Raw genomic sequence first — 45,280 nt, 5'->3', positions numbered from 1 at the left:
GAAGACCTGCTGCCACAACGCATCCTCCTCCTGAGGTGAGAAGGATGCACCACTACTCCTCGGGACTACACACCTAGAGCGTTTTCAAGCCTTACGGCTTCGCAAGGCGACTCGGAAAACGCGCCAGGACAATGAGCTAGAGCTGTTTCACCGTCTTCGCTTTCGGTGAAACAGCTCTAGCATGGCCCGGCGGCCGGTCCGGTCCGGAATCCGGACCGGGTCAGCGTTCGGCTGGCACCACAAGCAGCCGCCGCAGGTCGCCGCGGCGCAGCACCACCGCCTCCGCCGTCGCGCCCACCCGCTCCCCGGTCAGCCAGCGCAGCAGGTCGTCGACCCCGGCCACGACCTGCCCGCCGATCGCCACCAGCAGGTCACCGTGCTCCAGCCCCGCACGATCCGCCGGGCCTCCCTTCACGACCTCTCCCAGCAGCAGCGCCGTGGCCTGCGCCAGGCCATGGGCACGGGCGAATCGGCGCGGCACCGCCTCCCGCTGCCCGGTCAGGCCGAGCACCGCGCGCCGCACCCGGCCGAAGCGCACCAGCTGGCCCAGCACCAGCCGCGCGGTATTGGCGGTCACCGCGAAGCACAGCCCCTGCGCGCCGCCGATCATGGCGGTGCTGATGCCGATGACGCGGCCTTGCGTATCCACCAGGGCGCCGCCCGAATTGCCGGGGTTGAGCGCCGCATCGGTCTGGATCAGATCCTCGATCGGCCGCCCGCCGCGCCCGGCCAGGCTGCGACCCAGCGCGCTGACCACGCCGGCCGTGACGGTGGAGGAGAAGCCGAGCGGATTGCCGATGGCCACCGCCACCTGCCCGACGCGCAGCGCGGCACTGTCGCCGAGCTCGGCGGCCGGCAGCGCGGCCTGGGTCTCGGCGCGCAGCAAGGCGAGGTCGGTATCCGGGTCGTCGCCCAGCAGGCGGGCGGCGAATCGCGCGCCCTCCGTCGTGGTCAGGGCGATCCGGCTGGCGCCGGCCACCACATGGCTGTTCGTCAGCACCAGCCCATCGGGGGTGACCACCACGCCGGATCCGCTGCCACGGCCGCGCGCGCCCTCGATGGCGACATGCACGACGGAGGGCGCGGCGCGGGCGGCGGCCTGGGTGACGGCGGTGGAATAGGCATCCAGCAGGTCGGAATCCTGCGGGGCAAGCGGGGCGTCCAGCATGGGGAGGGTCCTTTCGCCCTGCCAAAATGGGAAGCCGGCGCGGCATCCCCAAGGGCGCCGCAAATCCGGCGCTTGCCAGGCCGGGCCCCAGGCCGGATAGGCTGGGGGCATGGAAATCGTGCAGGCCGTCCTGGCCCTGATTGCGGCCTGTATCGGCTTCGCGCTGCTCGCGCGCCGCCTGAACCTTCCCTATGCCGTCATCCTGGTGGTGGGCGGGATGGTGCTGGCCTTCATCCCCGGCCTGCCCAGCGTCACGCTGAACCCGGAACTGGCGCTCGCCTTCTTCCTGCCGCCGCTGCTGCAGGCCAGCGCCTGGCGCACGGATTGGCGGGCCTTCCGGGCCAATATCCGGCCCATCCTGTTCCTGGCGGTGGGTGCCGTGCTGTTCAGCGCGGTCTGCATCGCCGTCGTGGCCAAGCTGCTGATCCCAGGCCTGCCCTGGGCCGCGGCGGTGGCGCTGGGCGCCATCGTCGCGCCACCCGATGCGGTCGCCGCCGCCGCCGTGCTCGCCCGCCTGCCCATGCCGCGCCGGCTGGTGACGGTGCTGGAGGGGGAGAGCCTGGTGAACGATGCGACGGCACTGGTGCTCTACCGCTTCGCCATCGCCGCCGTGGCCGCCGGCGGCATCGCGCTGGAGCGGGCCATCGGCTCCTTCTTCCTGGTGGCGCTCGGCGGCATCGTCGTGGGCCTCGCCATCGGCTGGCTCACCGCCCGGGCCTTCCGCCGGCTGGAGGATACGCTGCTGGAGATCGCCGCCAGCTTCGTCGCCTGCTTCGCCAGCTTCTTCGCGGCGGAGGCGCTGCACCTGTCCGGCGTCATCGCCGTGGTCAGCACCGGGCTGATGCTGGGCCAGCTGCAGCACCGGGTGCTGACGCCGGAAAGCCGCATCAGCGCGCGGGCGGTCTGGAACTTCGTGGAATTCGTGCTGACCAGCCTGATCTTCATCCTGGTCGGGCTGCAGCTGCGGGGCATCCTGGACCGGATCTCGCAGCATGGGATCCTGGAACTCGCGGGCCTGGCCCTGGCGCTGTCCGTGACGCTGATCGCGAGCCGCTTCCTCTGGGTCTTTCCCGCCGCCCTGGTGCCGCGGGTGCTGCCGGGGCCGCGGGAGGGGCGGCGGATTCCCCCGCTCGGCCATCTGGTGGTGATCTCCTGGGCCGGGATGCGGGGCGTGGTCTCGCTGGCTGCGGCGCTCGCCCTGCCGCTGGATTTCCCGCAGCGGGACCTGCTGGTCTTCCTCGCCTTCTGCGCCATCCTCGCGACGCTGGTGCTGCAGGGCACCACGCTGGAATGGGTGATCCGCCGCTTCGGCGTGACGGAACAGCGGGTGGCCGGCATGGCGCCGGAGGAGGCGTCCGCCCGCCGCCATGTCGCCCGCGCCACGCTCGCCGAGGTGGAGCGCCGCGCGGAGGATATCCTGGAAGGCGCCGTGGCGCGCGACCTGGTGGGCGAGTTCCGCGAGCGGTCGCGGGTCTATCACGGCGTTGCCGACGGCTCCGGCCAGGCGGAGCTGGAGGCGCGGATGCGCATCCGCCTGGCTGCGCTCCGCGCCGGCCGCCGCGCCCTGCTGGACCAGCACCATGCGGGCGCGCTGGACGACATGATGCTGGCCACGCTGGAGCATGAGATGGACCTCGAGGAACTGCGCATCCTGCGCCTGCTCGGCGCCCGATGACGGCGCTCGCGGATCAGCTGGAGGCAGCCCGGCGCGGCCTGCTGGACCTCTCCACCCGCAACCGCCTGCTCTCCCTGCCCAAGCCCGGCCGGTCCCGCGGCGTGCTGCTGCTGGATGACGAGGAGGCGGATTTCGTGCTGTCCGCCCTCGCGGAGGGCCGCGTCTTCGGCTTCGAGGCCGCGGCCGATGCGCCCGAAGCCCCGCCCCGCCGCGGCCGGCGGGCCGTGCGGGTGGATGGCGTCGGCCTGGCCGATGCCGCCCAGAGCCGGGAGGAGGCGCGCCGCGACAACCGCCTGCGCGCGAGGCTGCCGCAGGAGGACCTGGCCCGGCGCCTGCGCGACCTGATGCAGGATGCCCGCACGGCGCGGGAGGAGACGGGCATCGCCACCCTCTCACTCGCCCTCGGCGCGCTCGCCTGGCGCGACCCGGCGACGCCGGAGACGGAACGCCTGGCGCCGCTCGCCCTGCTGCCGGTGGTGCTGGAGCGCCAGGGCGTCAGCCAGCAATACCGGCTGCGCGCGGCGGGCGGCGAGGTGGAGGAGAACCTTTCGCTCCGCCAAAAGCTGCTTTCGGATTTTCGCGTGGAGCTGCCGCCCTTCCCCGAGGAGGGTTTTGCCGTGGCCGCCTGGGCGGAGGCCGTACGGGGCGCGATCGGCGCGCGGGAGGGCTGGCGGGTCGAGGCCGATTCGCTCGCTGTCGGGCTCTTCTCCTTCCAGAAATTCCTGATGTGGCGGGACCTGGACCCCACGGTGAATCCCGGGCTGCTCGAGCACGGCATGATCCGCGCCCTGGTGGGCGGCGAGCCCCTGGCCGGCGCCGTGCCGCTGGACCCGGAGCTCGATGTGGATGCGGCGATCCCGGTGGAGCGCCTCGACCATGTCATGGAGATGGATGGCAGCCAGGCCCTGGCGGCGGAGGCGGTGCGCCTCGGGGCGCAGGCACCGGCCGGCCATGTGGTGATCCAGGGGCCACCCGGCACGGGCAAGAGCCAGACCATCGCCACCATCATCGCCCAGGCCGTGCTGGATGGCCGCACCGTGCTCTTCGTCGCGGAAAAACTGGCGGCGCTGGAGGTGGTGGAACGCCGCCTCGCCCAGGTCGGCCTCGGCCCCGCCTGCCTGGAGCTGCATGCGGAGAAGCAATCGAAGCGCGCCGTGCTGGACGAGCTGCGCGCGACGCTGGCGGCCCCCCCGGTGCCGATGCCGGACCGCGCCCCGGTGCTGCGCCGGCTGGGCACGCTGCGCGGCAGGCTGAACGCGCATGCCCGCGCCATGGGCGCGGCCGTCGGCGAAAGCGGCCGGCCGCTGCATGCGGTGGTGGGGCGCCTGGCGGCGCGGCGGGCACAGGGCGCGCCAGCGCCGGACTTCGCACTGCCTGCGGGGAGCTGGGATTCTGCCCGAATTGCCGCAGCGCGCGCGGCGGCAGCGGAACTTGCCGCCTGCGCCGCGGCGGGCGGGCCGGGCAGCATCTGGCGCGGGGTGTGTGCCGACCTCCAGCCGCTGGCGCAGGACCGGCTCATGGCCCGCCTGCCCGCGCTGATCCGTGCCCTGACCGCCGGCGCCGCGGCCCTGGCGCCCGCCGCCATGGTGCGGCCCGAGCCCGGTCCGGCGGGGGCCGCGCAGTTGCTGGCGCTCTCCGCCGCCATCGCCACGGCGCCGCGCCACGATGCCGCGGCGCTGGCCGACCCCGCCTGGGCCGCGGACCCGGCGCCGCTGGCCGCCCTCGCCCAGGCCAGCGCGACCCTGGCGGAGGCCGGGCGCGATTCGCGGCTGCGGCCCGGCGCGCTGCAGGCCGAGGGTCTGGCGGCCGCCCGTGCCGCCCTGGCGGAGGGCGGCGGCTTCTTTGCCTTCCTCTCCGCCAGCCAGCGCGCCGCCAAGGCCCTGGCCGCGCAGGTGGTGGCGCCGGGGGCGGAGCCGCTGGCCGCGCTCGATGCCGCGCTGGCAGGCCAGGCCGCAGCGCAGGTCCTGGCACAGGGCGAGGCCCGGGGCCGCGCCGCCTTCGGCACGCTCTGGGGCGATGCGCCGGCCATGGCCGCGCTGGTCGCCTGGCGCAGCCAGCATGGTGCGGCGGCCGCCGCGGCACTGGCCGCCGGCATGCCCGTGCTGGAGGCCGCCCCCATCCAGGCCGCGGTGGAGGCCTTTGCCGAATTGTCGGAGGCCACCGCGCTCGACCTGGCCGCGGCCTTCGGCGCCGAGGACCCGCCGCTGGCCGCCATCGCAGCCCGGCTCGGCGACTGGGCGGCGCAGCCGGAGGCGCTGACGCCCTGGCTCGCCTGGCGCCGCGCGGTGCAGGCGGCGGGCGCGGACCTGACGCCGGTGATCGCGCGGCTGGCCGCCGGAACCCTGCCGCCGGACCAGGCCGCCGAGGCGCTGGAGGATGCGCTGGACGAGGCGCTGCTGAAGGCGGCGATGCGCGCCGACCCTGCCCTGGCCGCCTTCGACGGCCCCGGCTTCGACCGCCTGCTGGCGGACTTCGCCGAGGCCGATGCCGCGCGCATCGCGCTGGCCCGGCGCGAGGCCGCCGCCACCCATTCGGCGGCTCTCGCGCGGGTCCGTGACATGCCCGGCCATCGCCTGCTGCTGGGAGAGTTCGAGAAGAAGCGCGGCCACCTGCCCGTGCGCGAACTTCTGGTGCGCGCAGGCGCCGCCGTGCAGGCCGCAAAACCGGTCTTCCTGATGTCGCCGCTCTCCGTCGCGCAATTGCTGGCGCCGCCGCACGGCCTGAAGCCGGGCCTCACCTTCGACCTGCTGGTGATGGACGAGGCCTCCCAGATCGAGCCGGTGGATGCGCTGGGTGCCATCGCCCGCTGCCGCCAGGTGGTGGTGGTGGGCGATGACCGGCAGATGCCGCCGACCCGCTTCTTCCAGCGCATGACCTCGGAGGAGGAGATGCCGGAGGAGGAGGCGGCGGAGACGGTCGCGGCGCGGGAGGTGGAGAGCATCCTCGGCCTCGCCAATGCGCGCGGCGTGCCGAATGTCATGCTGCGCTGGCACTATCGCAGCCGGCACGAGAGCCTGATCGCCACCAGCAATGCCGAATTCTACGGCGGCAGGCTGATGGTCCTGCCCTCCCCGCGCGGCCGATCCCCGGCACTCGGCCTCTCGCTGGTGAGGGTCGCCGGCGAATGGCAGGCCGGTGCCGGCGTCAACCGTGCCGAAGCCCAGGCCGTGGCGGAGGCGGTGCTGCGCCATGCGAAGGAAACGCCCGGCGAGACGCTCGGCGTCGCCGCCTTCTCGCTGCGCCAGCGCGACGCCATCCTGGATGCGGTGGAGGCGCTGCGCCGCGCGGATGATTCGGCCGAGGGCTTCTTCACCGCGCATCCGCACGAGCCCTTCTTCGTGAAGAACCTGGAGAATGTGCAGGGCGACGAGCGCGACGCGATGTTCATCAGCGTCGGCTATGCGCGTGGTGCCGATGGGAAGCTGGCCATGCGCTTCGGCCCGCTCTCGGCGGAAGGCGGCGAGCGGCGGCTGAACGTGCTGATCACCCGTGCCAAGACGCGCTGCGTCGTCTTCTCCGGCATCACCGCGGAGGACATCGACCTGTCGCGCGCCGCCGGCGCCGGCGTCGCCGCCCTGAAGACTTTTCTTCAATTTGCCGAATCCGGCGAGGATCGGCGCGCCTCCGGCAGCCAGGTGAAGGCGCCGCTCTCCCGCGTCATCGCGCAGGAAATCAGCGCGGCCGGCATGCAGCCGGTGGCGCGTGTCGGCAGCGCCGGCCTCTTCCTCGATGTCGCGGCGCGGCGGGAGGGCGACTATGTGCTGGGCGTCGAGGCCGATGCGGCGGATTGGGCTTCGCTGCGCGGCGCCCGCGATCGCGACCATGGCCGCGGCGCTGCGCTCGGCCGCATGGGCTGGCGGCTGCACCGCGCCTGGAGCCTCGCCTGGCTGCAGCGGCCGGAGGCGGAGCGGGACCGGCTGCGCGCCGCCCTCGGCGTGGCGCCGCCCGCCGCCGCCCCAGCGCCCGCCAGCGCCGACCCCGGCCTGGCGCAACCCTATGTCGAAGCCGCGCCGGGCGAGGCGCCGGCCCCGGATATCGCCACCGCCACAGCCGCCCAGCTGCGCGCCCTGCTGGCCGAGATCATCCGCGTGGAACAGCCGGTGCATGGGGAGGCGGTGCTGGAACGCGCGCGGCTCATCTTCGGGCAGGACACGCTCTCCGCCACCGACCGCGCCGCAGTGACCCAGGCGTTGCGCCTGGCCGCGCAGCTGGAAGGCGTGGCCGAGGCCGGCGGATTCTGGACGGCGGAGGGCGCCGGCCCGGTGCAGCCGCGCGACCGCCGCGCCGCCGCGCCGCATCTGCGCCGCGCCGCCCTGCTGCCGCCGGCCGAGGTGGAGGCCGCGGCGCGCGCCCTGCTCACCGCCCTGCCCGGCTCGACGGAGGCGGAGCTGGTGTCCGGCGTGGTGCGGCTGCTGGGGCTGGAAGCCGCCGCCGCGCCCGCCATCGCGGCGCGCATCGCGGCACTGGTGGGCGCCGGTCGGCTCAGCCCCGCGGGCTGAGCTGGCCGCGCAGCCAGGCGATATCCCGCCGCAGGGCGTAGAACTGCCGCCCATAGGCGCTCGGCACCGACAGTTTCTGCAACTTCGCCTCCAGGCCAGTCAGCCGCGCCAGCAGGGCCTCGCGCCCCGACGGGTCCAGGGCATCGGGCAGATCCGCCTCGATGCCGCGCAGGTCGTCGTAGTAGCGGTAGATGCGGCTTTCCATCTGCCAGGTGTAGAGCGGCGGGGCGAAGCGGATCAGCGGCAGGGCCAGCGTCAGCAGGGGAATCAGCAGCACCCACATCCGCTCCACCGTCACCGCCACCCAGAAGGGCATCCAGCTCTGCAGGAAGGTGGGACCGCTCTCGTACCAGCGTGCGGCATCGCGATGCAGCGGCACGTCCGGGTTCAGCGCGGAGGGAAAGCGCCCCTCCGGCGCAAAGCTCTGCCGGCCGCGATGCTCGGCCTGCAGGATGCGGATGAACAGGCTGACGAGCTGCGGATGCACCTCCGCCTTGGCGAGCAGGGAGGCCGCGGGCGCCAGCAGCACGATATCCTCGGCCGGCAGGTCGAGCGCGAGGGAGAAACCGCTGCGCGGCAGCTGCACCGGCGTGACATAGGGCAGCAGGCGGGCATAGGCGGCGGCACGGGTCTCGAAATCGACCAGCTCCACCTGGTCGGTCGCGGCCATCAGGGTGGAGATGGCGGGTCCGGGCTCGGCCGCGACGAAGATGGCGGCATCCACCTCACCCGCCAGCAGCGCCTGCGCGGCCTGCGTGCCGGCGAGCGGCGAGGCAACGAAACTGTCCGTCGCCACCGCATTGGCGGCGAGCAGCGCCAGTGCCAGCGCGCGCGTGCCGCTGCCTTCCGGCCCCATGGCGATGCGCGCCCCGTTCAGCTGCTGCAGCCGCTGACGGCCGCTGTCGCGGCGGACAAAGACCCAGGCGGGTTCGAAGAAGACGGCGCCGAGCGAGACCAGCCGCACATCCTGCGCCGCCCGGCCACCCTGGGCGGCGGCGCCGGGTGCGGTGACGGCGACGCCGCCCTGCATCAGCGCGAAATCGACGCGGCCCTGCCGCAGCAGCGCCAGGTTCTCCACGCTGCCCTGGCTTTCCACCAGCTCCACCCGAAAATCCTCGGCCCGCAGCGCCGCCGCATAGCGTTGCGTGGCGCGGGCATAGGCGCTGTCCGGCCCGGGGCCGGTGGCGATGCGCAGCACCTGCGGCGGCGCCGGCGCGACGAAGCGATAGGCAATGCCGAGGCCGCCTGCCACCAGCAGCACGATGAAGCCCCAGGTGCGCAGGAAGGTGATGATGACGGCCCACATGCGGGCGCAACGGATCAGCCCCGCCAGGGTTCGCAGGCCCGTCGCGATTCCGTGCGCGGCCCCCTGCCGCCACGGCATTGCAACCATTCCACGCCATCCCGCGTTGGCCCGTCACCACAACGGTCCTCGGCAGCGGGCGGCCACAACGGAAGGAACGATAGGATGACGAACAAGGCACGTCTGCTCGGCGCCGCGGCGCTGAGCCTGATGGTCGCGGCCTGCGGCACCGATCCGAATGAGCGCGTCACGGGCGGCGCCGCGGCGGGTGCCGCGACGGGTGCCGGCGTTGGCGCGCTGGGCGGCCCGGTGGGCGCGCTGGCCGGTGCCGCGATCGGCGGCGGCGCGGGTGCCGTCACGGGCGCCACCACCTCTCCGCGCGACGTCAACCTGGGCCGTCCGGTCTGGAACAACCCCGAGACGCGCCTGCCGGGCGACAACACCTCCGGCCGCGCAAGCATGAGCGGCTCCACCCGCCAGGTGCAGGACGCGCTGAACCAGCGCGGCTACAGCGTCGGCAGCGCCGACGGCGTGATGGGCCCGCGCACCCGCGCCGCGCTGCGCGACTTCCAGCGCGCCAACAACCTTTCCGCCACCGGCCGCGCCGATTCCGCCACCCTGGCGGCGCTGAATGTCAGCGGCGGCAGCGCGCAGGCGGCGCGCCCGGCGCGGGCCAATCCGAACGCGGCCTATATGGGCGGCGGCGCGGTGGGCGGCAGCTCCGGCTCGCAGGTGAGCCAGACCAACCCGGACCGCAGCGGCGTGGCGACGGATGCGGATCCCGGCACCGGCGGCACCGGCGGCTCGGGTGGCGCCACGCGCGGCGGTGGCAGCCCGAACTATGGCGGCACCGGCACCACCAATCCGATGGAGCGCAGCGGCACGGCCACGGGCTCCGATCCGGGCACCGGCGGCACGGGCGGTTCGGGTGGCGGCGCGATGACGCGGCCGACCGGCCCGGGCGTGACCGGCATGCCGAATTCCTCCGGCACCGCGGCGGAGCGCAGCGGCGTGGCGACGGATGCGGATCCGGGCACGGGCGGCACGGGTGGTTCGGGCGGGTCGTCCAGCGCGATGCCGGTGCGCTGATCCCCGCAGGGATGGCGTGAAGAAGGGGGCCGGGGGCGAAAGCCTCCGGCCTTTTCGTTTGCGGGGTTCAGCGGGCCAGGATCAGGTCCGGCAGGCCGGTGACCAGGGTCACCGGGAACAGCGTGATGAGCACCACGGTCAGCACCAGCATCAGGAAGAAGGGCAGCGAGGCCATCGCCACCTCGCCCTGGTCCTTGCCTGTCAGCGTCTGCATGACGAACAGGTTGAAGCCGACCGGTGGCGTGATCTCCGCGATCTCCACCAGCAGCACGACGAAGATGCCGAACCACACCAGGTCGAAGCCCGCCGCCTGGACCATCGGCACCACGATGGAGGTGGTCAGCACGATCATCGAGACGCCGTCGAGAGCGGTGCCGAGGATGACATAGACCACCACCAGGATGGCGATGATGCCATAGGGGCCGAGGTTCAGCGCCGCGACCCCGCCGGCCAGCGCGGCCGGGATGCCGGTCAGCGCCATCGCCTTGGTCAGGAAGGCGGCGCCGGCGAGGATGAACATGATCATGCAGGACAGCCGCGTGGCGCCCAGCAGGCTGTCCCGGAAGTTCGCCCAGCTCAGAGAGCCCGTGACCGCGGCCAGGATCAGGCTGCCGAGCACGCCGAAGGCCGCCGCCTCCGTCGCTGTCGCCACGCCCACGATCATGCTGCCGATGACGACGATGATGAGGATGGCGCAGGGAATCAGCTGCGCCGACTGGCGCAGCTTTTCCATGAACGAGATGCGCGGCTCCATCGGCGGCTGCTTGTCCGGGTTCAGCACCGCCCACACGGCGATATAGGCGCTGAACAGCAGCATCACGATCAGCCCCGGCAGGCAGCCGGCGATGAAGACCCGCACGATCGAGACCTCCGCCGCCACGGCATAGACCACCATGATGATGGAGGGCGGGATCATGATGCCGAGCGTGCCGGCGGTGGCCAGGCTGCCGATGGCGATGCGCTCGTCATAGCCGCGCCGCTTGAGTTCCGGCAGCGCGATCTTGGAGACGGTGGCGCAGGTGGCGGCGGAGGAGCCGGAGACGGAGCCGAAGATGCCGCAGGCCAGGATGTTCACATGCAGCAGCCGGCCGGGGATGCGCCGCACCCAGGGCGCCAGGCCGTTGAACAATTCCTCGGACAGTTTCGTGCGGAACAGGATCTCGCCCATCCAGACGAACATCGGCAGCGCCGCCAGCGTCCAGGACCCCGTCGCCTCCCACATCGCGCCGGCCATGAACAGGCCGGGCGTGGGCGAGGCGGTGACCATGGCGACATAGCCGATGGCGGCCAGGCTCATCGAGATCCAGAGGCCGGCGCCGAGCAGCAGGCAGAGCAGCACGAGCAGCAGGAGGGACAGCCAGAGAAGGTCCATGGGCTATACCTCCGCCGAGAAATCGCCGCGCGCCGCGCGGTCTTCGGCGGCCAGCACATAGGTCGGGCGCAGCCCGGCGGCCACCTGGATCCATTCGTCGAGGATCGCCACCAGCAGCAGCCCGGCGCCCAGCGGCATGGCCAGCTTCGGCACCCAGAGCAGGAAGGGCACGGTGCCCTGCGCCACCTCCTCGATCTCCCAGGAGAAGAGCGCGTCCTGCCCGGTCCAGAAGGTGATGTAGCCGACAATCAGCGCCGCCAGCGTCAGCGCCAGCAGCTCCGCCCCGCGGCGCGCCGCGGGGGGAAAACGCTCCAGCACCATGCCGACGCGGATCAGCTCGCCGCGCTTGAAGGTGGCGGCGAGCGCTAAGAAGGTGGTGGCGACGCAGAGAAAGGCGCTGAGGTCGTCGGAGCCCGGCACCTGGACCCCGAACTGCCGCAGCAGCATCTGCGCCACCATGATGAGGAAGATGCCGAGCAGCGACAGCGCCGCCAGCCCCGCGGCCAGGGCATAGAGCCCGTCGAGCGTCCGTCGCAGGATCGGCATGGCTCAGGCGGCCGCGCGCAGGTCGGCGATGATCTTGCGGCCATCCTCGCCGGCACGGCCGGCCCATTCATCGGCCATGGTGGCGCCCACGCGCGCCATGCCTTCCATCAGCGCCGGCGAGGCCGTGGCCACCGTCATGCCGCGGCTGGCGAGCGTGGCCTGCGCCGAATCGCGCGCCGCCTCGCTCATCGCCCAGCCGCGCGTCTCGGCGGCGGCGGCGGCGCTGCGGATGCTGGCCTGCAGATCGGCGGGCAGTGCCTCCAGCGCGCGGCGGTTCACGAAGACCGCGTTCTTGGTCCAGGTGAAGCCGATCGGCGTGAAGAACTTCGCATAGTCCCAGGCCGCGCTGTCCACGCCGGTGGCCGCGGAGGTGACCATGGAATTCACCACGCCGGTGGCGAAGGCCTGCGGGATCTCGGCCGCCTGCACCAGGGTCGGCGTCGCGCCGATCAGGGTCGCGAAGCGGTTCGTCATCACGTTGAAGGTGCGCATCTTGGTGCCGCGCAGTGCCTCCAGCGTCTCCACCGGGAAGTTGGTGTAGAAGCCGGAGGGCGGCCAGGGTACGGTGTAGAGCAGCGACATCCCCTGCCGCGCCAGCCGCGCCTCCAGCATCGGGCGGGACAGGTCGGCGAGCTTCTTCGCCTCGGCATAGTTGGTGACCAGCTGCGGGATGCTGTCGACTTCCAGCAGCGGATCCTCGTTGCCATAGGCGGAGATCAGGATCTCGCCGAGCTGCACCTGGGCGGTCTGCACGCCGCGCTTGATCTGCGGCAGCGGCAGCAGCGCGCCATTGCTGTGCAACTGGATCGAAAGCCGGCCGCCGGAGCCCTGCTCCACAGCCGTGATGAAGTCGCGGATATTGCGGGTGTGGAAATTGCCGTCCGGATAGGGCGTGGCGAATTGCCAGCGGGTCGCCTGCGCCTGGGCCTCGCGGGGCAGCAGCGCGGGCGCGGCAAGGCCGGCCGCCAGAATCGCGCGGCGAGAAAGGATCATGTCTGAAGCCCCCGAATGGCAGTGTGTTGTTCTGCCGGCGATCATCGGGGCCAAATGCCGCCCCGCGCAAGGGGCTGCTGCGGTGCAGCGAAAGTTTCGGACGCTGCGCGGACGCGATCAGTCGAAGAAGGTGGTGCCAGGGTCGCGATCGGCGATCAGGGTGCGAGAGGCGGGCAGCTCCGCCTCCCATTCCAGCCCTTCGCGGGCCCATTGGAAGCGCATCGTGCCGCCGAGCTGCGCGATATTGGCGCGCACGAGGCGGATGCCGAAGCCGCCATGCGCCGGCGGCCCCTCCGGCGGCGGGCCGCCGCGTTCGGACCAGCGCAGCCGCAGCAGCCCCTCCGCCTGGTCCACCGCCCAGCCCAGCCGCACCTGGCCTGAGGGGACGGACAGCGCGCCGTGCCGGATGGCATTCGTGGTCAGCTCATGCAGGACCATGGCGATGGCCTGGGCGCCGGCCGGCGCCAGGCGCAGCGGCGGCCCCTCGAGGCTGGCGCCGGCCGCGGCTTCCGCGCCTGCGCCATTGAGGAAGCCGCCCAGCTCCGCCATGGCCAGCGCGCCGAGATCGGCACCGGACCAGCGCCCCTCCGCCAGCATGGTATGCGCCCGGGCCAGCGCCGCGATGCGGCCCTCGACGGCGCGCATATAGGCCTCCGGCGTGTCGCCGCGGGACAGGCGCAGCGCGGCCTGCACCACGGCCAGCACGTTCTTGGTGCGGTGGTCGACCTCCCGCGTCAGCACCTGCCGCGCCTCCTCCGCCTGGCGGCGGCCGGTGATGTCCTGCACCACGCCGACGACGCGCAGCTTCCGCCCCGCCGCATCGGTGGCGGAGATCGCGGCGCTCATCCGCACCCAGACGAGGGTGCCGTCCGGCCGCAGCAGCCGCGACTCGCCCTCCACCGCGCCATCCGCGGCCAGCAGGCTGAGCGCGGGGTTGCGCCGGCGATCCTCGGGATGGGCGAGATCGGCCGGGCCGAGCGCGCCCACCAGCGCCGCCTCGCTGCGCCCGACCAGCTGGCAGAAGCGGCGATTGACGCGCAGGAAGCGGCCGGTTTCCGCATCCACCTCCACCATGCCGGCGCCGGCGGTCTCGAAGATGGCGCGGAACTCCGCCTCCCGCGCCGCCAGCGCGGCTTCCGCCCTTTCGCTGGCCAGGCGCAGCACCTCGAACTCCGCGACGGCGGCCGAGGCCCCTGCTGCCGTCCCGTCCTTCGGCGGCGGCAGGCCGGCGGCCGCGGCCTCCGCCCGGCGGACCAGGGCATGGACGGGGCGCAGCACGCGGTGCGCGAGGCCGGCGGCGACCAGCAGGCCGAGCGCCATGGCGGCGAGCGCGCTGGCCGCGAGGCCGGCCAGGGGGACGAACCAGTTGCGCTGATACAGCGCCTGCGGCGCGGCCACCACGACGGCCCAGCCCGGCGCCTCCCGGATCGGGCGGGCGGTGAGGAGCGTGGCATCGCCGGAGGTGCCAGGCCGCCAGACGGGGCCCGCCGCCTCCGCCGCCGCCGCGGCCTGCCAGCCGGCCAGCAGGCTGCCGGCGAAACGGCCATGCTCGCGCGATCGCGCGACGATGCGCCCGTCGCCATCGACGATGGAGGCGACGACATAGCCGGTGGGGCCGTTCTGCTGCAGCCGCTCGGAGAGGCGCTCGGGGTCCAGCGCCAGCACGACCACCCGGGTGACCTGCCCGGCCTGGCGCGCCGGGGCGGCAATCGCCACCGCGGTGCGGCCGGGGCCCGGACCCAGGAAGAGGTTGGAGATGGCGGGGCGGCCCGATTCGATGGCGCGGCCGATGACCTCCGCCGCGCTAGGGCCGGCCAGGGGGCCTGCCAGCGCGGTACGGTGCAGGGCCGTGCTGGCCTGCTGGCGGTAGCCGGCGGCCGCATCATGCACCACCACCCAGCCGCCGGCGGTCGCACCCACCTGGCGCGCCCAGGCCAGGAAACCCTCCAGGTCATCCCGCCCGAGGGTGGGGGAGGCGGCGAGCGCGGTGGCGGTGGCCACCTGCCCTTCCAGCGCGCTGCCGACAAACAGCGCCAGCGCGCCGGCGGTATCCTGCAGCCGGGCCTCGAAGGAATGGCGGTAGCTCTCGGCCAGGTGCCAGGCGGATGCGCCACCGACCAGCACGGCAGGCGCCAGCACGGCCAGCACCAACCCCGCCAGATGCGCCCGCAGGCCCCGCCCATGGAGGGCGCGGGGCGGGGATGTCCGGACAAGTCTCGGCTGGACGGGCGTGGCAGCCATGATTCTCTGGGTTTGCGGGGAGCGGCTGACGACGCGGCGCTGCGCCTTTTCGACCGACTTTCCCAGCCACGCAAGGTTGCCGCCGGATGGCAGAGACACAGAGGCGTGAATCAGGCGGCAAGGCGCCGGGCGTACCGCCACCGAAGGATCGCAAGGATGGAAGGCCGTGATCGGCGGGCCGCGGCACCGGGCCGGGCGGAATGGCGTCCCCTAGGGGATTCGAACCCCTGTTACCGCCGTGAGAGGGCGGTGTCCTAGGCCTCTAGACGAAGGGGACCCAGACAACTCGCGGCGCCGGAGCGTCGTGAGGCCGGCTGATTAGCCTCCCCTCGCCGGGGGATCAAGCCGCCCGGAGGTGGTTTTTGTCACTTTCGCAATCCCCGCCGCACGGCGGCCGCTGCGGCAGGCGTCCGAGCAGAAGCGCACCGCCTCCCAGTCCCGCGCCCATTTGCGGCGCCAGGCGAAGGGCCGGGCGCAGGCAGCGCAGGTCTTCTCGGGAAGGTTCGGCTTGCGATGCGCCATCACTCGGCCGCGCGCAGCTCACCCAGCACGCGGCCGCGCTGCGCATCCAGCAGCAGCAGGCGCTCCGTGCCATCCGGTCGGGCCACCAGCACCGCGATCCGCCCTTCGGCCGCGGCCAGCGAGAGCATCCTTGTGCCGGCGGGCTGGCCGAGCGAGGAGGGCGGCAGCGAAACCTCCCGCGCCGCGCCACCCATGCGCTGGACGAGAACCACAACCAGGCCCACGGTGCCGACGACAATCAAGACCCCCATCACCCCGACCAGCCATTTGAGCGCCGCCACGCCAACCTCCCTTCCCCGGCCCCCTGCGGGCCAGACCCATGACATCCTGGCCCCGCCGGAGGCCGCCGGCCTGCGCGCCGACCGGTTCCTGACCGATGCGCTGGCCGCCGCGATAGGCGGCCTCTCGCGGTCCCGGGTCAAGGCGCTGATCGAGCAGGGCCAGGCGACGCGCGACGGCGTGCCGGTGCACGACCCGGCGGAGCCGGTGCGCCCCGGCGCGCGCTACGCGCTGCAACTGCCGCCGCCCGAGGATGCGGCGCCGCAGCCGCAGGACATACCGCTGACCATCCTGTTCGAGGATCGCCACCTGATCGTGCTGGACAAGCCCGCGGGGCTGGTGGTGCACCCCGCGCCCGGCAATCCGGACGGCACGCTGGTGAATGCCGTGCTGGCCCATGCGGCCGAGGACCTGACCGGCATCGGCGGGGAGGCGCGGCCCGGCATCGTGCATCGGCTGGACAAGGACACCTCCGGCGTCATGGTGGTGGCGAAGTCCCAGGCGGCCCATACGGCGCTCTCCGCCGCCTTCGCCAGCCGGGACCTGGACCGCGAATACCTGGCCCTGGTCTGGGGCCTGCCCAGCCCGGCGGAGGGCGAAATCCAGGGCGACATCGGCCGGCATCCGATGGACCGCAAGCGGATGGCGGTGGTGACCCGCAACGGCAAGCACGCCCTGACCCGCTACCGGACGGAGCGCGCCTTCGGCACCAGCGGCGCCCTGCTGCGCTGCCGCCTGGCCACCGGGCGGACGCATCAGATCCGCGTGCACCTGGCGCATATCGGCCATCCGCTGGTGGGCGACCCGGTCTATCTGCGGCGCATCCCGGCAGCGGCGCGTAACCTTTCCGGGCCGCTGCGCGAAGCCCTGACGGCCTTCCCCCGCCAGGCGCTGCATGCCGCGACGCTGGGTTTTAAGCACCCGGTAACGGGTGCGACCTTAAGTTTTTCGGCACCGCTGCCGCCGGATATGGCAGCGCTGCTGGCGGCCCTGGAAGGTCGTGTTACAGGAGGGTAACCAAACGTAAACCTACCTTGCGGGTCGGGTTTTTCTTGATCCCACCCTGGATACGATCTAAGAATCCCCAGCCAGCTTCGGGCGGGTGCCGCTTTGCGCCCCCCGGGCCCGGGTCGAGACCCCCGGGCAGGAGCGCCCCCCCATATCACCCCGTCGTGACCGGGCCTGGTATGGAAAGGGAGGGCCCGGTCGACGTTGGCAGAACAGCACAGCCGCCATGGGCCCCGCCGTCACGGGGGGCGCCAGGCGACGGAGGAGGCAGTTCTCGCCATGGCTTCCACTTTGTCTATCCCGATGGCTCCCGAGGGCAACCTCTCCCGGTACCTTCAGGAGATCCGCAAGTTCCCGATGCTGACGCCGGAGGAGGAGTACAACCTCTCCAAGCGGTGGAAGGAGGAGGGCGACGAGCCTTCCGCCCATCGCCTGGTCACATCCCACCTCCGCCTCGTCGCCAAGATCGCCATGGGCTACCGCGGCTATGGCCTGCCGGTGGGTGAGCTGATCTCCGAGGGCAATGTCGGCATGATGCAGGCCGTCAAGCGCTTCGACCCGGATCGCGGCTTCCGCCTGGCCACCTACGCCATGTGGTGGATCCGCGCCGCCATCCAGGAATACATCCTGCACAGCTGGTCCCTGGTGAAGATGGGGACGACGGCGGCGCAGAAGAAGCTGTTCTTCAACCTCCGCCGGCTGAAGGGCCAGATGGCGGCGCTGGAGGAAGGCGACCTGAAGCCCGAGCAGGTCGAGAAGATCGCCCGCGTGCTGGCGGTGCCGGAGGCCGATGTGGTCTCCATGAACCGCCGCCTCGCCTCGCCCGACAACAGCCTGAACGCCCCCGTCCGCGCCGATAGCGACGGCGAGTGGCAGGACTGGCTGGTCGATGACGGCGAGAGCCAGGAGACCGAGCTGGCGGAGCGGGAGGACATGTCCAACCGCCGCGAGCTGCTCGGCGCCGCGCTGAAGACGCTGAACGACCGGGAACGCCATATCCTGATCGAGCGGCGGCTGAAGGACGAGCCGACGACGCTGGAGGAACTCTCCCAGCAGTACAACATCAGCCGCGAGCGCGTGCGTCAGATCGAGGTGCGCGCCTTCGAGAAGCTGCAGAAGAGCATGAAGACGCAGATCGTCGAGCGCCGTCTCGGCGCCGCCTGATACGGTTGCGCCGTCGCGGCACCGCCTGATGCGGTTGCGCCGCCTCGGCGCCGTCTGACCCTCGGCTGCCTGCCAGGCCTGCACGCCCCGCGCCACCCGGCGCGGGGCGTTTTGCCTTCCGGCCCGGATGCTTCGCCGATGCAGGCGCGGGCGTGGAACTTCCGGGCCGCTCCGGCCTTTTCTCCAGGTGAAGAACCTCCCCTCTCCCGTGCTGCACGGCGATGCGCCGGATGCAGGCCCCCTCGAACCGCTGGCACCAGGACGCCAGGACGTCTTCTTTTCCGCGATCGAGCTGACGCGGATGCCGATGATCGTCACGGACCCCAACCAGCCGGACAATCCCATCGTCTTCGTCAACCCGGCCTTCCAGCAGATGACCGGCTATACCGCCGAGGAAGTGGTGGGCCGGAACTGCCGCTTCATGCAGGGCGAGGCCACCGATCCGCTGCAGGTGACGCAGATCCGCCAGGCCATCTCGGCCCGCACCGATATCGCGATCGAGCTGGTGAACTACCGCAAGGACGGCACGCCCTTCTGGAACGCGCTGTTCGTCAGCCCGGTCTTCGGCAGCGATGGCCGCCTGCTCTATTATTTCGGCAGCCAGCTCGATGTCTCCCGCCGGCGGGAGGCCGAGACGGCGCTGCGCCGCGCCCAGCGACTGGAGGCGCTGGGCCAGCTCACCGGCGGCGTGGCGCATGACTTCAACAACCTGCTGCAGGTGGTGGTCGGCTCCCTGGAGGTGCTGCGCCCGCTGGTCGAGCAATCCGGCAATCCGCGCGCTCAGCGCCGGCACGAGGGGGCGCTGGAGGCGGCGCGGCGCGGTGCGAACCTCACCCGGCAGCTCCTCGCCTTCGCGCGCCGGCAGCGGCTGGATGGCCAGCCGGTCGACCTGAACGCGACCCTGCGCAACCTGGCGGAACTGCTGGCGCGGGCGGCAGGCGGGCTGGCCCTGACGCTCGACCTGATGGAAGGCCTGCCGGCGGCGCGGCTGGATGCGGGCCAGCTGGAAGCGGCCCTGGTCAATCTGCTGCTGAATGCCGCCGCCGCCACGCCCGGGGCCGGCCAGGTGGTCATCACCACCCGCCGGGTGCCGGCCGGCGAGATGCCGGAGGCCGAGCCGCTGGCGGAGGGTTTCGTCGAGCTGGCCGTGTCCGACAGCGGCATCGGCATCCCCACCGCCATCCTGGACCGCGTCACCGAACCCTTCTTCACGACGCGGGAGGTGGGCCAGGGCTCCGGCCTCGGCCTGGCCCAGGTCTATGGCTTCGTCCGCCAATCCGGCGGCTATCTGCGGATCGAGAGCCAGGAAGGCCGGGGTACCACGGTCCGCCTGCGCTTCCCGGCGCTGGGGGCGGAGATTGCGGTGGCCCCCGCCCCGCCCCGCCCGGCGCACGACCCGCAGGGCGAGCCGCGCGGCCGGGGCGAGCGGATCCTGGTGGTGGATGACGATGCGGAGGTGCTGGACCTCGCCGCCAGCCTGCTCAGCGAGCTGGGCTATGAGGTCGAGACGGCCGGCGATGGACCCAGCGCGCTCGGCCTGCTGGCCGACCAGGATCGCCATTTCGACCTGCTGTTCAGCGATGTGGTGATGCCGGGCGGGATCAACGGCATCACCCTGGCGAGCGAGGCGCGGCACAGGCGGCCCGGGCTGCGGGTTCTGCTCTCGACCGGCTTCGTCGATCCGCGCGAGGAGGCCGCCAGCGCCGGCATCCGGCCGCATGGCTTCCCGCTGATGCCGAAACCCTATCGCCGGGCGGAGGTGGCGCGCCGCGTCCGGCGGGTGCTGGACGGGCCCGCCAGCAAGCCGGGCTGAGAGCGAGACCGATGACGGCCCCCATCATCCCAGGCGATATGGCGTATCCGCCTGCCGGATTGGACCCGCATCGCCGCCCTGCCCATCTTGGGGACAGGAGAGACAGGAGCCAGCCATGTCAGCAACCCTCGAAGACGAGAGCCGCACCGCCCCCTACACCATGCCTGCCGGCGCCCGCATCGGCCATGTCCACCTGAAGGTGGCGGAGCTGGAGCGCAGCCTGGGCTTCTGGCGCGACATCATCGGGCTGGAGGTGCAGCAGCGCATCGGCGACCAGGCGGTCTTCCTCTCGGCCGGCGGCTACCACCACCATATCGCGCTGAACACCTGGGAAAGCGCCGGCGGCAGCCCGCCCGGCTTCGGCACCACGGGCCTCTATCACGTCGCCCTGCTGCTGCCGGACCGCGCCAGCCTGGCCCGCGCCCTGAAGCAGCTGGTCGAGGCCGGCTGGCCGCTGGAGGGCGCCAGCGACCATGGCGTGTCCGAGGCGCTGTATCTGCGCGATCCGGATGGCAATGGCGTGGAGCTGTATCGCGACCGGCCGCGGGAGGATTGGCCGCGCCTGGAGGACGGGCGGCTGAAGATGTGCACCAAGCGGCTGGACCTGAAGAGCCTGCTGGCCGAGGCGGGCTGACCCCGCCTTACCGCCGCAAGGCCGCCAGGGAGGCCGCGACCAGCAGCGCGGCGGCGCCGAGATAGAGCCAGAGCGCCGGCACCAGGGGCAGCAGCACGCCAGCCACCAGCGGCCCCAGCCCGGCGCCGATGTCCCGCCAGGTGGCCAGCCGCGCCAGCGCCGCCACCCTTTCCGCGGCCGGGGCGCGAGCGGCGGCGACCGGGGCGGGCAGCGGCTGCAGCAGCCCGCGCAGCCCCACCACCAGCAGGCTGCCGACCCAGAGCCAGCCGGCGCCGATCACCACGAGCCCCGCGGCCGAGCCCAGCGAGACCCAGAGCAGCAGCGGTGCCGCGCCGAGGCGCTCCGCCATCCGCCCGGCGGACGGGCCCAGCAGCACCTCCGCCAGGTAGCGGGCGGAGAGCGCGGCGCCGGCGGCCAGCGCCGCGCCCTGCGGCAGCGCCGCGGCGGCCAGGAAGGCGAGCCCCAGCACGAAGAGCCCATCGAGCGTCAGCCCCTGGATGAAGGACCAGAGATCCAGCGGCCGCGGCAGCGCGAAGCGCGGTCCGCCGCTGCGCAGGCGCGCCCCCTCCCCGGCCGGCAGCCGCCAGGCGAAGGGCAGCGCGCCAAGCGAGAGCAGGCCGAGGCCGAGGAAGACCACGCGCGGCCCCACCAGCTCCGCCACCACGGCGCCGGCCAGCAGCCCCAGCATCGGCCCGGTGGCGATGATGGCGCGGGAGGTGCCGCTGCGGCGGGCGGCGCCCGTGGCCTCGGCCGTGGCCAGGGCCTGGGTCGCGATATTCATGGCGGCGAAGGACAGGCCCCAGAGCAGCCGCGCCGGCAGCAGCCACCAGACCCCCGGCAGCACGGCATAGCCCGCGGTGGCGCAGGCGGCGCCGAGCACCGCGCAGAGGCAGGCCTGGCGCGGGCCGGACCGCTCGTAGAAGCGCGCCACCCAGCCATAGCCGGCGATCCGCACCAGTCGGTTCGCCGCCAGCAGCAGCCCGGCCTCCGCCAGGCTCACGCCAAAGGCCGCCGCATGCAGCGGCAGCAGCAGGTAGAGCACCGTATCGCCCGGCAGGGTCAGGCCCAGCACGATCGAGGCGTGGCGGGAGGCGCGATCGGCCTCGGCCCGGGTCACGGTCCCGGTCACGGTCCCGGTCACGGTCACGGCGCGGGCGGCGTCGCGGCGCCCTCCCCCAGCGGACGGGTCATCAGCACGCTGTCGACCCAGCGCCCGTGCTTCCAGCCGACCGCCGGGATCAGCCCGGCGCGGGTGAAGCCGGCGCGCTGGTGCAGGCCGATGGAGGGGGCATTGGCGCTGTCGCCGATCACCGCGACCATCAGCCGGAAGCCTGCCGCGGTGCAGCGGTCGATCAGCGCCGCCAGCAGGGCGCTGCCGATCCCGCCGCGCCGGGCATCCGGGGCGATATAGACGCTGTTTTCCACGGCGAAGCGATAGGCCGGGCGGGGCCGGTAGGCGCTGGCATAGGCATAGCCGAGCGCCCGCCCCGCGGCATCGGTGGCCACCAGATGGGGATGGCCCGCCGCCAGCACGGCGTCCCGCCGCCGCGCCATCTCCGCCGGATCGGGCGGCGTCAGTTCGAAGCTGGCCAGGCCATGCGTCACCCAATGGGCATAGATCGCGGCCAAGGCGGGGATGTCGTCGGGGCGGCTGTCACGGAGGAGGGGCATGGCCCGAGCCTGCCCCTGCGACAGTTTCATGACAACCGGATGTCTAGACGAATTGGGCGCGGAAAAAGCAGGGCTCTAACGCCCTTCCCGCCAGGCGGGAAGGGCGGCGGGCGAAATCAGCCAAAACCCTGGCCCTGCTTGCGATAGGCCTCGCGCGGCGGGGCGAAGATATCCAGCACCCGGCAGCCCTCGGGACCGGCCTTCATGGTATGCGGCACGCCACCCGGGGTGCGCCAGAAGTCACCCTTCTTCACGGCGATCTCCTCGCTGCCCTGGATGCGGATGGCGCTGCCATCCAGCAGCACGCCCCATTGCTCCTCCGGATGGTCGTGCAGCGTGCCCATGGCATCGGGCGCGATGGTGACGATGGAGAGCATGGCGTGCTCGCCGGGGAAGATCCGGGTGGTGACGCCAGGCGCGAGGACGCGGGCGAGCCCCTGCGTCTCGTCATCCAGGTTGTGGAATTCCTCGGCCTGGCTCATTCGGGCCTCCTCAACCGGCAAAGGGGTCGCGCAGCATGATGGTGTCGTCGCGGTCCGGGCTGGTGGACAGCAGCACCACCTGCGCCTCCACCAGCTCCTCGATCCGGCGGACGTATTTCACCGCCTCGGCCGGCAGCTCGGCATAGCTGCGGGCGCCGCGGGTGGAGCCGGACCAGCCGGGCATCACGTCGTAGACCGGCACCGCCTTCTCCTGCGCCGCGATCGAGGCCGGCAGGCGGTTCATCACCACGCCATCCACCTCATAGCCGGTGCAGATCTTCAGCTCCGGCAGGCCGTCCAGCACGTCGAGCTTGGTGAGAACCAGCCCCTCGATGCCGCCGACCTTCACCGCCTGGCGGACCATGCAGGCATCGAACCAGCCGCAGCGGCGCGGGCGGCCGGTGACGGTGCCGAATTCATGGCCGCGCTCGCCGAGCAGCCGGCCGGTCTCGTCGTGCAATTCGGTCGGGAAAGGCCCGCTGCCGACCCGCGTCGTATAGGCCTTGGCGATGCCCAGCACATAGCCGATCTGCTTCGGCCCGACGCCCGACCCCGCCGCCGCATTGCCGGCGACCGTGTTGGAGGAGGTGACGAAGGGATAGGTGCCGTGGTCGACATCCAGCATCACCGCCTGCGCGCCCTCGAAGAGCACGCGCTTGCCCTCGTGATGCGCGGCGTCCATCAGCTGCCAGACCGGCTCCGCATAGGGCAGCAGCTTCGGCGCCAGGGCCAGCAGCCGGTCCAGCAGGTCCTGCTTGTCGAAGGTCTCGGCGCCCAGCCCCTTGAGCAGGGTGTTGTGGTGCAGCAGCAGCTCGTCGAGCTTGTGCGACAGCACCTCGGGCTCCGCCAGGTCGGACAGGCGGATGGCGCGGCGCGCCACCTTGTCCTCATAGGCCGGGCCGATGCCGCGCCCGGTGGTGCCGATGGCATGGGCGCCGCGCGCCACTTCCCGCGCCTTGTCGATGGCGGAGTGCAGCGGCAGGATCAGCGGCACGTTTTCCGCGATCCGCAGGTTCTCGGGCGTGACGGAGAGGCCCTGCGCCGTGACGCGGGCGATCTCGGACAGCAGCGCGTCGGGGTCCAGCACCACGCCATTGCCGATGACGCCCAGCTTGCCGCGCACCACGCCGGAGGGCAGCAGCGACAGCTTGTAGACCTGGTTGCCGACCACCAGCGTATGGCCGGCATTATGGCCGCCCTGGAACCGCACCACGATGTCGGCGCGGCTGGCGAGCCAGTCCACAACCTTCCCCTTGCCCTCGTCGCCCCATTGGGCGCCGATGACGGCGACATTGGCCATCGCGACTACTCCTGAACCGGGTCCTGAACCGGGCGCGGCGCGCCGGTGCTGTCCATCACATGCGTGCAGCGCAGGCTCTGCGCCGTATCCTGGGCGGCAAGCTGCGCCACCGTCGCCAGGCCCCGCGCGCGCAGCGCCCGCGCCTGGCCGTCGTCACTGCCCATGGCCACGAAAACCCGCATCCGCGGCGCGGCCGCCGGCACGGCGCGCAGCACCGCATCCGGATACAGCGTCATGCCGGTGGCCGGCTCCTCGCCCGAGAGGTAGCGGCCGCCGCGCGCCAATTCGCCGGTGCGGCCGGCGCCGAAGATCGTGAAGGCGACGCCGGTGTGATATTGCAGGCCGCGGAATTCCAGCGGGTCCAGCGTGATGCGCAAGGCCGGCGCCAGGGCGCGGATGGCGGCGACCACGGCGGCGGCATGGTCGGCGATGGCGCGCGCCGCCGGCGGCAGCGCCTCCGCCTGCAGCACGGCGAGTGCCGCATCGGCGGGGCCGGCGGCGGCCAGCAGGGCGGGCAGCAGCAGGGCGGCGCCACCGGCGCGGCCGGCATGCTCGGCCACCGCCGCGGCATCCTTGCGGTCCAGCGCCCGGGCCAGCTTGCGCCGCGCCTCGCCCTGCACCCCGGCCTCGTCCAGCAGCGCCGGGGCGAGCCGCGGCAGGGTGATATCCAGCGAGGCATCGGCGATGCCGACGGCGGCCAGCGCCTCCGCCGCCACGGCGGCGACCTCGGCATCGGCCTCGGCGCTTTCGGGGCCGATCAGCTCGATGCCTGCCTGGGGAAGCTGGCGGGCGGGGGCGAGCTGGGTGCCCTGCACCCGCAGCACCTGGCCGGCATAGCTCAGCCGCAGCGGGCGCGGCAGGCGGGCCAGGCGCGTCGCGGCGATGCGGGCGACCTGCGGCGTGGTATCCGCCCGCAGCCCCATCATGCGGTGGCTGACCGGGTCCATCAGCCGGAAGGTCTGCTCGGCCACGGCGGCGCCGGAGCCGGCCAGCAGGCTGTCCTCGAATTCCAGCAGCGGCGGCTTCACCCGCTCATAGCCATGCCGGGCGAAGGTCTCGGCCAGCACCTCGACCAGCATCGCCTCGCGCTCCGCCTCGGGCGGCAGCACGTCGGAAAGGCCTGCGGGCAGCAGGGCGGGGTTCGGAGGATCGTCGGTCATTCTGTGGTTCAACGCCGCGGAAAGGCGGCGCGTGTGTGGCAGGGGGGCGGCCCCTTCGCAACCCCTGCGACTAGGGGAGCACCACATCGAAGGCGGCTTCCTGCCCCTCATCGGTCGCGGAAAGCCGCGCCAGCAGCAGGGCGCGCCGCGCCTCCGCCACCCGGTTCAGCAGCCCGTCCCGGGCATTCAGCGGCTCATCCGGGAAATAGACCTGGGTGGTCAGCGGCGGCCCGCCCGCCGGCGGATGGGCGCGCAGATGGATATGCGGGGTGCGGCCCGGATACTGGCCGGGGCGGATGGTGCGGAAGGCATAGCGGCCCTCGGCATCGGCGCGGGTGCGGCCATAGCCCTGGAAGCCGGCGTCGCGCTGCGCCAGGCGGCCCTCCCGCGGATGCAGGTAGATGCCGGCATGGTCGGCCTGCCAGATCTCCACCACGGCGCCCGGCAGTGCCGCGCCATCCAGGTTGCGCACCTGCCCGGCCAGCAGCAGCGGCCGGCCCTGCGCCACCTGGCCGAGGCCGGCGACGCGGCGCAGATCGGCATCGGCATCGGCGGGGATGACGCGCGGGTAGTAGGGCCCCTCCATCTGCGCGGGCGTGCCACCGGCCGGTTGCGCCACGGCGCAGCCGGGCAGCAGAAGGGCGGGGGCGGCGAGGATCAGGCCGCGGCGCGGCAGCAGCAGGGTCATGCCCGCAGGAATCGCGCGGCCACGGCCCGCCGTCACGTCACGAAGCGTGACTTGCCGCGGGCGCCAGGCTGCCCGCAGGATCGGCCCATGCGCCTCGCCCTTCTGCCCCTGCTTCTCCTCGCCGCCTGCGCCGATCCCGCGGCGCAGCACCTGGGCGGCTTCGGCGACCCGGTGCGCGGCGCCGCACTCTCCGCCCCCTGGTGGCTGGCCGATACCTCACGCCTCGCCGGCAACCCGGCCCAGGCGGCGCGGGCGGCCGTGCAGCTGGAGGTGGTGGCGGATGCGCTGCGGACCGATCCGCGCTACCGGCACGAGGCCTCCGGCCCCGCCTTGCAGGCGACCGGCCAGGGCGTGGCGGAGCTGCGCCAGGCGATCGGCATCAGCCCGGCGGCGCCGCCCGCCTCCGTCATCGCCGCGCTGCGCGACGCTGCCCTGGCGCTGGACCAGGGCCGGCCGGCACGCGCGGAGGCGGCGCTGACCGGGGCGGACTTCCCGCTTGGCCCGCAGGCCACCCTGGCCCGGCTTGCCACCCTGCCCCGGCTGCCGCGCGTGGCGGAGGCCGCGGCGGCAGCCTATGCCGAGATCCGCCGGCTGGATGGCACCGCGCGAAGCAGCTGAATTGTAGCCGTAACGGCTGCAGAAAAAGCAAGTCGCCGCAAGCAAATCCGGTTCATTCGCGTGGGTCGATCCAGTCTTCCGCAAGACCTCGTCGCGGAAAATAAGCCCAGGCAACCAGCCTGCGGAAGATGCGCTGTCCCAGCACCGGCGCAGCCCGCGCCGCCTGAGGGAGACATCGGCCATGCCGCAGTTCGCAGCGACCATCAAGCATATCACCGAGGGCGTGAAAGGCTTCACCATCAGCGCCGCGGTGAAGAATATCGAGGGCTGGGAGAAGACCCTGGAGAGCGTCGAGACGCCCGGCGCCAAGGGCATCGTCCGCGACCTGGAACGGCTGAAGAAGCTGATCCAGTCGGAGGAGATCGACGGCGAGGCGGTGAAGAAGCTGGTCGGCGCGCTCGGCGACGCGACGGTGAAGATGGCCGGCCGGGCCGAGGGCGCGAAGGCCGAGCAGATCAAGAACCTGGGCGACGCGCTGAACAAGTCCGCCGCCTGAGGCGATCGGCCCGGTGGTGCGAACCACCGGGCCGACGGCGTTCAGAAGGCCAGCGGCGTTGCCCGCACCACCAGCGGCAGGGCGCGCACGGTCGCCAGCACCTGCTCCGGCACCGGCGCATCCAGCCCCACCAGGCAGATGGCGTCGCCGCCCGGCGCATTCCGCCCGAGGTGGAAGGTCGCGATATTGATTCCAGCCTCGGCCAGGGTGGTGCCGAAGCGGCCGATGAAGCCGGGGCGGTCCTGGTTGGTCACATAGAGCATGTGGGGCGCGAAATCGGCCTCCACCGCGATGTCCTTGATCTCCACCAGCCGCGGCTTGCCGGTGCCGACCAGGGTGCCGGCGACGGAACGGCGCAGCGCCTCCGTCACCACCGTCACGCGCACCAGCGTGGCATAGTCGCCGCTGCGCTCCAGCACCGTCTCCGCGACCTCGATGCCGCGTTCGCGGGCCACCACGGGGGCGTTGACCATGTTCACCGCGCCCATCATCGGCGTCAGCACGCCGGCCAGCGCGGCGGCGGTCAGCGGGCGCTGGTTCAGCTCCGCCGCCTGGCCCTCATAGGCCACATGGATCGCCTTGATCTCCTCGCCCTGCGCGGCCGTGAGCTGGCCGGAGAGCGCGCCGAGCAGGCGGGCGAGCTCCATGTACGGGCGCAGCCGCGGCGCTTCCTCCGCGGTCACGCTCGGCATATTGATGGCGTTGGAGACGGCGCCGGTGAGCAGGAAGTCGCTCATCTGCTCCGCCACCTGCAGCGCCACATTCTCCTGCGCCTCGGCGGTCGCCGCGCCCAGATGCGGCGTGCAGACGACGTTCTCCAGGCCGAAGAGCGGGCTGTCCGTCGCGGGCTCCACCTCGAAGACATCGAGTGCTGCGCCGGCCAGGTGCCCGGATTGCAGCGCCTCGAACAGCGCCGTCTCATCCACCAGGCCGCCACGGGCGCAGTTGATGAGGCGGGCGCCCTTCTTCATGGCGAAGATGCGCTCGCGGTTCAGGATGTTCTTCGTCTGCTCGGTATAGGGCGCGTGCAGCGTGATGAAATCGGCGCGCGCCACCAGCGTGTCGAGGTCCACCTTCTCCACGCCCAGCTCCACCGCCCGCTTCTCCGACAGGAAGGGGTCGAAGGCGATGACCTTCATATGCAGCCCCACCGCGCGATTGGCGACGATGCTGCCGATATTGCCGGCGCCGATGAGGCCGAGCGTCTTGCCGGAGACCTCGACGCCCATGAAGCGGTTCTTTTCCCACTTGCCCGCCTTGGTGGAGGCCGAGGCCTCCGGCAGCTGCCGCGCGAGGGCGAAGATCATCGCGATGGCGTGTTCCGCCGTGGTGATGGCGTTGCCATGCGGCGTGTTCATCACGACGACGCCGCGCGCGGTGGCGCTCGATACATCGACATTGTCGACGCCGATGCCGGCACGCCCCACCACCTTCAGCCGCGTCGCGACCTCCAGCACTTCGCGAGTCACCTTGGTGGCGCTGCGGATCGCGAGGCCATCGTAGTTGCCGATGATTTCGCGCAGTTCGGCCGGCTTCAGGCCGGGCTTGAAATCCACCTCGATGCCGCGGCGCTGGAAGATGGCGATGGCGGCCGGCGAGAGCTTGTCGCTGATCAGAACCTTGGGCGCGCTCATGCCGCCTTGCCCTTCTGCTCGGCGGCAATGCTCGCAAAAGCCCAGTCGAGCCAGGGCAGCAGCGCCTTGATGTCGCTGGTCTCCACCGTGGCGCCGCCCCAGATGCGGAGGCCCGGCGGGGCGTCGCGGTAGTTTGCGGCGTCGAGCGCGACGCCTTCCTTCTCCAGCATGCCGGAGAGCTTCTTCGCCACCGCCGCCTGGCCCTCGGCATCGAGCGCCGTGAACCACGGCGCCACGATCTTCAGGCAGATGGAGGTGCAGGAGCGCGTCGCCGCGTCATCGGCCAGGAAGGCGGCCCAGTCGCTGCCGGCGACCCAATCGGCGATGGCGGCAAGGTTCGCTTCCGAACGCGCGACGAGACCCTTCAGCCCGCCCACGCTTTCGGCCCAGCGCAGCCCGTCGATCGCGTCTTCCACACACAGCATGGAGGGGGTGTTGATCGTCTCGCCCTTGAAGATTCCCTCGTTCAGCTTGCCGTCCTTGGTCATGCGAAAGATCTTCGGCATGGGCCAGGCGGGCTTGTGGGATTCGAGGCGGGCGACGGCGCGGGGCGAGAGCGCCAGCATGCCATGCGCGGCCTCGCCACCCAGCACCTTCTGCCAGGACCAGGTCACCACATCCAGCTTGTGCCAAGGCAGCTCCATGGCGAAGGCGGCGGAGGTGGCGTCGCAGATGGCAAGGCCCTCGCGGTCATCCGCGATGAAATCGGCATTCGGCAGGCGCACGCCACTGGTGGTGCCGTTCCAGACGAAGACGAGGTCGCGCGCCTTGTCGACCTGCGCGAGGTCCGGCAGCTGGCCATAGCCGGACGAGATCACCTTCACATCGGTCAGGCGCAACTGCTTGGTGACATCCGTCGCCCAGTCCTTGGAGAATGATTCCCAGGCCAGGATATCGACGCCGCGCGGCCCGAGCAGCGACCACAGCGCCATCTCCACCGCGCCGGTATCGGAGGCCGGCACGATGCCCAGCCGCCAATCCTTCGGCATGCCGAGGATGGATTTCGACAGATCAATGGCCTCGGCCAGCTTGGCCTTGGGGTCCTTGGCGCGATGGCTGCGCCCCAGCAGCGCGCCGTCCAGCGCGGCCAGCGACCAGCCAGGGCGCTTGGCACAGGGACCAGAGGAGAATCGGGGATTCGACGGACGCAGGTCCGGCTTGGCGGTCATATGCGGCTCCCTTCCAGAAGCGAATGCGCTCCGGTGGGGGAGCGTGGCCCGCCGCGAGGGTTAGACCCCCGCCGCGGACCGCGCAAGCATCAAGTCAATGCGCCTCGGGCCGCAGGAAGACGCCGGCCCGCGCCGCCATCGCGGTGCGCCAGGTGACCCAGCCGGTGAGGCCGGTGTTCAGCGCCAGCGCCAGCCAGCCGAAGACCGGGTGGAACCCCTGCACCATCAGCATCACGGCGAAGGCGGCGGAGGGGAAGGTGACGCCCCACCAGGTCAGGCTGAAGGGCACCCGCGCCAATTCCCGCGCGAGCGAGAGCAGCGCGGCCGCCACCAGCAGCGCCACGCCGGTGAAGGCGAGCGCCAGGCTGTGCCGTTCCCCGGTCAGCGCGGCCACCGCCAAGGCGCCCACCGCGGGCGGCGCCAGGAAGATCGCGATGCTGGGCCGCATGGCGAGCGGCAGCGGGGGGCCGGCGATCAGCCGGTGCAGCAGCAGGGGCAGCGCCGCGAGCCAGAGCACCGTGCCCACGCCGAACATCATCCAGGAGGCGTCATGAAATCCCATGCGCGCGCCGAAGACGGGGGCCAGGATATTGCCGACGAAGGGCACCAGCAGCGGCGGCGCCAGCATGGCCACCTCTCCCCGCCCGGCCAGCACGCGGCGCAGCAGCAGCATCGCCACTACCAGGTGCAGCGCCACCGCCACGCACCACAGCCCGGCGCCAAAACCCGGCGCATGCGGGAAGGCGGCACCGGCCAGGATCATCAGCCCCACCGTCGGCGTGGCGGCGAAGGCGACGCGCACCGGGTGGCGCAGCTCGGCCAGCATGGCGTCCGGATACAGCCATGCCCGCGCCGCCTGGCCGGCCACCACCACCAGCCAGACCAGCGCCGCCAGCAGCAGCACCGCCTCCCCGATCACGGCCGGCGCGCCGAGACTCGCGGCCGCCTCCCGCCAGGCGAGGCCCATCCCGCCCAGGCCCATCGGCAGCACCAGCAGCGGCAGCGGCAGATGCGCGAGTCCGGGCGGCGCGGCCGGTACCGGCACGGCGGCGACCACCGGCGCGGCCGCGGGCGGCGGCGCGGGCTCGCTGGGGGCGGCCAGCGCCGGCGCGTCGATCGGCGCGGCGCCGGCCGGAATGGCGCCCTTGGCCTTGGGGCTGCGCGGCTTGCGCGTGCCGCTCACAGCGTCACCTCGCCGCGCAGCACCGGCACGCAGCCGCCACCGACCGTGGCGCGGATGCCATCCGCCGCGCGGCGGGCGGTGGTGCGCAGCAGGCTCGGGCGGCCCATCTCGACGCCCTGGGTGATGTCCCAGGCGCCCTGCTCCTCGCCCGAGAGTTTCAGCAGCAGGGCGGCCAGCGGCGTCGCCGCGCTGCCGGTCGCCGCATCCTCCACCGTGCCGCCGAGCGGCGCGAACATCCGCGCGCGCACGTCGCGGCCCTGCGGCGCATAGAGATAGAGCGCGAAGCGCCCGGCAAGCTGCGGCACCGCCTCCAGCCCCGCGCGGAAACCGGCGAAGTCGGGCTGGGCACGGGTCAGCGCCTCCGGCGTCACTTCCGCGATGACGAAGAAATTGCCGGTGCCGGCGCGGATCGGCGCATGGCGCGCCGTCACGATATCGGCCTCCGCCAGCCCCGCGGCGCGGGCGACCAGCGCGGCCGGAACTTTCACATCCAGGGTCAGCGGCTGCGGCGCGGCAATGGTGGTCTCGGTGCCCTCCACCTTCACCTCGACCAGGCCGGCGATCTCCTCGAAGCGCAGCAGGCCCCCCACCGCGCGGTCGCGCAGCACGAAGCCGGTGCCGACATTGGGATGACCGGCGAAAGGCATCTCGTAGTGCCGGGTGAAGATGCGCACGCGCGCGGTATTGGCCGGGCTTTCGGGCGGCAGGACGAAGGTGGTCTCGGAAAGATTGAACTCCGCCGCCAGCGCCTGCATTTCCGCATCCGTCATGCCGCGCGCATCGGGGAAGACGGCAAGCTGGTTGCCGCCGAAACGGCGGTCGGTGAAGACGTCCACGGTGACGAAGTCGAAGCGCCTCACGGCAGGGTCTCCAGGCGGGAGGGATCCATGGTGATGCCATGGCCGAGCGGTCCATGTCCCTGCCCCAGCCCGGGTGCGGCGCGCATGGCGGCCTGCACATAGGCGCGGGCGCGGCGCACCGAATCCCGCAGCGTCATCCCCTGCGCCAGGCCACAGGCGATGGCGGAGGCCAGGGTGCAGCCGGTGCCATGCGTACTGGTGCTGGCGATGCGGGGGCTTTCGAAGATCTCGGTGCCCTCGGCGGTCGCCAGCAGGTCGGTCAGCACCTCGCCCTCCAGATGCCCGCCCTTCACCAGCACGGCGCGCACGCCCATGCGCAAAAACGCATCCGCGGCGCGATGCATCGTGGGCACGTCGGTGACGGGGAAGCCGACAAAAGCCTCGGCCTCCGGCAGGTTGGGCGTGATCAGCGCGGCCATCGGCAGCAGGCGTACCGTCAGCGTGGCCACGGCATCCTCCGCCAGAAGCCGATGCCCGCCCTTCGCCACCATCACCGGATCCGCCACCAGCGGGATGCCGGCGCCATGCTCGGCCAGCGCATCACACACCGCCTCGATGGTGGCGGCATCGGCCAGCATGCCGGTCTTGATGGCATCCGCGCCGAGATCCTCCAGCACCATGCGGATCTGCAGCCGGATGAAAGCGGGCGGCACGCCCAGCACATCCTGCACGCCCAGCGTGTTCTGCGCCGTCAGCGCCGTGACCGCCGTGGCGGCATAGCCCCCCAGCGCGGTGACGGTCTTGATATCGCCCTGGATGCCCGCCCCGCCGCCGGAATCCGATCCGGCACAAATCAGAACCCGGCCCTTCGCCCCGCTCATTCCGCCGCAGCCGCCTTCTTCAAGGCACCCGCCGCGGCGCGCGCGCGGATCAGGGCAGACAGCTCCGCCACCGTGCGCCGCATCTCCGCCGCATCCTCGGCCTCCGCCATCACCCGGATCAGCGGCTCCGTGCCCGAGGCGCGCACCAGCACGCGGCCGCGATTGCCGAGTTTCTCGCCCGCCGCCGCGATGGCCTTGGAGACCTCCGCATCGGCGAGCGGGGAGGTGCCGGTGTAGCGGATATTCTCCAGAAGCTGCGGCATGGGCGTGAAGCGGCGGCACACCTCGCTGGCCGGGCGCTTCTCCTCCACCAGCAGCGCCAGCACCTGCAGCGCGGCAAACAGCCCGTCGCCGGTGGTCGCGAAATCCGAGAGAATCACATGGCCCGACTGCTCCCCACCCAGGTTGCAGCCGGCCTCCCGCATCCTCTCGCCGACATAGCGGTCGCCGACCTTGGTGCGGTGCAGCTTCAGGCCCAGGCCCTCCAGATGCCGCTCCAGCCCCAGGTTGGACATGACGGTGGCGACCACGCCGCCGCCCGTCAGCTTGCCCTCCCGCTGCCAGGCGCCGGCGATGGTGGCCAGGATCTGGTCGCCATCGATGATGCGGCCCTGCTCGTCACACAGCGCCAGCCGGTCCGCATCGCCATCCAGCGCGATGCCGAGATCGGCCCGGCGTTCCCGCACCAGCTCCCCCAGCCGCTGCGGGGCGGTCGCGCCGCAATCACGGTTGATGTTGAAGCCATCGGGGGACACGCCGATGGAGACCACCTCCGCCCCCAGCTCCCAGAGCACGGTCGGCGCCACCTTGTAGGCGGCGCCATGCGCGCAATCGACGGCGATGCGCAGCCCCTCCAGGCTGCGGCCACGCGGGAAGGCGGCCTTGGCGGCCTCGATATAGCGGCCCGGCGCATCGTCCAGCCGGCTGGCGCGGCCCAGCTTGCCGGGGGCCGCGAGGGATTCGAGAAAGTTCGGCGCATCCATCAGCGCCTCGATCTCGGCCTCCTGCGCATCGGACAGCTTCAGCCCGTCCGGGCCGAACAGCTTGATGCCGTTATCCTCGTAGGGGTTGTGGCTGGCCGAGATCATCACGCCGAGGTCGCAGCGCAGGCTGCGGGTCAGCATGGCGATCGCCGGCGTCGGCAGGGGCCCGACCAGCACCACATCCATGCCGGCGCCGACGAAGCCCGCCGTCATGGCGGGCTCCAGCATATAGCCGGAGAGGCGCGTATCCTTGCCGATGACGACGCGGTGCTTGTGCGTGCCGCGGTTGAAGAAGCGCCCGGCGGCCTGGCCGAGGCGGAGTGCGGTGCCGGCATCCATGGGCGGCTTGTTCGCCGTGCCTCGGATGCCATCGGTGCCGAAGAGCCTGCGGGTGGGTGCGGTCATCCCCCGCTTATAGCGGCCGGGGCCGGGTTTGAAATCTACTCCGGCATCGCCCCCGGGCCGCGCTGGGCGGCTGACGGACATTTGCCCAGGATGATCATGCCCAGCACCTCGTCCTTGGTGACATCGGCCGTGCGGGCGGTGCCGACCAGGCGGCCGTTCTTCATCACGCTGACCCGGTCGGCCAGGTCGAAGACGTCATGGATATCGTGGCTGATCAGGAAGATGCCAATGCCCTGCGCCTTCAACTGCCGCACCAGCTCCCCCACCTGCGCCGTCTCGGCCGGGCCGAGGGCGGCCGTCGGCTCGTCCATGATGAGGATGCGGGCGTTGAAATGGATGGCGCGCGCGATGGCGACCGATTGGCGCTGGCCGCCGGACAGGGCGCGGACAGGTTCCTTGAAGCGCCGGAAATTGGGGTTCAGGCGCGCCATCACCTTGCGCGTTTCCGACTCCATGGTGGCGTCGTCCAGCATGCCCCAGCGCGTCGTGATCTCCCGCCCCAGGAAGATATTGGCGGCGGCATCCACATTATCGGCCAAAGCGAGGGTCTGGTAGATCGTCTCGATGCCATGGCGCTTAGCGTCGCGTGGGGTGGTGATATCCGCCGGCTGCCCCTCCACCAGGATCTCCCCGGCATCCGCGCGATAGGCGCCCGACAGGATCTTGATCAGCGTCGACTTGCCGGCACCGTTATGGCCGAGGAGGGCCACCACCTCGCCGGGCATCAGGTCGACGGAGACGCCATCCACCGCCTTGATGCCGCCGAAGGCGATGGAGATGTCGCGCATCTGGACGAGTGGGGTCATCGCAGCCGCCTCCGCCAGGCACCGTCCAGCCAGACGGCGAAGACCAGCACCAGCCCCACCACGATATTCTGCAAGGGCGTATCCACGCCCAGCAGCACCATGCCGGATTGCAGCGACTGCATCACCAGGGCGCCGAGCATGGCGCCGGCCACCGAGCCCAGGCCGCCGGCGAGCGAGGTGCCGCCGATGACGGCCGCCGCGATCACATAAAGCTCATCCAGCGTGCCCGCCGCATTGGTGGCCGCATTCAGCCGCGCCGTCGCGATGCAGGCCGAAAGCCCGGCCAAGGCGCCCATCAGCCCGAAGACCAGCATCAGCGTGCGCCGCGTATTGACGCCGGACAGCTCAGCCGCCTCCGGATTGCCGCCAATCGCAAAGACGTAGCGGCCGAAGCGGGTGCGGGTGGCCAGCACCGTCATGGCGATGCCGACGCCGAGCGCCACGATCACCGGCAGTGCCAGGCCATGGGCGATGAAGAGGCCACCCTCCGGCCAGGGGATGCCCTGCGCCTCCGCCATCCGGCGCGCCACCCCGGGCGGGATGGGATAGGCATTGGCCACCGCGACGGCGCCGAGCACCGCAAGGCAGGACAGGCCCATCAGCACCCCCTCTGCCCAGCCCGGCCGCACCGGGAAGCCGAAGGCCAGCCGCCGGCGGCGCAGCATGGCCATGCCGGCGACGATGGCGAGGCATGCGAGCGCGGCCAGGATCCAGGAGGCATTGGCCCCGATGGCCCCCTGGATGCCGCCGCCCAGCATGCGGAAGCGGCCATCCATCGGCGCGACGGTCTGCCCCTGCGTCACCCACCAGGCGCTGCCGCGCCAGACCAGCAGCCCGCCCAGCGTGACGATGAAGGAGGGAATGCCGAGATAGGCGACCAGCCCCCCCTGCAGCAGCCCGATCAGCCCGCCGAGGCCGATGCCCAGCGCCACGACGAGGAAGGCGGTCGCCGGATGCTCCAGCCCCAGCACCTCCGGCAGCCAGCGCGCCTGCGCCACGCCGACCACCATGCCGACGAAGCCGAGGATGGCGCCGACCGAGAGGTCGATGTTCCGCGTCACGATCACCAGCACCATGCCGCAGGCCATGATGCCGATGGAGGCGGTCTGGACGGAAAGGTTCCAGAGGTTCCGCGGCGTCAGGAAGGCGCCGCCCGAGAGCAGGTCGAACCCCACCCAGATGGCCGCCAGCGCGGCCAGCATGCCCACCAGCCGCGGGTCTATCTCAAGCTGCCGCATTCAATCGCGCCGCTCTTCTCCCTCCCCCGCATCGCGGGGGAGGGTCGGGGTGGGGGCCCGCACCGCGCGCCTCAATTGCAGGCCTGCACCCGCCCCGCCGGCACCCCCTGGCAGACCGCGGCCTTCGGCGCCCAGTTCGCCTCGATGATCAGGCCGAGATTGTCCCGCGTGATCGGCACCGGCGTCAGGAAGCGCGCCGTCATCGCGCGCCGCTGCGGCCCCTCGTTCCACTGCACCGCGCCCGGCACCTGCGCCAGCCGCGCCCCGCCGGCCAGCCGCAGCGCGATCTCCGCCGCATTCTTGCCGAGGTCGCGCGAATCCTTCCAGATGGTCACGGTCTGCGTGCCCTGGGCGATGCGGTTCAGCGCCGCGCGGTCCGCATCCTGGCCGGAAACCGGCACGCTGCCCGCCAGGCCCTGCGCCGCCAGCGCCGCGATGGCGCCGCCTGCCGTGCCGTCATTCGCCGCCACCACCGCATCGATGCGGTTGGAATTGCGGGTCAGCATCTGCTCCATGTTCCGCTGCGCATTGGCGGGCAGCCAGCCATCGGTATAGGCCTCCCCCACATTGCGGATGCGCCCCGAATCGATATGGGGCTTCAGCACCTCCATGCTGCCGCGGAACAGGAAATCCGCATTGGGGTCGGCGGAGCTGCCCTTGATGAAGGCGTAGTTGCCCTCCGGCTTCTGCGACAGGACGCTGCGCGCCATCATGCGGCCGACCTCGACATTGTCGAAGGTCAGGTAGAAGACCTCCGGCATCTCGATCAGCCGGTCATAGGCCACCACCGGCACGCCCTCATCGATCGCCTTCTGCACGGCGGGGCGGATGGCGGCGGCATCCTGCGCCAGGATGATCAGCGCGCGGGCGCCGCGCGCCAGCAGGCTTTCCACATCGGTCAGCTGCTTGGCGGGCGAGGATTGCGCATCGGCCGAGAGGTAGCTGCCACCGCCCTCCCGCAGCGCCGCCTGGATCGCCGCCTCATCGGTCTTCCAGCGCTCCTCCTGGAAATTGGACCAGGAGACGCCGACCACGGGGCCCCTGCCCTGCGCCCCGACGCCACGGCCCAGGAAGGGCGTGGCCAGACCTGCGCCGAGGATCACCCGGCGCGAAAACCCCTGCTTGATCTCCGACATGCTCCGCTCCCTTCGCGCATGGCCTTCCGGGCCATTCTTGGGGGAAGCCTCCGCCATCGTATACGCGGACGTCAAGCGCCGTGTGGGGTCCGGGTCAGTCTTCCTCCTCCTCCGCGCCGCCCGAGAGGGCGCGCCAGACGGACAGGGCCTGCACCGTCTCCGCCACGTCATGCACACGGACCATCGCCGCCCCCCGCGACGCCCCCGCGAGCGCCGCGGCGACCGAGGCCGAAACCCGCGCCGCCGGCGCCTCGACGCCCGAGAGCCTGCCCAGGAAGCGCTTGCGGCTGGCGCCGAAGACGATGGGGCAGCCGAGGCCCGCCAGCAGCGGCAGGCGCTCGATCAGGGCCAGGTTGTGCGGCATGCGCTTGCCGAAGCCGATGCCGGGGTCGACGGCCAGCCGGTCCCGCCGCAGCCCCATCCGCTCCGCCGCCGCCACCCGGTCGGCCAGGAATTGCGCCACCTCCAGCGCCACGTCGCCGTAGCGCGGGTCCTGCTGCATGGTGCGGGGATCCTCGCCCAGCATATGCATCAGGATGACGCTGGCCTCGGACCGCGCCAGCACCCGCGCCGCGGCCGGATCGTGGCGCAGCGCGGTGATGTCGTTGACGATCTCGGCGCCGGCCTCCAGCGCCGCCAGCATGGTGGCGGCATTGCGGGTATCGACGCTGATGGTGGCCGCCTTGGCGAGCTCCCGGATCACCGGCAGCACGCGGCGGCATTCCTCCTCCGGTGGCACGGGCTGGGAACCGGGCCGGGTGGACTCGCCACCGATATCCAGCAGATCCGCCCCGGCCGCCAGCATGGCATGGCCGGCGGCGATGGATTCGGCGATGCCGCGCCCTCCATCGGAGAAACTGTCCGGCGTGACATTGACGATGCCCATGACCAGCGGCCGCCCGCAGTCCGAGGGCATGTCCAGCCCGGCGAAGCGCGGCAGGGGGCGGGTCAGGGCGAGCACCTGGGGCTGCCAGCGATCCGGCACCTCGGCGAGCGGCAGCGGGCCGGCCGGGGCATCCGGGCCGATCAGCCGAACCAGGGTGAAGGCCAGCGGGCCGCCGGCCAGCGGCAGCGCCAGGTCCGCCGCCTGGGCGGCGGCGGCGGCCTGGCCCTCGATCAAGCCGAGCGGCTCGACCCATGTTTCCGTCACGACTCGCGGCCCCCGGTGCGATGGCGGGCGACGATGCCCCGGCCCCGCGCCGGGGCAAAGCTTCCCCTGGCGTCAGGGGAGTGCGATTCAACGCCCGGGCTCCCGCAGGCCACGGGCGCCGGACATGACAACGGCCCGCTCGCGCGGGCCGCTGCCTCGGTTCCGGGTGGGGCGGGGATCAGGTGCCCGGCTGCGGCGCCAGGCCCGGACCCGCGCTCGGGCGCGGGGTCGGGCGGCCGCTGGTCGGCACGCTGCCGCGGCCCTGGTTCACCGGCTCATCCGGGCGGAGCCGCACGATCGGCTCGCCCTTGATGATCTGCTTGATCTCGTCGCCGGAGATCGTCTCGTGCTCCAGCAGGCCCTTGGCCAGCAGGTGCAGCTCGTCGATGTTCTCGGACAGGACCTTGGTGGCGCGGGCATAGGCGGCGTCGATGATGGAGCGGATCTCGCCATCGATCTTCCGCGCCGTCTCCTCCGACAGGTTCTTCGACTGGGTCACGCTATGGCCCAGGAAGACCTCCTGGTCGTTCGAGCCATAGGCGATCATGCCGAGATTCTCGGACATGCCCCATTCGGTCACCATCCGGCGGGCCTGGTCGGTCGCCATCTTGATGTCGCCCGAGGCGCCATTCGAGACCTTGTCCGGGCCGAAGATCAGCTCCTCCGCGACGCGGCCGCCCATCGCCATGGCGAGCTCGGCCTTCATCTTGGACTTGTGCTTCGAATAGCGGTCACCGGCCGGCAGGGACATCACCAGGCCCAGCGCGCGACCGCGCGGGATGATGGTGGCCTTGTGGACGGGGTCGCATTCCGGCTCGTGCATCGCGACCAGGGCGTGGCCCGCCTCGTGATAGGCGGTCATCCGCTTCTCATCCTCGGACATGACGAGGCTGCGGCGCTCCGCCCCCATCATGACCTTGTCCTTGGCCGCCTCGAACTCCGCCATGCCCACAGTGCGGCGCCCGGTGCGCGCCGCCAGCAGCGCCGCCTCGTTCACCAGGTTGGCGAGGTCGGCGCCAGAAAAACCCGGCGTGCCGCGCGCGATGGTCTTCGGCTCCACGTCGGAGGCCAGCGGCACCTTCCGCATATGGACCCGCAGAATCTTCTCGCGGCCATTCACGTCGGGGTTCGGTACCACCACCTGGCGGTCGAAGCGGCCCGGGCGCAGCAGCGCGGGGTCCAGCACGTCCGGCCGGTTGGTGGCCGCTATGATGATGACGCCCTCGTTGGATTCGAAGCCGTCCATCTCAACCAGCATCTGGTTCAGCGTCTGCTCGCGCTCGTCATTGCCGCCGCCGAGGCCGGCGCCGCGGTGACGGCCCACGGCATCGATCTCATCGATGAAGATGATGCAGGGGGCGTTCTTCTTGCCCTGCTCGAACATGTCGCGGACGCGGCTGGCGCCGACGCCCACGAACATCTCGACGAAGTCGGAGCCCGAGATGGTGAAGAAGGGAACATTGGCTTCACCCGCGATGGAGCGCGCCAGCAGAGTCTTGCCGGTACCCGGCGGGCCCACCAGCAGCACGCCCTTCGGGATCTTGCCGCCGAGCCGCTGAAACTTCTGGGGGTCACGCAGGAACTCGACGATTTCCTCGAGCTCGGACTTCGCTTCCTCGATGCCCGCGACATCGTCGAAGGTCACCCGCCCCTGCTTCTCGGTCAGCAGCTTGGCCTTGGATTTCCCAAAACCCATGGCGCGGCCGCCGCCGCCCTGCATCTGGCGCATGAAGAAGATCCAGACGCCGATCAGCAGCAGCATCGGGAACCAGGAGATCAGGATCTGGAACAGCGGGTTGACGTCGCTCTCCTCGGGCCGCGCGACGACGCGCACGCCACGATCCGTCAGGCGGCTGACCAGCTGCGGGTCCTCCGGCGTGAAGGTGGAGAAGCTGCGCCCATCATTGAGCTGCCCGGTCACCGTCCGGCCCTGGATGGTCACGTCGCGCACATGGCCGGCGTTCACCTCATTCAGGAAGTCCGAATAGGCCACCTGCTGCGCCGTCCGGCTGTTGCCGCCCGAGGGCTGGAACAGGTTGAACAGCGCCACCAGCAGCAGCGCCACGATGACCCAGAGCGCCAGGTTCCGGCCGAAATTGTTCACGTTTGCATCCCTTTGGGGCTTCCCCATTTGGACTTCGCGAGCCCGCGAAGATGGGCCGCACCGCACTCACAGATAGGTGCGCCAGCGCCAGCTTCCATCCCGATCCATTGAGACATCGTGGATGGCGGCCCGCAATCCTGCGCTCAACCCCCTGCGCCGCCCAGCGGCGCGAAGCGCAACCGGATGCCGAAGCTGGTTTCGGCGGCAGGATAGGACAGCGCGGGCACCGCGGCCAGCACAGTGTCGCGAGAAGCCGCATCGATCCGCCAGACCGCCGGCAGGGTCCCAGCCACCGCGGCCGGCAGCCAAAGCGGGCGGGGCAGGCCGGAGGCGGCCGCGCCCAGCGCGCCCAGCCAGAGGCCGGGCGGGGCCGCCCCCTCCACCCGGAATCGGCCATCCCACAAGACCCCCTCTGCGACCGGCACGGCCAGGTCCATGGCCGCCGCCTCCCGCAGCAGAAGCCCCTGGCGGGTCAGTCGCGCCCCGCCCAGCGTGCCGGCGCCCTGCGCCAGCAGCCGGCGGATCGCCGCCTCCCCCGGGGCATAGGCCGCGCCGCCGATCGTCCGCAGCAGACCGCCCAGCGCCGCGACCGCCACCCCGTCCCGGCCGAGCGCCGCCAGGTCGAGTCGGGCAAAACCCCATTCGGAAAGGCTTGCGGCTTCGGCCAGCCGCACCGCCACCTGCTGCTGCCGACGCTCCCGCCGGGCCGCGAAGGCGCGCGCCGCCTGGTCCAGCGCCGCCACCGCCGGCCCCTGCCCCGCCGCATCGCCCAGCGCCGCGCGCAGCCGCGCACGGGTGAAGCGCGGATCGGCATTGGAGGGGTCGCGCAGCGGCGCCAGCCCGGCCTCGGCCACCACCGCCTCCAGCCGCGCCGGGGCCAGGCCCAGCAGGGGGCGGATCAGCAGCGCTGCGCCGGCGCTGCGCGCGGCCGGCATGCCGGCCAGCCCGGCGGCGCCGCTGCCGGCCAGGCCGCGCAGCAGCAGCGTCTCCGCCTGGTCCGCCCGATGCTGGCCGAGCGCCACCCAGCCGGCGCCTTCCGCCGCCGCCAGCCGCAGCAGCGCCGCCAGCCGGCCCTCTCGCGCGCGCGCCTGCGCCGCGGGACCGGGGGCCAGGCCGAGCGGAAGGATGCGCGCTTCGATGCCCCGCGCCGCCAGCCAGCCGGCGACGGCCTTCGCCTCCGCCGCGCTTTCGGCGCGCAGGCCATGGTCGACGATACCGGCCAGCAGCCTGCCGCCCCGCGCGGCGCACCAGCGCGCGAGCAGCAGCGCCAGCGCCAGGCTATGCGGACCGCCGGAGACGCCGGCCAGGATGAAGGGGGTGGGGCCGAAGGGGCCCAGGGGCGCCATGAGCGGCGCCATGAGCGGCGCCATGCAGGCGCCGAAGTCCCGCGCCGGGCGCGGCGCGTCAGGCACGGTCAGCGAATTGCGGACGAAAGCCTCAGCGGCACTGGGCACGGCGGCGGGCATCGGCCACGCGCTCCGCCACCGGGCCGCGCAGGGCGGGGAACTTGCCGCGCAGGTCATTCAGCTGGCCGCAGGCGACGGTATTGTTGTTCATGCCGATCAGCGCAGTGGCGACGCCCAGCATCGCCTCCGGCGCCCGGCTGCCCTGCGGGGCGCGGCGATAGGCATCGTCATAGGCCACCGCGGCGCCGGCGAAATCGCGCTTCCCGTTCAGGGCATCGCCCAGCAGGATCTGCGCATCGGCCGCGCGCGCCGTGTCGCGGGCGGCGATCACCTCCCGCGCCGCGGCCTCGGCCGCGGCCCAGTCGCGCCGACCGAGCGCCGCCTGGCCCTCCGCCAGAGCGCGCTGCGGCGGCCGCGGGGCGGCAGCGGGGGCAGCGCCGGCCGGTGGCGTGGCAGCGGCAACCGGCGGGCGGGCGGGCGGCGTGGCGCTGCCCTGGCGCTGGCCCTCGATCTGCTGCAGGCGGAAGTCGATATCGCCTTCCAGCTTCTCCAGCCGCTCCTGCAGCGTGCGCTCGCGGAATTCGGATTGCTCGGCGCGGCCGCGCAGGATGCGCAGATCCTCCTCGAGGCGGGAGACGCGGTCGAGCAGCGCGCCGACCAGCTCGCCCTGCGGCGCGCCGCCCGGCGCGGCGGGACGGCTGCCGAGGGCGGAGGGCGCCTGGACCGGCGCCGGCATGGCGGTGGCGCCGCCACGGCGGAGCATCTCCACCTCCTGCCGCAATTGCAGGATCTGGTTCTGCAGGGCGATGCCCTCCCGCGTCTCGACCTGGGCAAGGACCGGGGCCGGCAGCAGCGCGGCGGCGAGGCCGAGGGCCAGAAGGGCAGTTCGGAATGGGCGCATGGCGAGCTCCTTCATGCCTGTGGCGCAGCCCCCCGATACGGCACGGCCGCATCCGGGGCCAGGGCCCGGCTTAACGAAGTGCCGTGACCTTGCGGCACGAAGTGCCGTGACCAGGACGAAACGCCCCCTGCCGATGACGGCGGAGGGCGTTCCGGACCCTGGTGACCTGCGGGCCTTCAGACGAAGGCCCGCGGCAGGCTCAGCGCACCACCGTGACGGCGCGGCGGTTCTGCGACCAGGCCTGCTCGTTGGAGCCGAGGGCGGCCGGGCGGTCCTTGCCGTAGGAGATGGTGGCGATGCGGGCCGGGGCGACGCCGCCGGCGACCAGCACGTCGCGCGCCGCATTGGCGCGGCGCTGGCCGAGCGCCAGGTTGTATTCGCGGGTGCCACGCTCGTCGGCATGACCCTCGACCGCCACCTGCACCTGCGGGTAGCGGGCGAGCCAGCCGGCCTGGCGGTCCAGCACCACGCGCTGGTCGGCGCGGACGCTGCTGCGATCGGTGTCGAAGAACACGCGGTCGCCGATATTGGCCACCAGGTCTTCCTGGCTGCCGGGGCGGGGGCCGCTCGAGGTCGTCTCGGCGCCGCCGCCGGTGGCAGCGGAGGACTGCTCAGTGCCGCTGCCGCAGGCAGCGAGCAGGGCCACGGCGGCGAGGGCGCCGAGGAGCTTGGTGTTCATCGGAGTCGGAATCCTTCCAGGGGTTGGCTTCGGACGAGTCGGGGGACGGTCCGAATGTGGGGTATGGTCAACAATCCGTGCGGCGGCAACAAGGCAGAATGCCCGTCGCGGCCCTTTCTTGCATCCGAAACAGTTACTGACATCTTGTCACGAAAGCAGCGGGCTCCAGGCCGGGTCCGAGGCATCGGTCGGCGTCACCATCTGCCGCTCGTTGAAGCCGGCGATATCGATCTGCGCGAGGCGGGAGGAATAGCCGCCGCCGCGGGCGTCGCGGGCCGCCGTCTCCCGGTAGAAGGCCAGCACCCGGCCATTCGGCGCGAAGGTCGGGCCTTCCATGGACCAGCCCTCGCTCAGGATCCGCTCGCCCGAACCATCCGGCCGCATCACCCCGATGGCGAATTGCCCGCCGCTGATCCGGGTGAAGGCGATGAGGTCGCCGCGGGGCGACCAGACCGGGGTGGCATAGCGCCCATTGCCGAAGGAGATCCGCCGCGCCCCGCCGCCATCGGCAGACATGACATAGAGCTGCTGGTCGCCGCCGCGGTCCGAGTTGAAGACGATCTGCGTGCCATCCGGCGAATAGCAGGGCGAGACATCGAGCGACCCACCGGAGGTGAGCTGCCGTTCCCGCCGGCTCGCGATGTCGACGACGAAAATGTTCGCGTCGCCTCCCCGGCTGGCGGACAGGACCACGCTGCGTCCATCCGGGGCGAAGCGAGGGCTGAAGGTCATGCCGCCAAAACTGCCCAGGACCTGCTGCTGGCCGCTGTCCAGGTTGAACAGATAGACTCGCGGCTGGTTGCGGAAATAGGACATGAAGGCGACCTGGCGCGCGGTCGGGTGGAAGCGCGGCGTCAGGGCCTGGAAGCTGCCATCGGTCAGGAAGCGGTGGTTCTCGCCGTCCTGGTCCATCAGCGCCATGCGCCGCGTGCGGCGGTCGCGCGGGCCGCTTTCGGCGATATAGACGATCTGGGTGTCGAAATAGCCCTTCTCGCCCAGCAGCCGCTCATAGATCACGTCGCTGATGAGATGCGCGATGCGGCGCCACTGCGCGGCCGGCGCGGTGAAGGCGGTGCCCTGCAACTGGGTATCGGCGAGCACGTCCCAGAGCCGGAATTCGACGCGCAGCCGGTCGCCCGTCGCCTCCACCCGGCCGGTGGTCAGCGCATGGGCGCCGATCACGCGCCAGTCCTGGAAGCGCGGGTTGGCGGCGGCCAGTTCCGGCGTCTGGATGAAGGCCTGCCGGTCCACCGGCCGGAACAGGCCGGAATTGCGCAGATTGGCCTGGATCACCCGCGCGATGTCGCGGCCCACGCGCTGCGCATCGGGGCTGGCGCCGGCCATGTCCGGCACCGCGATCGGCACCGGATCCGTCCGCGCCCGCGTCACGTCGATGACGGTGGTCGAGGAAGCGCCCTGGCCGAGCGCGAAGTCGGGCAGCAGGCTGGCGACAACCAGGCCCCCGGCGCCGGCAAAAACCCTGCGGCGCGTGAAACCGAAGCCCGGCAGAGTCATCGCAGAAATCCCCTCGGCGAGAAATTGAACTGGAAGCGGTTTTCGCCCGCCTGCAGGCGGCCCGGCGGAACCGGCAGCGGGCTGCAGGCCGGATCGCGCAGGGCGCGCCGCGCCTGCTCATATAGCGCGCGAGCGCGCGGTTCGCTCGGCACCCCATCGGGCCCCGGCAGCACATTTCGGATCACGCCTTCACGATCCACGATGGCGATCAGGCTGACCCGCATCTCGGACAGGCCCAGCATGCCCTGGTCGACGCGCCAGCACTCCCCCACCCGTTCCCCGATCGCGGCCCTTTCGCCGGCATTGAGCGAATCGGTGGCATTGGGCGCACCGCCGGCCGCGGCCGGCCGCGCCGGCTGGGCGGAGGGGCGCGCCGTCGGCGGACGGTTGGCGGCCTGCTGCTGGCGCAGGCGCTCCAGCGTATTGAGCACGCTGGTCGAACGCTCATCCGGCCGCGCGGTGGGCGGCGTGGAGCCGGTGCCCGGCTGCGTCACCGGGGTGGGCGGCGCGGGCGCGGGCGGCGGCGGCAGGGGCACCGCGGTCTGCGCCGGCGGCGCATTGGCGGGTGC

At 72.3% G+C, this 45,280-nt stretch carries 38 protein-coding genes, 1 tRNA gene and 1 pseudogene; 9 read left to right on the top strand and 31 right to left on the bottom strand.

Features of this window, described 5'->3' with window-relative positions; all coding sequences use genetic code 11:
- Positions 1-220: 220 nt before the first annotated feature.
- Positions 221-1,168: a S1C family serine protease gene (locus ACTIF1_RS23325; protein WP_439598851.1), complete on the bottom strand. Its 948-nt coding sequence runs from the start codon at positions 1,166-1,168 to the stop codon at positions 221-223.
- A gap of 109 nt (positions 1,169-1,277) precedes the next feature.
- On the opposite strand from ACTIF1_RS23325, the gene ACTIF1_RS23320 reads away from it, so the two are divergent.
- A complete protein-coding gene (locus ACTIF1_RS23320) occupies positions 1,278-2,843 on the top strand; it encodes a Na+/H+ antiporter (protein ID WP_439598850.1) in 1,566 nt (521 codons plus the stop codon).
- A complete protein-coding gene (locus ACTIF1_RS23315) occupies positions 2,840-7,342 on the top strand; it encodes a DUF4011 domain-containing protein (protein ID WP_439598849.1) in 4,503 nt (1,500 codons plus the stop codon). Before ACTIF1_RS23320 ends, ACTIF1_RS23315 begins: the two co-directional genes overlap by 4 nt.
- On the opposite strand, the gene ACTIF1_RS23310 is transcribed toward ACTIF1_RS23315, so the two are convergent.
- Positions 7,326-8,648, bottom strand: a complete 1,323-nt coding sequence (locus tag ACTIF1_RS23310) for a TAXI family TRAP transporter solute-binding subunit (protein WP_439598848.1) — start codon at positions 8,646-8,648, stop codon at positions 7,326-7,328. The two genes, ACTIF1_RS23315 and ACTIF1_RS23310, sit on opposite strands and share 17 nt — an antisense overlap.
- A gap of 162 nt (positions 8,649-8,810) precedes the next feature.
- On the opposite strand from ACTIF1_RS23310, the gene ACTIF1_RS23305 reads away from it, so the two are divergent.
- A complete protein-coding gene (locus tag ACTIF1_RS23305; RefSeq protein ID WP_439598847.1) occupies positions 8,811-9,734 on the top strand; it encodes a peptidoglycan-binding domain-containing protein in 924 nt (307 codons plus the stop codon).
- Between the two features lie 67 nt (positions 9,735-9,801).
- Here the strand turns inward: ACTIF1_RS23305 and ACTIF1_RS23300 are convergent, their stop codons facing one another.
- The 7 genes from ACTIF1_RS23300 to ACTIF1_RS23270 all read right to left on the bottom strand — a co-directional run bounded on the left by ACTIF1_RS23300 (position 9,802) and on the right by ACTIF1_RS23270 (position 15,689).
- Positions 9,802-11,106, bottom strand: coding sequence for a TRAP transporter large permease (locus tag ACTIF1_RS23300; RefSeq protein ID WP_439598846.1), 1,305 nt, complete (start codon positions 11,104-11,106; stop codon positions 9,802-9,804).
- A 3-nt stretch (positions 11,107-11,109) separates the two neighbouring features.
- Positions 11,110-11,652, bottom strand: coding sequence for a TRAP transporter small permease (locus tag ACTIF1_RS23295; protein ID WP_439598845.1), 543 nt, complete (start codon positions 11,650-11,652; stop codon positions 11,110-11,112).
- A 3-nt stretch (positions 11,653-11,655) separates the two neighbouring features.
- Positions 11,656-12,645, bottom strand: a complete 990-nt coding sequence (locus ACTIF1_RS23290; protein ID WP_439598844.1) for a TRAP transporter substrate-binding protein — start codon at positions 12,643-12,645, stop codon at positions 11,656-11,658.
- A 117-nt stretch (positions 12,646-12,762) separates the two neighbouring features.
- Positions 12,763-14,886, bottom strand: coding sequence for a PAS domain S-box protein (locus ACTIF1_RS23285; RefSeq protein WP_439598843.1), 2,124 nt, complete (start codon positions 14,884-14,886; stop codon positions 12,763-12,765).
- A gap of 201 nt (positions 14,887-15,087) precedes the next feature.
- Positions 15,088-15,163: transfer RNA gene (locus ACTIF1_RS23280), tRNA-Glu, on the bottom strand.
- A 41-nt stretch (positions 15,164-15,204) separates the two neighbouring features.
- On the bottom strand, positions 15,205-15,408 hold the full coding sequence (locus tag ACTIF1_RS23275) for a DUF2256 domain-containing protein (protein ID WP_439598842.1): 204 nt from the start codon (positions 15,406-15,408) through the stop codon (positions 15,205-15,207).
- Entirely contained in the window at positions 15,408-15,689 is a 282-nt protein-coding gene (locus ACTIF1_RS23270; protein WP_439598841.1) for a DUF6476 family protein, read from the bottom strand. The genes ACTIF1_RS23275 and ACTIF1_RS23270 overlap by 1 nt, the downstream gene beginning before the upstream one ends.
- Before the next feature lie 46 nt (positions 15,690-15,735).
- On the opposite strand from ACTIF1_RS23270, the gene ACTIF1_RS23265 reads away from it, so the two are divergent.
- From ACTIF1_RS23265 to ACTIF1_RS23250, 4 genes are all read left to right on the top strand, one after another.
- On the top strand, positions 15,736-16,704 hold the full coding sequence (locus ACTIF1_RS23265; protein ID WP_439598852.1) for an RluA family pseudouridine synthase: 969 nt from the start codon (positions 15,736-15,738) through the stop codon (positions 16,702-16,704).
- A gap of 270 nt (positions 16,705-16,974) precedes the next feature.
- Entirely contained in the window at positions 16,975-17,859 is an 885-nt protein-coding gene (gene rpoH, locus ACTIF1_RS23260; RefSeq protein WP_439598840.1) for an RNA polymerase sigma factor RpoH, read from the top strand.
- Between the two features lie 187 nt (positions 17,860-18,046).
- The gene (locus tag ACTIF1_RS23255; protein WP_439598839.1) at positions 18,047-19,672 is read left to right on the top strand and encodes a histidine kinase famiy protein; all 1,626 of its coding nucleotides are present in this window, start codon (positions 18,047-18,049) and stop codon (positions 19,670-19,672) included.
- Between the two features lie 115 nt (positions 19,673-19,787).
- Entirely contained in the window at positions 19,788-20,306 is a 519-nt protein-coding gene (locus ACTIF1_RS23250; protein WP_439598838.1) for a VOC family protein, read from the top strand.
- A 7-nt stretch (positions 20,307-20,313) separates the two neighbouring features.
- On the opposite strand, the gene ACTIF1_RS23245 is transcribed toward ACTIF1_RS23250, so the two are convergent.
- The 6 genes from ACTIF1_RS23245 to ACTIF1_RS23220 form a co-directional block, all read right to left on the bottom strand.
- Complete coding sequence (locus ACTIF1_RS23245; RefSeq protein WP_439598837.1) at positions 20,314-21,435, bottom strand: MFS transporter; 1,122 nt, start codon at positions 21,433-21,435, stop codon at positions 20,314-20,316.
- 14 nt (positions 21,436-21,449) lie between these two features.
- Entirely contained in the window at positions 21,450-21,977 is a 528-nt protein-coding gene (locus ACTIF1_RS23240; RefSeq protein WP_439598836.1) for a GNAT family N-acetyltransferase, read from the bottom strand.
- 116 nt (positions 21,978-22,093) lie between these two features.
- Complete coding sequence (locus tag ACTIF1_RS23235; RefSeq protein WP_439598835.1) at positions 22,094-22,459, bottom strand: cupin domain-containing protein; 366 nt, start codon at positions 22,457-22,459, stop codon at positions 22,094-22,096.
- 10 nt (positions 22,460-22,469) lie between these two features.
- Complete coding sequence (locus ACTIF1_RS23230; protein WP_439598834.1) at positions 22,470-23,759, bottom strand: adenylosuccinate synthase; 1,290 nt, start codon at positions 23,757-23,759, stop codon at positions 22,470-22,472.
- Positions 23,760-23,764: 5 nt separating this feature from the next.
- A complete protein-coding gene (locus ACTIF1_RS23225) occupies positions 23,765-24,919 on the bottom strand; it encodes an ATP phosphoribosyltransferase regulatory subunit (protein ID WP_439598833.1) in 1,155 nt (384 codons plus the stop codon).
- A 70-nt stretch (positions 24,920-24,989) separates the two neighbouring features.
- Complete coding sequence (locus ACTIF1_RS23220) at positions 24,990-25,607, bottom strand: hypothetical protein (protein ID WP_439598832.1); 618 nt, start codon at positions 25,605-25,607, stop codon at positions 24,990-24,992.
- Positions 25,608-25,694: 87 nt separating this feature from the next.
- Here ACTIF1_RS23220 and ACTIF1_RS23215 point away from each other — a divergent pair, with 87 nt between their 5' ends.
- Both ACTIF1_RS23215 and ACTIF1_RS23210 read left to right on the top strand, forming a co-directional pair.
- A complete protein-coding gene (locus ACTIF1_RS23215) occupies positions 25,695-26,225 on the top strand; it encodes a hypothetical protein (protein WP_439598831.1) in 531 nt (176 codons plus the stop codon).
- Positions 26,226-26,406: 181 nt separating this feature from the next.
- Positions 26,407-26,721 (top strand): hypothetical protein, encoded by a 315-nt coding sequence (locus tag ACTIF1_RS23210; protein WP_439598830.1) that lies wholly within the window; start codon positions 26,407-26,409, stop codon positions 26,719-26,721.
- Positions 26,722-26,762: 41 nt separating this feature from the next.
- Here the strand turns inward: ACTIF1_RS23210 and serA are convergent, their stop codons facing one another.
- From serA to ACTIF1_RS23130, 16 genes and pseudogenes are all read right to left on the bottom strand, one after another.
- Positions 26,763-28,355, bottom strand: a complete 1,593-nt coding sequence (gene serA, locus ACTIF1_RS23205; RefSeq protein WP_439598829.1) for a phosphoglycerate dehydrogenase — start codon at positions 28,353-28,355, stop codon at positions 26,763-26,765.
- The gene (locus tag ACTIF1_RS23200; RefSeq protein ID WP_439598828.1) at positions 28,352-29,524 is read right to left on the bottom strand and encodes a phosphoserine transaminase; all 1,173 of its coding nucleotides are present in this window, start codon (positions 29,522-29,524) and stop codon (positions 28,352-28,354) included. Before ACTIF1_RS23200 ends, serA begins: the two co-directional genes overlap by 4 nt.
- A 94-nt stretch (positions 29,525-29,618) precedes the next feature.
- Positions 29,619-30,707 carry a hypothetical protein gene (locus tag ACTIF1_RS23195; RefSeq protein ID WP_439598827.1) on the bottom strand — a complete coding sequence of 363 codons (1,089 nt, stop codon included), beginning with the start codon at positions 30,705-30,707 and terminating at the stop codon, positions 29,619-29,621.
- Positions 30,704-31,567 carry a PhzF family phenazine biosynthesis protein gene (locus ACTIF1_RS23190; protein ID WP_439598826.1) on the bottom strand — a complete coding sequence of 288 codons (864 nt, stop codon included), beginning with the start codon at positions 31,565-31,567 and terminating at the stop codon, positions 30,704-30,706. Before ACTIF1_RS23190 ends, ACTIF1_RS23195 begins: the two co-directional genes overlap by 4 nt.
- Entirely contained in the window at positions 31,564-32,388 is an 825-nt protein-coding gene (thiD, locus tag ACTIF1_RS23185; RefSeq protein ID WP_439598825.1) for a bifunctional hydroxymethylpyrimidine kinase/phosphomethylpyrimidine kinase, read from the bottom strand. The genes ACTIF1_RS23190 and thiD overlap by 4 nt, the downstream gene beginning before the upstream one ends.
- Entirely contained in the window at positions 32,385-33,776 is a 1,392-nt protein-coding gene (gene glmM / locus ACTIF1_RS23180; RefSeq protein ID WP_439598824.1) for a phosphoglucosamine mutase, read from the bottom strand. Before glmM ends, thiD begins: the two co-directional genes overlap by 4 nt.
- 35 nt (positions 33,777-33,811) lie before the next feature.
- The gene (locus tag ACTIF1_RS23175) at positions 33,812-34,582 is read right to left on the bottom strand and encodes an ATP-binding cassette domain-containing protein (RefSeq protein ID WP_439598823.1); all 771 of its coding nucleotides are present in this window, start codon (positions 34,580-34,582) and stop codon (positions 33,812-33,814) included.
- The gene (locus tag ACTIF1_RS23170) at positions 34,579-35,820 is read right to left on the bottom strand and encodes a sugar ABC transporter permease (RefSeq protein ID WP_439598822.1); all 1,242 of its coding nucleotides are present in this window, start codon (positions 35,818-35,820) and stop codon (positions 34,579-34,581) included. Before ACTIF1_RS23170 ends, ACTIF1_RS23175 begins: the two co-directional genes overlap by 4 nt.
- Positions 35,821-35,891: 71 nt before the next feature.
- Positions 35,892-36,956 (bottom strand): D-xylose ABC transporter substrate-binding protein, encoded by a 1,065-nt coding sequence (gene xylF / locus ACTIF1_RS23165; protein ID WP_439598821.1) that lies wholly within the window; start codon positions 36,954-36,956, stop codon positions 35,892-35,894.
- Between the two features lie 94 nt (positions 36,957-37,050).
- Positions 37,051-38,106: a dihydropteroate synthase gene (folP, locus tag ACTIF1_RS23160; protein WP_439598820.1), complete on the bottom strand. Its 1,056-nt coding sequence runs from the start codon at positions 38,104-38,106 to the stop codon at positions 37,051-37,053.
- A gap of 178 nt (positions 38,107-38,284) precedes the next feature.
- Positions 38,285-40,210, bottom strand: coding sequence for an ATP-dependent zinc metalloprotease FtsH (gene ftsH / locus ACTIF1_RS23155; protein ID WP_439598819.1), 1,926 nt, complete (start codon positions 40,208-40,210; stop codon positions 38,285-38,287).
- A gap of 143 nt (positions 40,211-40,353) precedes the next feature.
- Positions 40,354-41,622 carry a tRNA lysidine(34) synthetase TilS gene (tilS, locus tag ACTIF1_RS23150; RefSeq protein ID WP_439598818.1) on the bottom strand — a complete coding sequence of 423 codons (1,269 nt, stop codon included), beginning with the start codon at positions 41,620-41,622 and terminating at the stop codon, positions 40,354-40,356.
- Positions 41,623-41,647: 25 nt separating this feature from the next.
- Complete coding sequence (locus ACTIF1_RS23145) at positions 41,648-42,517, bottom strand: tetratricopeptide repeat protein (protein ID WP_439598817.1); 870 nt, start codon at positions 42,515-42,517, stop codon at positions 41,648-41,650.
- A gap of 199 nt (positions 42,518-42,716) precedes the next feature.
- Entirely contained in the window at positions 42,717-43,196 is a 480-nt protein-coding gene (gene pal, locus ACTIF1_RS23140) for a peptidoglycan-associated lipoprotein Pal (RefSeq protein ID WP_439598816.1), read from the bottom strand.
- 147 nt (positions 43,197-43,343) lie between these two features.
- Positions 43,344-44,711, bottom strand: a complete 1,368-nt coding sequence (gene tolB / locus ACTIF1_RS23135) for a Tol-Pal system beta propeller repeat protein TolB (RefSeq protein WP_439598815.1) — start codon at positions 44,709-44,711, stop codon at positions 43,344-43,346.
- Positions 44,708-45,280: pseudogene (locus ACTIF1_RS23130) on the bottom strand (hypothetical protein); the annotation flags it as partial. The gene tolB and the pseudogene ACTIF1_RS23130, both read right to left, overlap by 4 nt.

The sequence above is a fragment of the Falsiroseomonas sp. genome, from assembly GCF_051860665.1.
In the GTDB taxonomy this organism is placed as follows: Bacteria; Pseudomonadota; Alphaproteobacteria; order Acetobacterales; family Acetobacteraceae; genus Falsiroseomonas.
The sequence above is the reverse complement of the archived record's forward strand: the minus strand, read 5'-3'. Positions and strand labels throughout refer to the sequence as shown.

What these genes read in the sequence shown, in the direction of transcription:
- ACTIF1_RS23295 (WP_439598845.1), bottom strand. Translation starts at nt 11,652, where the DNA reads ATGCCGATCCTGCGACGGACGCTCGACGGGCTCTATGCCCTGGCCGCG.
- ACTIF1_RS23305 (WP_439598847.1), top strand. Translation starts at nt 8,811, where the DNA reads ATGACGAACAAGGCACGTCTGCTCGGCGCCGCGGCGCTGAGCCTGATG.
- serA (WP_439598829.1), bottom strand. Translation starts at nt 28,355, where the DNA reads ATGAGCGCGCCCAAGGTTCTGATCAGCGACAAGCTCTCGCCGGCCGCC.
- glmM (WP_439598824.1), bottom strand. Translation starts at nt 33,776, where the DNA reads ATGACCGCACCCACCCGCAGGCTCTTCGGCACCGATGGCATCCGAGGC.
- ACTIF1_RS23300 (WP_439598846.1), bottom strand. Translation starts at nt 11,106, where the DNA reads ATGGACCTTCTCTGGCTGTCCCTCCTGCTGCTCGTGCTGCTCTGCCTG.
- ACTIF1_RS23210 (WP_439598830.1), top strand. Translation starts at nt 26,407, where the DNA reads ATGCCGCAGTTCGCAGCGACCATCAAGCATATCACCGAGGGCGTGAAA.
- ACTIF1_RS23230 (WP_439598834.1), bottom strand. Translation starts at nt 23,759, where the DNA reads ATGGCCAATGTCGCCGTCATCGGCGCCCAATGGGGCGACGAGGGCAAG.
- ACTIF1_RS23170 (WP_439598822.1), bottom strand. Translation starts at nt 35,820, where the DNA reads ATGCGGCAGCTTGAGATAGACCCGCGGCTGGTGGGCATGCTGGCCGCG.
- ACTIF1_RS23310 (WP_439598848.1), bottom strand. Translation starts at nt 8,648, where the DNA reads ATGTGGGCCGTCATCATCACCTTCCTGCGCACCTGGGGCTTCATCGTG.
- ACTIF1_RS23225 (WP_439598833.1), bottom strand. Translation starts at nt 24,919, where the DNA reads ATGACCGACGATCCTCCGAACCCCGCCCTGCTGCCCGCAGGCCTTTCC.
- ACTIF1_RS23175 (WP_439598823.1), bottom strand. Translation starts at nt 34,582, where the DNA reads ATGACCCCACTCGTCCAGATGCGCGACATCTCCATCGCCTTCGGCGGC.
- ACTIF1_RS23320 (WP_439598850.1), top strand. Translation starts at nt 1,278, where the DNA reads ATGGAAATCGTGCAGGCCGTCCTGGCCCTGATTGCGGCCTGTATCGGC.
- xylF (WP_439598821.1), bottom strand. Translation starts at nt 36,956, where the DNA reads ATGTCGGAGATCAAGCAGGGGTTTTCGCGCCGGGTGATCCTCGGCGCA.
- ACTIF1_RS23145 (WP_439598817.1), bottom strand. Translation starts at nt 42,517, where the DNA reads ATGCGCCCATTCCGAACTGCCCTTCTGGCCCTCGGCCTCGCCGCCGCG.
- ACTIF1_RS23250 (WP_439598838.1), top strand. Translation starts at nt 19,788, where the DNA reads ATGTCAGCAACCCTCGAAGACGAGAGCCGCACCGCCCCCTACACCATG.
- ACTIF1_RS23325 (WP_439598851.1), bottom strand. Translation starts at nt 1,168, where the DNA reads ATGCTGGACGCCCCGCTTGCCCCGCAGGATTCCGACCTGCTGGATGCC.
- ACTIF1_RS23240 (WP_439598836.1), bottom strand. Translation starts at nt 21,977, where the DNA reads ATGCCCCTCCTCCGTGACAGCCGCCCCGACGACATCCCCGCCTTGGCC.
- ACTIF1_RS23285 (WP_439598843.1), bottom strand. Translation starts at nt 14,886, where the DNA reads ATGGCTGCCACGCCCGTCCAGCCGAGACTTGTCCGGACATCCCCGCCC.
- tolB (WP_439598815.1), bottom strand. Translation starts at nt 44,711, where the DNA reads ATGACTCTGCCGGGCTTCGGTTTCACGCGCCGCAGGGTTTTTGCCGGC.
- ACTIF1_RS23315 (WP_439598849.1), top strand. Translation starts at nt 2,840, where the DNA reads ATGACGGCGCTCGCGGATCAGCTGGAGGCAGCCCGGCGCGGCCTGCTG.
- ACTIF1_RS23275 (WP_439598842.1), bottom strand. Translation starts at nt 15,408, where the DNA reads ATGGCGCATCGCAAGCCGAACCTTCCCGAGAAGACCTGCGCTGCCTGC.
- ACTIF1_RS23235 (WP_439598835.1), bottom strand. Translation starts at nt 22,459, where the DNA reads ATGAGCCAGGCCGAGGAATTCCACAACCTGGATGACGAGACGCAGGGG.
- pal (WP_439598816.1), bottom strand. Translation starts at nt 43,196, where the DNA reads ATGAACACCAAGCTCCTCGGCGCCCTCGCCGCCGTGGCCCTGCTCGCT.
- ACTIF1_RS23200 (WP_439598828.1), bottom strand. Translation starts at nt 29,524, where the DNA reads ATGACCGCCAAGCCGGACCTGCGTCCGTCGAATCCCCGATTCTCCTCT.
- ACTIF1_RS23215 (WP_439598831.1), top strand. Translation starts at nt 25,695, where the DNA reads ATGCGCCTCGCCCTTCTGCCCCTGCTTCTCCTCGCCGCCTGCGCCGAT.
- rpoH (WP_439598840.1), top strand. Translation starts at nt 16,975, where the DNA reads ATGGCTTCCACTTTGTCTATCCCGATGGCTCCCGAGGGCAACCTCTCC.
- ACTIF1_RS23220 (WP_439598832.1), bottom strand. Translation starts at nt 25,607, where the DNA reads ATGACCCTGCTGCTGCCGCGCCGCGGCCTGATCCTCGCCGCCCCCGCC.
- thiD (WP_439598825.1), bottom strand. Translation starts at nt 32,388, where the DNA reads ATGAGCGGGGCGAAGGGCCGGGTTCTGATTTGTGCCGGATCGGATTCC.
- ACTIF1_RS23290 (WP_439598844.1), bottom strand. Translation starts at nt 12,645, where the DNA reads ATGATCCTTTCTCGCCGCGCGATTCTGGCGGCCGGCCTTGCCGCGCCC.